This window comes from Magnetococcus marinus MC-1 (genome assembly GCF_000014865.1).
Lineage (GTDB): Bacteria > Pseudomonadota > Magnetococcia > Magnetococcales > Magnetococcaceae > Magnetococcus > Magnetococcus marinus.
The window spans coordinates 2,003,731-2,061,401 of the sequence record NC_008576.1 but is presented as its reverse complement, the minus strand read 5'-3'; the positions used below and the strand labels follow the sequence as shown (position 1 = coordinate 2,061,401).

Sequence of the window (57,671 nt, the reverse complement as noted above, 5' to 3'; positions counted from 1 at the left end):
AAATAAGGCATCTTCCAACTGTTCGCTCAACTGCCGTGGCGAAAAGGGGCGCCCCCAACCAAAGGGTGAACCATCCCGTCTGGCCCACCATCCTCCTCGGTTGGGCACCACACAGAGCAGCCGTCCGCCTGGTTTAAGCACCCGCCACACCTCACGCAACACCCCATTGGTATCCCCCAGCCCTTCCATCAAATGGCACATCACCACCCGGTCTATCGAGGCATCCGCTACCGGCAGGGCATCGGGACGCAGGATAAGCTGCCCATAACAGCCATCACAACTGGCCCGCCGCACGACCCCCATTTCGGCGGGGGTACCGATGAGCAACCGTTTTGAAGCCGAGGTTAACTCCGGCAGGTAAGGCTGGGCATAACCCAGGGCCAAGGTGGTCTCTACCGGGCGATTTTTTAACCAAGCTTTAAGGGTTTCGCCTAAAATATTACTGACACAATAACCCTGCTGGGATGCATACCAACGCTGAAGAGAGAGCGCTTCCAGATTCATAGTTAGAACCTTTGCTATGGTTGGGCTACCACGAACAAACCGTGCAACATTGCCTCTTTGAACGCATCCGCCTAAAATTGTAATCGGGATCTCGCCAACTGCCAACCCGATCCCCCAACCGGAGCGACGATTTTATGACCATTCCACTTGAGGTAACGCCCCTACCCGCCTGGGAAGATAACTATATCTGGTGTTTTCCAACCGAACCCGGTGCCGTGGCGGTGGTTGACCCAGGCCAGGCTGAACCGGTCACAGACTATCTTCAACAGCACGGATTACGTTTAAGCCATATTTTACTCACCCACCACCACGGGGATCATATTGATGGCGTTGCGCCATTGCAACGCAAGCATCATGCCCGGGTGCTGGGCAGCGCTCTGGATGCCCACCGTCTTCCCCCGTTGGATGAAGCCCTACGGGGGGGGCAAACCTTTTGTCTAGGCCCCCATCAAGTCGACACCTACCACACCCCTGGCCATACCTCAGGCCACCTCTGCTACCACATTGCCGATTGTTTGTTTGCAGGGGATACGCTATTCAGCTATGGTTGCGGTCGACTGTTTGAGGGCACCCCCCAACAGATGTGGCAAAGCCTGCTCATCTTAAGGGCCTTACCAGAGACCACCCGGCTCTGTTGTGCCCATGAATATACACTGACCAACCTGCGGTTTGCGCGTAGCTTACCCGGTCAGCAGGAGCCCTTGGCCGCCCCGTGGCAACGGGCCCAACAAACCCGTCAGTTGGGCAAACCAACGCTGCCCAGCCGCTTGGCGGAAGAGAAACAATACAACCCTTTTTTACGCTGTGATGACACCCAGTTTCGTACCGCCGTGGGTCAGCAGGCGGCCTCGGCTGAGGCATGTTTTGCCTATATACGCCAATTACGAAATCACTTTTAATCGACATCGAATGGAGTTTATAGCATGTCTATCAAAACCCCTGACGAAGCCCATCCAGATATTTTAACAACACCCTGCCCCATCACCACACTGCCAAACAGTCTCGGCAAGGCGGTAAGTGTCTACGACTCTTCACGGCATGATCCTGCTACCCTCGCCCAAGAAAAGCGCTCACGTTATATTATGCTTGCAGGTGGAATTGCCCTGTTGCTGGGGCTATTTGTCAATTTTGTGGTCAAACCGTTTCCCCATCAGCCATGGCTTAGCTTTGCTTGGCCACTGCTGGCCGCCTTGCTCTCGGCATGGACGGTCGCCATCAATACCATTCAAAAACGCGACTGTAACTGTGCCACCACCCTAGGGGCTATACAGGCCCATCAACAAGGCTTATTGCCCAAAGTTACCCAGACCCTTTTCCAGTTTGAGCAGGCCCATTATTTGACCAAATTTCACACCACCCACGCCGTAGCACAGCACTATCTTTACCATGCGGTGGAGGATGAAACCTTTCATTTTAGGTGGATGGATGATCAACACCAACAACGCTACCAAATTGATGGGCTCAACGACCATCGTAACAGCTTCTCTGTGCCCTTACAGAACTACTACTTTGGTGCGGCTGTTGAGCTTAACTGGACCCGCTATCTGCTGCGCAAAAATGCTGCGGCCATCGTGCAAGGTCTGCCCATCCGCTGCCCCTTAAACGAGAGCGGCAGTGACTATATGGAGTTAGGCGCAGAAACGTTTCGCTACGCGATTCAGGGAAAGATCGGCGAACACGGGTATGAAGAGGTTGCAGAAAGCTTTCGCGGTGAACAAGATTTTGATATTGGTATCTTTAATCTGCAAGAGGGGGGCGAAACCCATAGCCACCACTGGATTAAACTGCCCTACCCAACCATTCCCAATGAGCTCTTTTTTATGAAGTTGTGGGAGCTGCGCACCGGCACCAAAGTTGAGGTCCATCATCTACTGCCCGAGGCAAAGACCTGCACCACCGATCCGGTGACCGCGCTCAACCTGTCCGCGCTGTTTTTACAGCAGTTGGAACAATCCATCACCCGCCATGGTCGACAGGACACCACCCTCGCGGTGGTGGTGATCGAGGTTGCCAACATTGCCTTTATTAAACACGCTTTGGGTCGCGAAGCGGGATCACTGGTATTAAGGACTTTAGCCAACCGCATGCAAGCCTCGGTAAGACGGGGGGATACAGCAAGCCGGCTATGGCGGGATGAATTTGGCATCACCCTAACCGATCTTAAACCCGAGGCGTTGGAACTGGTGGTCGAAGGCATTCGCGCGGAGTTGGCGCAGCCCATCGACACCCCATTTGGTGCGGCCTATGCCGAGTTACACATGGGCTGGGCCATCTATCCGGAGGATGGCAACCACCACGGCAGCCTCTTACGACACGCCCGTTATCAGACCTACCAAAACCGCATTAAAGCGGTTTTGGCCCAAGAACCCCATTAATAGGTTCCCCACACCACCCAATGACGATCGGAGGTTTGTGCAATCTGTAGATGCTCAAGTTGGGCTGCCTGCAACTGACTTTTGACCTCATCCAGGGTAAAGGCTGCCCGCAATGAGTGGTAAAAATCCTCTTGCAACCGTGGCGGTTCTTGGGCGGTGTAGGTGTGCGTCATCTGCCTGGCTTGCGCCTCGCTTGCGGGGCGCAGCAGGTCCATGACCAACAGGGCACAACCCGCTTGGGCATAGTTTTTTATGGTCGCCCAAAACGCCTCTGGCTTATGCATATGGTGCAATAAGCTGTTGCTTATGATAGCACTATAAGGCACTTGGGGCAGCTCATCACAGTCGGGCAAGCACCCTTCAATAAAGGTGACACGGGTGCCGGGCTCCCCCCAGCGGGCGCGCAACCGCACCCCCTCATAGAGCATGCTGGGCGAGCCATCTAGCCCGATCACCCGACAACCAGGATAAGCATGGGCAAAACGGCAGGCGACATCCCCAGGACCACAGCCCAAATCCAACACCAAACCCGCCCCTGAAAAAGCGGCATGCTTCTCTTTAAAGGTTGCCACAAAGGCATCGTGGGGGGCTGAAAAATCGGCCTCTGCATAAACCATGGCCTGCTCGGCCTCCAGCATTAACTCAGGTTCCAATTGGCGTTGCATGGGAGATTTATCCTTTTTTTGTGCATGGCCTACCCTTAGAGGACAAGGCCCAACAAATTCCTTTTAACGACACCCCTATCCCCGTTACGCGAGGATATACAAACCCAAGACTGGCTAAGCTTGGTGGGGATGACCTCTTGATTAGCCTGTTTTTGGCAGACGGTGACACAGTGCGTCAATGTGGGCGAGCAGATCCCGCTGGGTCAGGGGCTTATTCAAATGGTCGTCGCAGCCATTGCGCAGACTGGTCAAACGCCCCTCCTGCCCGCTATGGGCTGAGATGGCTAAAATTTTTACAGGGGCGCGCTGCTGTATGCGTTCCCAACTACGGATGCGATGCACCGCCGTATAACCATCCATCACCGGCATTTGGGTATCCATAATAACGAGGTCAAACTCCATAGCGGCACCCAAAGGATCGGTCATCCCCTCTTGAAACCGTTGCAGAGCCTGCTGTCCATCGGTCACCACCTCCAGGTGGCAGAGGGTATCTTTAAGAAAATTTTGGATAACATAGCTGCTATCGGGGTCATCCTCAGCCAGTAGAATACGCAGAGCCCCCCCCTCTTTAAGTTCACGCTTGTGGGTAGCGTGCATTAAATTGCGACAGGCGTCATCCAAGTGCCGATAGCCAGGTTCGACAAACAGTTCGGCCAAGGTTTTTAAGATAACACGGCGCTTCAGCGGGGGCGACACATAGTTGATGCCCGCCTGACACAGCGCAAAACGCTCTTTTTGTCCGGGGTCCAACCCTAGGATTACAAAATGTAAGTTTCGAAATATCTTGCGCTTTTTCAGCTCGCTTGCGTAGCTTACCACATCCATATTGGCGAAGGGTTTTTCGGCATCCAACAGCAGCATATCGCACAGGGGTCCCTGCCCATCCCGCTCCACATCGTGAACCACCTCCATCAATTGCACCAGCTCATCATGGTTACTGACGGCGGTACAGTGAACCCCTTCAGGCGTGAGCATCTCCTGCACCATGGTGCGCAGGTTTTTGCCTCGGCTGAACACCACCACGCGGCGCTCTTTCAGAGTGGTATGATCATACTCCAAGTTGGCGGGATTGGCCTGTTCCATGGCGGGTTGTAAAGGGATATCAAAAGCAAAGGTTGAACCCACCCCAGGTTCACTAAAGAGCAACTCGAGCTGTCCACCCATAAGGTTGACCAAGCGGCGACAGATGGTCAGCCCCAGCCCGGTACCCCCAAAGCGACGGCTTTCTGTTTCGTCCACTTGGCTAAAGGCATCAAAGATCGCCTCACGCTTTTCCATGGGGATGCCAATACCATTATCCGACACACTAAACCGGTAATCCGAGCGTTCAGGGCCGTTGCGCGGCCCAGGCCGCACTTGGATAACCACCTCCCCCTTTTCACTAAATTTTATGGCATTACCCACAAGGTTTATAAGTACTTGCCGCAGCCGTACTGGATCGCCCATCACCCGCACCGGGACCAAAGCGGCGACATGTGAGAGCAGTTTAATTCCCTTTTCGGTGGCGCGATAACTGGCCATATCCATCACCGATTCCAACAGGTGGTCCACATCAAACACCACCTGTTTTTCCCCCTCTTGGGCGCCTTCGTTTTGGCTGATCACCAAAATATCGTCAATCAGCTCCAACAGGGCATCCCCAGAGCGCCGGATAATGCTCACATGCTCCCGTTGAACCCGGTCTAAATGGGTTCCCGACATCAATTCGGCAACCCCCAAAATGGCGGTCATCGGGGTACGAATTTCATGACTCATGGTGGAGAGAAAGCGGCTTTTGGCTTTACTGGCGGTTTCGGCGGAACGTTTCGCTGCCTCTAATGCCTGCTCGGCTTCGCGCCGTTCTGAAATATCTCGAATACTGGTGCGAAAGCCCAGTTTTTCACCGGCGTTGGTGAGCATAGGTTGCAAACTCAGCGAGACCCAGCGCAGATCCCCTTCACGATGTTTAATCCGCAAGGAGACATCATGGGCCACCGCTCCAGCGCGTCCTTCCTGCATAAGCCGCTCCAGGGTCGAGCGGTCTTGGGCATGGAACAGGTCCACAGGGTAGGTTGCCATCTCCATACATGCGGCGATACTATACCCTGTTACCCGTTGCACTGCGGGGTTAATCCATTGCACCCGCCCTTGGGCATCAAACCAAGACTCCCAGTCATGGGTAAAATTAGCGATATTGCGGTAGGTGGTGAGCTCATGGTTAAGCTGTTGCAGCATGGCCCGTTGGTCGGATAGATCCACCAAAGCCAGCCCCATACCGGCCACACCGCCCACATCGCTCAAGCCCGCGCCCATCACCCGCACGGAACGCCCATTACGACCCAGGTCTGGCACCAAATTAAGGGTTATGGCGCTCGGTCCATCTTGGTCTACATCAATAAAAAAGGCTTCGAGTTTTTCTCGGTCGTTTAGGTCAACCCACTGGCTAAAGGGGGTTTGGTACAACGCCTCGGGGCTTACCCGCAACCAATCCGCCATGGTTTTATTGGTATGCACGATCAGACGATCCCGCCCCAACAGGCAGAGCCCCTGCTGGCCTACGTTCAACAGGTTTTGGTAGCATTGGGCATACAAAGAGGCTTCTGTGGCTGGGGTATCCAAATCCGCAGGCTGTGATTGTGCCGTATCGTTGGAGTTGACCAAAAAACACCTCTTCATCCGCTTTCAAAACGGTGGGCCTGGGCGACGACGCACCGCATATGACGGGCGATGATTGACCATGCAAGGACTATATGGTTCTAATTTACCACAAGGTACGCGCAACAAAAGCGCAAAGGGGCTCTATTTAAAAATTTTATCCACACAAAGATTCACACAGGGCACAAAAAAGCGTATAGTTTAAGTAAACAGTAGGGATTGTTGTCCTGCAAGGGTAATCCGCTTTATCCTTACAGGGGAAGACGATTCACAAGGGCGGTACCAAGACCCCCGTTTTTATGTCCAGGAGGCTTCAAATGCCACATGCAATAATTGAGGAGCAGTTTTTTGAGGGAGGTGGTCAGGATTCTGCTGCCGAACAAACACCGCCTCCACTGGTTGCCGTTTCAGGTGAATATGGTGCGGGTGCTGAGGATGTGGCAAAACTGCTCGCCGAGCGGCTTGGCGTGCAATGTTTTGACCCCCCTTTGATGCAACGCATTGTAGAAGAAGCCCAAAGTAACTATGCCCTACAGGAGCGTCTGGACGAGTTAATGCCCAACAAGATCAAGGGCTGGCTCGCGACCTTCATGAAAAAAAATCGGGGCAAAGGAGAGATCTCCTACCTCCATTTGGTTAAGGCCATGATGGGCATTAGCGCTAAGGGTGGTGTTATTATCGGTATGGGTGCCCACCTCATTTTGTCTGACCGCCAAGTGTTTCGGTTAAAGGTTGAGGCGGGTCCTGATTACTGTTCAGGGCGGATTGCCAAAGCGACCGGTATTGATATTAAAGCGGCGGAAAAGATGTGCGCGCGGGTTGATCGTGAGCGCGTCAAATTTGTCAAGGAGATCTACGAGCGTTTTCCCACCGATGCCACCTACTATGATCTGGTGCTCAGTGCCGAAACCTTCTCACCACAACAGATGACAGAAATGGCCATCCAAGCCATGTGCCTAGCCAAGCTCGACATGCCTGCGACGTTGTGCAATAAGAAATCCAAGTAAGGGGGAAGGAGTAGATCATGAGCAACGCACGTACCCAGGCTCTGTTACAGTCCATTATGGGCGCGAAAATGTACCAGAGCAGCGACAAAGATGAGACCCCTTCCACGGTTCCACTCATCACGGTTTCTCGTGGGTTTGGTGCCAATGGCAGTGAAATTGCCGCCCGCTTAGCTGAACGGCTACAGGTCCCGCTGTATGATAAAGAGCTGATCAATGAGGTCACACGACAGGCCAAAGCTGATCCCTTTTTAACCAAACAGTTGGATGAGCGCATCTCGGGTGCCATGGCGGATTGGATTACCTCCATGTTCACCGGCCAATCGACCAGCCAAGATACCTTTAACTATTATATGGTTAAGGTTATCATGAATATTGCCCCACAGGGTGGTGTTATTGTTGGACGCGGCGCCCACCTGCTGCTTAGCCAGAAACACAGGGTCTTCAGACTGCGCGTCGAGGGTTCTTTGCATGTTTGTGCCGAGCGGGTCGCCAAACGCGAAGATATCAAGCTGAAAAAGGCTGAAAAGCGGGTCGTCCAAGTGGACAAAGAGCGCCGCGATTTTGTCGAGGGGCTGTATAAAAATCGCTCAACCCGCCACAACTTCTATGACATGGTGATCAATACGGATCTCTTTAAGCCCCAAGCCACGGTAGGTGTGGTGGAGTTGGCTTTGGCAGAGATGGGATTTGTCATTCCTAAAAAATAACCTGTCGCAAAGGTCTCTACATTCCAGGGGGGAGCACAAGCTCCCCCCTTTGCATGGATCTCAATTTGCACCGCAAGAGCGCTTATTTTTTCCTTTTAACCCAGCCATGGGTGGGGGATAATCAAGCCTTTAAGTAAACACAGCCAGTTTAAGTTGAATAACGTGACCGATCCCATCACCATACAAAAATTGCTGGATAAGCTTGACGGGCGCAAGAGCCCGCTCATTTTACCTGAACTGACCACTGGGGCTTCCAGTTGGTTGGCGGTGGAGTTGGCCTTGACGCAACCGGCTCCGGTGGTGCTGGTTACGGGCAAAGTTCAGCGGGCGGAATCCATCGCTCGTGAACTTCTTTTTTTCGGTGCCCAGCGCGGGGTCCATATCCTCCCTTTTCCCGCCTGGGAGACGCTCCCTTTTGAGCCCCTCTCCCCTTACGGCCCCCTCGTGGGGGATCGCTTAGCCACCCTTTCACGCTTGATTGGGTTGGGCAAGTCGGGTCCCATTTCCATTGGTAATGAGCTGGGGGATAGTCGCACGGTGGTGATCACCACCCCAGCGGCCATCATGCAACGGTTGATGCCAAAAGCGGTATTGGCCCGTTATGGTTTTGCCTTTTCGGTGGGGGATCAGCTTAATTTACCGCAATTTCGTGAGCTATTGACCCGCTCGGGGTACAACCCGGTTTCGCAGGTGTCGGAGCCTGGGGAGTATGCGGCGCGTGGGGGATTGATTGACCTCTTCCCCCCCGGTCGGGATGAGCCGGTACGGGTCGAGTTGTTTGGCGATGAGGTCGAGAGTATCCGCCTGTTTGATCCAAGCAATCAGCGCTCTTTAGACCCCATACCTGCGGTAGAGGTACTCCCGGTGCGGGAGGTTATTCTTAATGCCGACACGATAAGCTGTTTTCGCACTGCTTATCGTGAGGTATTTGGGGGCTATGCGGCGGAGGATTTGATCTACAAAGAGATTTCTCAAAACCGTACTTATCAGGGTATGGAGCAGTATCTACCGCTCTTTTATCCTGATCTGGACACCCTCTTTGATTATCTCCCCAAGCAGACGCTGTTTTTGATGGAACCCGATGTACCCAACCAGATTGAAGAGCGTGCGCGGGAGATTGAGGATCAACACCGTATCGCCTATCAGGCGGGCCAAGGCAATGAAAAGGGCTATGATGGCAGTAGCATGCGCTGCATTGCCCGCAACACCCTTTATTTAGATCAAAGAGAGCTGACGGAACGCCTTAAACCCTACCCGCAACTCTTACAAAGCGCCACGGGCAAACCGGCTCTGGACCTGGATCTACACCCCATCCCCCCCATTCAGGAGGGGGTGCAGGGTGCCGACCATAGCCAACAGGATGAGAAAAAAGCCACCGCCACGGTCATGGATCGCCTCTGTCGTCAGATCAGCTTATGGCAAAAGGAGCAGCGCCGCATCGGTTTTGTTTCTCGCACCATCGGCCAGCGGGAGCGCATGCGGGAGCTGCTGACCGACCATAAGGTGAGCGTGGTGGATGGCTCCAGTTGGTCCGCGTTGCTGCAAGCGGACCCCAGACAGCCCATGCTGCTGCTGGGGGATGTAAGTGATGGTTTTGAACATCCCACCCGCCATGTGGTGCTGATTAGTGAAGACAATGTTTTTGGGGTACGCATACGCCGCCGTCAGATAAGCCGTCGTTATTTGGATCAGTTAATCGCCAGCTTTGCCGACCTTAATGAAGGCGATGCTGTGGTCCATGTGGATCATGGGGTGGGTCGTTTTGGGGGGCTGGTATCGCTGGAGGTTGGTCAGCTTAAGAATGATTTTTTGCTGATTATCTATGCCGACGGCGACAAGCTGTATGTCCCTGTCGAGAACCTGGACCGGGTTGGTAAGCACTCTTCGGGTGAAGAGGTGCAGCTGGACAAACTGGGGGGCAAACGTTGGGCCAAGACCCGCGCCAAGGCGCGTAAGAAGATTTTGGAGATGGCTGAAGAGCTGGTGGCCATTCAAGCCCAGCGGGAGGCCACCCAAGGGGTGGTTTATTCGGGGCCGGATGCCCTTTATCAGGAGTTTGCCAGCACCTTCCCGTTTGAAGAGACGGTGGACCAGGCCAAAGCCATTGAGGCGGTGTTGGAAGATATGGCCTCACCCAAAGCGATGGATCGGCTGGTGTGTGGTGATGTAGGCTTTGGCAAAACCGAGGTTGCGCTACGGGCGACCTTCCGCGCAGCGATGGATGGCAAACAGGTGGCGATTTTGGTGCCTACCACCATTTTGGCCCAGCAGCACTATGAAAATTTTGCCAAGCGGCTGGCGGGCTACCCTATTAAGGTGGACATTCTCTCGCGGTTTCGCACACCAAAAGAGCAAAAGGCCACCATAGAAGCGGTTGGCCATGGCACGATTGATGTCATTGTGGGCACTCATAGGCTGCTGCAAACGGATGTTAAATTTAAGGATCTTGGTCTGCTGGTGGTGGATGAGGAGCAACGCTTTGGGGTGAGCCATAAGGAGCGCATTAAAAATCTTCGCGCTACTTTGGATATTTTGACCCTTACCGCTACGCCCATTCCCCGCACCTTGAACATGGCCATGGCGGGGGTGCGCGATATTAGTATTATTGCCTCTCCCCCAGCGGACCGGTTGGCCATTCGCACCATTATTACCCACTACGATAAGCAGCAGGTGCGTGAAGCGATTTTGCGGGAGCTCTATCGGGGGGGACAGGTTTTTTATGTTCACAATCAGGTGCAGGATATTGAGCGCAAAGCACAAGAGATTGCGGAACTGGTACCAGAGGCCCGGGTGGGTGTAGCCCATGGTCAAATGCGGGAAAACCAGTTAGAGAAGGTGATGATGGAGTTTTACCGTCAAACTTTCAACATTCTGGTATGTACCACCATTGTGGAAAACGGCGTGGATATTCCCACCGCTAATACCATCATTATTGATCGTGCCGACAAATTTGGTCTGGCTCAACTACACCAACTGCGGGGACGGGTGGGACGCAGCAAGCATCGCGCTTACGCCTATATGTTGGTGCCCCATTTACGGCGCTTAACCAAGCATGCCGAAAAACGCTTGGAGGCGCTGGAGAGCCTGGGTGAGCTGGGGGCAGGCTTTATGCTGGCGACCCATGATTTAGAGATCCGGGGTGCGGGTAACATTTTGGGCGATGAACAATCTGGGCAGATCAAAGAGGTTGGTTTTGAGTTGTACAATCAGATGCTGCGGGAGGCGGTGGTGGCCCTGCAAACGGCCCGGGCCCAAGGTCGGGATTTGGCCTCTACCACCCCTCTGGGGCAGGCTCCAGTGGATGAAGGTCCCGCACCGGTGGTACCCAGCATCAACCTGCATCTTTCCACCTATATTCCCGAGGAGTATGTGGAGGATGTGCATCAGCGTTTAACCCTCTACAAGCGCATTGCTGAACTCAAAACCTATGAGGAGTTGCAGGAGATGCGGCTGGAGTTGGCGGACCGTTTTGGTCCCCTGCCCGCAACGGTGGACCATTTGCTTTCGGTGATGGAGATCAAACGTCTCTGCGTTAAACTGCGCATTATCAAACTGGATGCAGGCCCTAAGGGTGGGACTTTCCAATTTGATGAACTTTTTACGGTGGAGATACCCCGTCTTATTGCCATGGTACAGCGGGAGGTTGGTCATGCCCGACTGGATCAGACCAGTCGCACCTTAATTCTTAGAAATCGCCCATGGAGCGAAGACAAGCAGCGCCTGCAAGAGGTCCGCGAGGCGTTGACCACCCTCATTTAGTCTGCCATCCCCTTCTGCCCGGCATGGATTCGTCCATGCCGGGCCTCTGTTTGGCCTATCCTTTGCACATTATCCGTCACTGGCTCCCCTGTTTTTGGGGGGAGTCTCCCTAAATGCGATCCTTCAGGATTTCAGGCGGTCCGGCATGGCGATGATGGAACAGGATTTTTACAGACGGCTTAATGTGCCCAGCAGCGCGACCCCTTTACAGATACGCGATGCCTATCGCCGTCTTGCCCGTCAATTTCACCCCGATGTGAGCCCCATCCCCCAGGCTGAAGATCTGTTCAAGGCGCTGGGCGAGGCGTATGAGGTACTGCGTGATCCCCAAAAACGCGCTCAGTATGATCGCACCCAGGGTTCTTATATCTGGCCAAATACCCGTCAGAGCCCACCAAAAAGTGGCACACCGGCAGGCAAACCGCATCATGTAGAGGCCAAACTGATTGTGCCACTAGAGGTTGCTTACCGGGGGGAGATTCATCAGGTACGGCTGAATTTACGGGAGCTTGGGGGGGATCGTCTGATTCAGGTACAAATTCCCAGAGGGGTGGTCCATGGTGACCGCATTCGGGTCTACAATCAGGTCCGCGCCAATCCGCTCAAAGGAATCAGCGGTGGGGACATTTTGTTTAATGTCGAAACCCCGCCTCACCCTCATTTCCAATTAGAGGGGTATGATCTCTACAGCAGCCTAACCCTGAGCCCCTGGGAGGCCGCTTTAGGCGAGCCGGTGCAGTTTAAATCGTTGGGCGGCACCATTCGGGTGCATATTCCGGCGGGTTCCAGTTCGGGCCAACTTATCCGTATCCGTGGTCGGGGGTTTCCCAAACCCGGGTTTGGTCAGTGCGGGGACCTCTATCTGCGTCTCAACATTGCCCTGCCCAAGCAGTTAAACAATGCCGAGAAACGTCTGTATCGAAAGCTTGCCAAAAAGTCAGACTTCAACCCTCGCGGCAACTAGGCGATTTTCACATGGTGCCCTTGGTGCCAAGGGCACGATTCACGCTGAAATAGGACAAACAACGCGCCTCTCGACGACCCTTTAGGCACGGATGATACAGCGGTTGCGCCCAGAGTGTTTGGCTTCATAGAGCGCCTCATCGGTCAATTTGAGCGTTTTATGAAAGTTGGGGTTACCATCATGCACCGCACCACCAAAGCTGGCGGTTATGTGTATCTTTTCGCCAGAGGGCAGGTCAAACAGCTCTTGTTCAATACAGTGACGCACCTTTTCGGCCAGATGTTCCAACCGTTGAGGGCTCATATCCCCGTAGACAAATAAAAACTCTTCACCGCCAAATCGGAAAACATAGTCATTAACACGGGCCGCACTACTCAGCCGCTCGGCAAATTGCTGTAGCACCGCATCCCCTGCATCGTGACCATAGGTATCATTAATGGTTTTAAAATGGTCAATATCACAGAGCAGGAAACCAAAGCGGATCTCGTGGCGCATGCTGACTTCCATCTCGTGTTTAACCACACTATCCAGAAAGCGGCGATTATACACCTTGGTCAGCGGATCACGCCCACTCTCTTGGGCTAAAATGGCCTCGATCATCATATCCAGTGCCAATTCAATACTATTCAATTGATCGTCTACCGCACTCAGGGTATCGCGTGAGACCGCATTTAGGTGCTCTTGGCTTAACCGTTGTCGCCCCAGCAAGGCATCCATGGCCTGAATATTTTGTTGAATGGTGTGCAGCTGTTCATACTGGGGTAACACCAAAGGGGCTTTGTGAAACATCCACAGGCCAAATTCGGCGCGCCCCAGCGAGGGTAACTCCGTCTCAATGCCGCGTCCACCCAAAACACGCCACAGTTGGTTGCTCCACCCTCTTAGGGTTCCCCGCAACCGTTCACACTCCAAGGCTTGGGCCGAGGGGGACAATTGCAGGCGTAACGCTTGGTTATTACGCTCGTAAGAGGCTGACATTCGCACATAACTCTCATTGATCAATGAGAGATTATGGTCCAACACCTCACCCACCAACACCACCAGGTCAACCAAACGCTGGCGGGGAATATCGCTCTCAGAGAGAAAACATATGATTTCTCGTCGTAAAATACGCATCCCCTCCACCACCAAATGCATGGGGATATTAATGCGGGCGTGCACATTGCCAATATTTTTTTGAAACGCAAACATCTGCTCAAGGGTATCGTCATCTTTATGGGAAAAAAGCATTTGCAACCATTCCGTCAGCGAACCATGCAGACGCTCTTTAACCAACGCACTGTCGAGAAAAAAACGGGCTGACTCCACCTCTAACAGCTCGATATAGAAGCGCTCTACCGTCTGGTTGAGACGATCTTTAATAAGATCACCGATAAAGTTAACTTTTTCGGCATCAACACCCAGATAGATATCTTTTAAGCGCTGTTCATCACGAGCAGACATCCACATTCTCCATGAATCAGTGAGAGGAATAAAACGGCTCACTAAGATTACTACACTCTAGCAACAAACTTATAGTTTAAAGTTCTGGTTATTGACCCATTGGCATCATCGCGCGCCCCAACTTCTAGGGCGTTTGCCATGCTTACCGTTTGCTCGCTGGCTGGGTCAGCACAAGCAAACTTAATAACCAATAATTTTGCGTTAATTATTTACTCTATTTCCGCAACAGACTACAAGACATTTTGTCAGTTTTGCAGAGCATAGAACCTTACTCGTTAAATTTTAACGCTATTTATTTCATCATTAATCTATCATGATCGAATAAATTTTATATTTTTAACATCATAATTTTGTATTTTTAGTATAGAAAGCCCCCCCATCATCAACGTCTCGCATTTTTCCACGCTTGGTCAGCGCAGACCGTAACAATTGGTGACGCATGGCGCATGGGCGCAGCCACACAGCTCGCTCTCTTGTCGGGGCACCCCAAGCGCAGTGGGTGCACCCCAGACATACGCCTTTACAGGCAATGAGACGCAGCCATTTTGGTTAGGTAAAGGGGTTCAGCTTCTGGCTCCCTTTAATCAAGGTGTCCACTTCATCACCAAGGTGCATATCGGTCATGGGGTAGAGCATTTGCTCCTCTTTCATATTGTGCTGTTGCATAACAAACAGCAGGGTCCCCCCTACCCCGATCATGCCGGGGACATTGCCATGCAACACAAACTCGCGCATTTGCGCCAGCAATCCCCGCATCTGTTGGTGCTCCATACGCATGATCATCGTTGGGCCTTGGGTCATACCGGTTTTACGCTCAAACGCGGGAAAAATGACCTCCTCTTCCATGCGAAAATGGTGCAGCATCCCCATATCAAAATCTTGAAAAGCGGCCATAGCCCGTGGTGCATCATCGGCAGCATTTTCCATTTTTGCGTAAAGGTCGTCACAACGACGATGATCAAAGGTAAAATATTCAGCCACTTGACGCGGGCTTTTAACCGCTGCACGCTTATGCAAAGAGATCCGCCAACCACGACGTACAGACAAGGGATACCACTCATAGGCACCCCAATTTTCATCCTGAAATTGTTCCACCAAGGGGGTGAGGGCATCCTCCCCCAACAACACCATGGTTTCCCCCGCTGGCAAGGCATCAAAAGCCGCTTGCAAGAGCGCCATAGCTTGCTCAATGGTGTGGTTATGGGTTAAATCCAAAATTTTCATCCTTTTTCCTTTTCCAGCATCCTAAACATTTTCATAAACTCGGATTCAAACCGACCCTCCACGCCCACCATCGCCAATCTCTATCGAAAGAATATAGCGAAACCCGCACAATTGCTCCACTATAGCAGCATGGGATGTACAAACCTTGATGCGTATCAAGCCACGATTTCCTTATCTCGCTTAGATTACCCCGGCATAGGCCAAACAAGCGGGTCGACCTTTAGTGAAGAAAGCACCGCCTACCATGTTTTTAAACAGTGGACTGCATATAGATCAAGCGCCACCGCTACATATTCCTCTGCGATTTTTTGCCACCGCCCCCCTGTTTATGGTTATGACAGGGCTGGCACTAAGCCTGTACGGCGCAGCGTTGCACGGGGATCAACTCGACCCCATCGCGGTCGCCATCGTACACGGCATTATGCTTGGTTGGCTGAATATGGTGATGTGGGGGGCCATGTACCAGATGATACCCGTCTTAGCGGGCACGCGGGTCAAAGCCATCTGGCTGGCTCAGCTGAGCCATGCTTTACTGGTGACGGGGCTATTGGCACTTATGCTGGGGCTGCCCGATTTTCTCCCTTGGCGTGGCGCCCTACTCTTGACCGCATCGGTGCTGTTACCCAGCGCATTTCTGCTGTTTTTACTGCCCGTGGGCTGGGCCTTATGGCACGCCCCCGCCACCCACCCCACGGTACATACCATGCGGCTTGCGCTGCTGGGACTTAGCCTAACCCTGTTGCTTGGTCTACTCTTTCTATTGGAGCACCAGTTTGGATTTTTAGCCATGGATCGCCAACAGATGGTGACGATTCATGCCAGTTGGGCACTGTTTGGTTGGGTTGGCTTGCTGATTATAGGGGTCTCTTTCCAGGTGCTACCCATGTTTTATATGATGCCCGCCTTCCCAACCACCCAGGCAAAACAGATTGTTTTATTGTGGCTGACGACCCCCACGGCCCTCACCCTTGCGCTAATGTTTGGGCAAGATCTGCAATTAATCCTGTTAGCCTTAGTTCCCCTCTATGGGGGGGCGGCCCTCTATGGCTTACACATAGCCCGTTTAATCCAACAACGTAAACGCAAGCTGTGGGATGCCACCCTGCGGTTTTGGCTATTGGGGTTTGCTTGCGGCACCCTAGCCTTACTGGGTCTACCCCTCGCCATTCTCTTGCAAACGGATCTCATGGCACCCGTGGTTGTGCTGTTTAGTATGGGCTTTGCGGGTTCCATCATTTTTGGCATGCTCTACAAGATCATCCCATTTTTGGTATGGTTTCATCGTTTTAGCCGCTTAGCAGGCTTAGCCCCCATCCCCATGATGGAAGATCTGGTACCCGACCGCTTGGCCCGCACCCATAGTTGGGTGCATGGTGCCACCCTGATCGCTCTGAGCCTAGGCTGGTATCAATTTGGCGGGGTTCTGCTCATACTCTCAGGGCTCTTTATTGTGGTGGCATTGTGGCATGCCTTAACGCAGCCTGTACCGTCACTGCCCCAAGTTAATGGTATGGAAGATTTTGCTAAAATGTTTGAAAACTTGAACAAACCAAGCGCCCCGCCCCCACCGCAAACCTAAAGGCTGTTGGTTTGAGAGAGATCACCGCTGGTGGTACATCTGTGGGCCATCATTTTAGTAGCGCCGTTTAGGAGAGGGCACCGCCGCCTCTTTGCCGGAGGTTTCAACCATGCGACCATCCATAGGGTTAATTTCCCCGATCACCGCTTGCTCTTTAAGGGGGACCATGGGTAGCGCCGTATTGGGTTCGACAAAGGGCGTGGTCTCCCCCGTGTAATTTTTACGCTCCATACGGGTGAGAATATCGTTATAGTGACGCACTTTAGCCACATAACGCACCGGCTCGTCCCCCCGTGCGTAACCAAATTTGGTATCTTTAAAATATTTACTTTGCGAAAGCAGCGGCAGTACCTGCCGCAAGTCACTCCACCGGTTGGGATTAAGATTTTGCTTTTTCGCCAGTCGCCTCGCGTCGGAGATGTGGCCCAAACCCACATTATAGGCCGCCAAAGCAATCCAGGTGCGGTCTGGCTCGGTGATGGTACTGGGTAGCCGCCGCCGCATGTTAGAAAGATACCATGCACCACCATGAATACTGGATTTAGGATCCAGCCGGTCGTCAATGCCCAAGGCTTTGGCGGTTACTTGGGTGAGCATCATAATCCCCCGCACCCCGGTAGAACTACGCGCTTTAGGGTCCCAATGGGACTCTTGATAGGCTTGTGCTGCTAGCAACTGCCAGGGGATATGATATTTACGCGCAGCTTCCATAAACAGATGTTTGTAGCTAGGCAACCGCTCACTCATGCGCTTAATAAATTGCCGGTTATCTACAAAATCAAAGCTTTGCCCTTCGACAAAACCATAATATTTTTCAAACAGCTCATCCAGTTGACCATTACTGCGGATCTCATTAAACCACGTCACCACCTCTTTATGCAGAAACACCGCGCGTTTAGGCAGGGTCCAAGCCAAGCGCTGTTCGGCATTAATAGGAAATTTGACGGTTAATTCGGGGTAGTAGCGCCGGTTTAGTGCCACCACGTTAGAGTCTGCCAGGGTACAATCCACCTTGCCCAGCCACACCTGTTCCAGCACCTGTTCTACCGACAGATTATCATCACTATGCCAAGTAAGTTGAGGCACCAACTGCTGCAATTCACGCAAGCGGTCCTCATAGGCGCTCTCTTTAACCACGGTGAGTTTGGCTTGGGTCAATTTAAGCAGGTTGGTTGGACGCACGCCCCCTCTGCGACATACCACCTGTTGAAAAACCGATTGATAATCTGGGCCGTAGAGATAGCGGTCGCCATCTTCTTCCTGCCGCACCAGACCCGCAGCCGCCAGATGCGCCTTACCCTCATGCAGGGTTTGCAGCACTTCACCCCGGCTCTGTTTTTTGATAAAGGCGACTTTTACCCCAAGATGGGCGGCAAACAGGGTGGCTAAATCATGTTCAAAGCCCTCCACACGGTCCCGACCCTGGTAATAGGTGGTTGGCGCATTGCGGGTTACCACCACCAACACCCCTGTTTTACGGATCTCATCCATAATGGGACGCTTCATACTTAGGTCACAGCCAAGCACGGGCAACAGAACCAGTAGCAGCAGAACAACAAGAGTGGGATATCGTCGCATAACGAGGGTATTGGGCCAATGAGGGTAAACGAGCCCACTGATGCTACCGGTTCGGCAGCACATATTCCAGAATAAACAGAGGGGAGCCAAGCTCCCCCCCACATATTTCATATATTTATCCGACATCGTGTTTACCAGCGCACCAGCACACTACCCCAGGTAAAGCCCCCGCCAAAGGCTTCCATCAACACCAACTGACCCGGTTTAATACGTCCATCCCGCACCGCTTCGTCTAGCGCTAAAGGCACACTGGCAGCGGATGTATTACCATGGCGTTCTACCGTCACGACGACCTGATCCATACTCATTCCCAGCCGCTTGGCGGTGCTGTTAATGATCCGTATATTGGCTTGGTGCGGCACCAACCAATCCACATCGGATTTACTCAGATTATTTGCCTCTAAGGTCTCATCCACGATCTGTTCCAGAGCCATCACCGCGCGTTTAAACACCTCATTTCCGCGCATGGTGACATAACCAAAGCCCTCCAGCATGGCCTGCACCCCACGCGCATCCGTCGATTGGGGTTGAGCATCGCCCCCTGGCACGCGGCTACCGCCATCTGAAACCCCAGTGGTACAGCGCAACAGATCCAGATAGCTGCCATCGGCATAGATATGGGTGGAGAGAATCCCCTGATCCACCGCTTCATGGGCCTCCAACACCACCGCTCCTGCGCCATCGCCAAAGAGAATACAAGTCCCCCGGTCTTGCCAATTGATAATCCGCGAAAAGGTCTCTGCCCCAATCACCAACACCCGTTTAGCACTACCGGCCCGGATAAATTGGTCGGCTGTGGTCAGGGCATAGATAAAACCGGTACAAACCGCTTGGATATCGAAGGCAGGGATACGCGTTTTATCTGCCCCCAAACGTTTCTGCACGATGGTGGCGGTAGAGGGAAAAATCAGGTCTGGGGTTGTGGTCGCCACCAAGATCAGGTCCAACTCCCAAGCTGCAATGCCCGCAGCTTGCAAGGCCTGTTCGGCGGCTTTGACCGCCAGATCGGAGGTCATTTCACCGGGGGCGGCAATGCGCCGCTCTTGAATACCAGTCCGCTCTTCTATCCAGCTACTGGTGGTCTCTACCATGGCCGCCAACTCGTCATTGGTCAGGCGACGCTCTGGCAGGTAGCTTCCGGTTCCGATAATACGGGAACGCAGGGTGCTCATGATAAAGATCCTCTCATTCACCTAGCAGGGATGGTGTTTACAAGATTGCCCAGCCCAGGCCCAGTTGTCTAGTGTTTATAAAACCCATTGCCCGACCTTTGTGTATTTTAAACTGCCGGGTCAGAGGGTTGCGTCCCTTCAGCACGAAATTTAGCAACGGCATCCCGAATACGTTTGGTCACCTGTTTTTCAGCCAGATCCACCGCCACATGGATGGCATGGGCATAAGCAACCGAGTCGGCTCCACCGTGGCTTTTGACCACTACCCCATTGAGACCCAGCAGGATCGCGCCGTTGTGTTTACGGGGATCCATTTCATCACGAAAGCAGCGCAGGGCAGGTCTGGCAATCAGGTACATCAATTTGGTTTTCCAATTTTTGGTAAAGGCTCCGCGCAGATAGTGGGTGAGCATTTTGGCGGTCCCCTCAATGCTTTTTAGGCTCACATTACCCACAAAACCGTCACATACAACCACATCCACCGTATCTTTAAAAATATCGGTGCCCTCGACATTGCCCACGTAGGAGCCGCCGGGGATCAAGGTTGCGGAGCGGGCTTTAAGCTGTTCCCCAGCATCTCGCACCTGTTCGTTACCCTTGGTATCCTCTTCTCCAATATTGAGCAATCCAACGCGCGGGGCGCGCACACCCAACACGGCATTGGCAAAGATCGACCCCATCAGGGCAAACTGGCAGAGGTGTTCCGAGCTGCAATCCACATTGGCGCCTAAATCCAACATGAGGGTCTCTCCCCCAACTGCGGGGATCACCGAAGCGATGGCGGGACGATCAATGCCGCGCAGGGTTTTGAGCACAAATTTGGCGGTTGCCATGAGCGCACCGGTATTGCCCGCCGAGACAAAGGCATCTACTTGGTTCTCTTTAACCAAATTGGCCCCAACCCGCATGGAGGAATCTTTTTTGGTCCGCAACGCGACAGCGGGCTTTTCATCCATCTCCACCACTTCACTGGCGTGCCAAATGCGAAAGCCATCCTCTTCAACGCCCATCTGCTCCAACTCTTGACGGATGCGGGATTCAATACCCACCAAGGTAAAAACCACCTCAGGACGTTTTTTTTGAACTTCCAACATCCCTTCAATGACAGCGCGTGGGGCGTTATCACCACCCATGGCATCCAGAGCAATACGAACGGTCACGACACGACACCCCGTTTATTGGACAGGCTCAAACAAGGAAAAAGCGACCCATAGAAGATAGGGGTGACAGAGTACTCCATCGGCCCAACTGGGCACTACCCCGATCCGGTTCAACCTAAACCGGACCCTCTTCCACAGGTCGCTTTTTTAACTTAAACAGCCCTTGCAGATGGTGCAGGGCGGCACATCGTTTTACTCTTCCATGCTCACCACTTCACGCCCATCGTACCAGCCACATTTGGGGCAAACGCGGTGGGGCATCATAGGCTCCTGGCAGTTGCTACAACTGGTCAGGTTAGGGGCCTTGATGGCGTGGTGGGCAGCGCGGGAGCGCCCTTTGGACTTGGAGGATTTCTTCTTCGGCACAGCCATGGGATTGCTCCTTCTAGGGTACTAAAAATCTTTAGGTAACGTATGGTGCCATGCCAGAGCCTCCGCATCACCCCTTTCTGTGGGACAAAGAGGGCGGTCAGTTGACACAAAGCGCAATGTTTATGCGGAACACCGCTTGGAAAAAAGAAAAAACGTCCCAACGGCCCACTTAAACCCGAAGGAAAACTCTCCAGATCTGCGAGCCGCTAAACGCTTTCCGTATCTGTGGAAAAGACACGATTCCTCATTCCGTAGCCCGCTTTTCTACCACAAACGCTTCCAAGATACAACGATTCTTCGTGACACCCCTGCACTTTTTACGAGTCTCCCCCATTTTGCCCTAATGCCTCCCCCCCCCAACAACGCCTGCGCGCCCTAGCGCAGCCAACACCCAGCTATGGGGTGTTTCTTATCTATACCTGCGTGGTTCATTAAAGGGATCCACGCAGGTACAATGCTACTCTTTATAACCACCATTGGACGGTATAAAGAGACACAAAACCCCAAAATGACACGCTTGATTAAGACAATTGACACCCTTATAAATTTGATTATTCTGGTGCTTATCCGACTCACCACCAAAATGGTGGGCACGCCACCAACCTGTTGGGCAGGGTAGCTAAGGAACAGGTTGGTCCATAAAGACCCTATTTAGAGGAACTGATTGATGAAATATTGGGGCACCATAATGGCTGTCTTGGCCATAACCACCACCCTCACCTTTGCTGCACAGGCCGAAGAGATGGCCACCCCTATGGAAGCCAAAGAACTCACCAACAAAGCCATGGAATTGGTTGCCACACAAGGTCGTGAGACGGCATTTAAAACCTTTGCCGATGCTGCGGGGGATTTTCAACCCAAAGATCTCTACATGTTCTGCTTAGACATGCAGGGGGTCATGATTTTCCACGCCAAAAAGCCACAACTGGTGGGTAAAAATCTACTGGCCTTCAACAAGTATGGCGACATGCTCTTTACTGACATGACCAACCTTGCAAAATCCGAGGGTGAAGGCTGGGTCAACTATCACTGGCCCTACCCTGGCTCGGAAGAGATTAAGGAAAAAGCCAGCTATATCAAAAGCGCCAGCGACCACAGCTTTTACTGTGGTTCAGGTGCCTATAAATAGTGACACACCGCACGGTGGACTAAAACACCCGACAAGGGTCGTTTAGTCCACCGTTTCACCTTGAACCTCAACCTATTTAACCTCAACTTCCCCCCTCTTTCGGCGCCATTAAACCTCCCCCACAATCCATAAAACACCTTTTAAATGAAATTATTATAAACAGATCCTAACTCTGCTAAGCACACCCTAACAGAGCACAGACGCTGGCCGCTTGGTTACTTTTGCTTGACATTTAGCCCATCAGGAGGGATGATCCTGCACCGGACGCAACTTGACAACATTTTCGAGAGAGAGCGCGGCGTTCGGGGTAAGCGCTTCATCTCGTTGTTGAAAGGTCACACGTGTCTGATTTTGCTTCGTTGAATCTTGTTAAACCCCTCCTTAATGCCTTAACTCAAGCTGGTTACACCACCCCAACCCCCATTCAAGCACAGGCTATTCCGCATCTGTTGGCAGGTCGGGATCTGCTGGGCATTGCCCAGACCGGGACAGGTAAAACCGCAGCTTTTGCACTACCCATACTCAATAAGTTGAGCCAAATTAAAGGTCGCCCCGCGCCCAATGCGCCCCGCGCCTTGATCCTTACCCCAACCCGTGAGCTCGCTTCACAAATCGGCAACAGCATCGCCGTTTATGGTAAGCATGTGCCAACCACCCACACCGTTGTATTTGGTGGCGTGGGCAAACAGCCACAGATTCGCGCCCTCTCCCGTGGCGTTGATATTTTGGTCGCTACCCCTGGCCGCTTACTGGATCTTATGGGGGAGCGCCATGTTCGCCTGGATCAGATTCAGGTTTTTGTACTGGATGAGGCCGACCGCATGCTGGACATGGGCTTTATCCATGATATCCGTCGCATCATTAAGGTGATCCCAGCTAAGCGCCATACGCTGCTCTTTTCTGCCACCATGCCCAAGGATATTGCAGAGCTGGCAGAGGGCTTATTGACCAATCCCGCCAAGGTTGAGGTCACGCCAGAATCCACGACGGTTGAGCGTATTACGCAAAAGGTGCTGTTTGTCGATAAACAGAACAAGCGTTCTTTGCTCAAAAATGTGCTTGAGCATGAGTCTATTGAGCAGGTTTTGGTCTTTACCCGCACCAAGCATGGGGCCAACCGGGTGGCGGAGTATCTTGACAAACACCGCATTGCCTCTGCGGCGATTCATGGCAACAAATCCCAAAGCGCCCGCGAAAAGGCACTGGATGGCTTTCGCAAAGGCAAGTTAAAGGTTTTGGTAGCGACAGATATTGCGGCGCGGGGAATTGATGTGGCGGGCATTAGCCACGTGATCAATTTTGACCTGCCCAATGAGTCGGAAAGCTACGTGCACCGCATAGGCCGCACAGCGCGCGCTGGGCGGGATGGCAATGCCATCTCTTTTTGCGATGCTGAAGAGCGCGGCTATCTGCTGGATATTGAAAAGACCATCCGCCAGACCGTGCCGGTTGATATTGACCATGAATTCCATTGCGAAGTGGTTGCCAACGCAGCCCCAATCAAACCCAGCCGCAAACGCAGCAGCGGCCATGGTGCCGGTGGTGGCAATCCCCATGGTGGGGGACATCGTCGCGGCAACCCCAGTACCGCCAGCAAACCACGTCAGCATAGCGGACGTCGCACCCCATCCAGCAAGGGTCGTAGCGGTAGCGTAGCGTAACGGCTTACGCGAGAAAATTACGTAAATTCCAGCCACGGCCCTTCACGCTCCCTGCGTGGAGGGCCGTGGTTTTTTTACCGTGTGATCAACCCATCTTTATTTTGTTCATGCTGCGCCCCCTGCCCTTTACTGGCTACGCCATCGTCACAGGTTTTTGTTAATTTTACAAAAATATACAAAAACTGGTCTCTTTGCTGGTTGCGCGATCTCAAACAATCTTTCATACTCACATCCATAAATCCTATTACCTTGATGTGGACCATATGAACCAAACCTTTGCACCTAAGGTCGATTTTTTTGATGTCGTACAGTCCATATCCAAGGCGTTGGACTATGCTTTCCCCCATATTGTTTCCCACCATGTCAGGGTGGCTTATGCTTCTCTGCGCATAAGCCGCTACCTACGCTATGATCGCCAAGCCGAAGCCAACTGCCTAATCGCGGGTATGCTGCACGATATTGGGGTTCTTTATGAAGGACACTCCGGTGAAGATGCACAGATTGATACGGGCGATGATTGTCATGCCCGTATTGGTTACCATCTGCTTAAAGAGGATGCCATTTTTGGTGCCTATGCCCCCATCATTCGCGACCATCACAGTTTTCAGGCTGGGGTTACTTTGACCGAGCACATCCCCATTGAAGCACAGATTATTAATTTAGCGGATATGATCGACCCACTCATCAGCGATGATCTAGATATGGTGGAACAGCGAGCCGTTGTAAAAAACAAGCTTGAGGCGCTGCTGGCCGAAGGTTTTCCTCCTTATATGATCAGGGCCTACAAACGCCTTATTTTGCAGGATGATTTTTGGTTGGATTTACGCGCATCGGATCTACCGGTCATTCTCAAACAGCAGGTCAAGCGATTTGAGATTGAATTTAATGCAGGCCTGCTGGTAGCTTACGCCCAATTAATGGCCCATTTAGTCGATTTTAAAAGCCGTTTTACATCCACACACTCTAGCGGGGTAGCGGCTACAGCCGAATATGTCGCCCGTATTATTGGTTTTTCTGAAGTTGAATGTATTGAAATTCAGGCCGCAGGTTTGCTGCACGATGTCGGCAAGATCGCCATCCCCAACACCATTTTGGAAAAGGCCGACAAGCTCACCGCTGAAGAGTTTGAGCGGGTTAAAGCCCACGCCTACTATACCAACAAAATTCTTGATGTTATTCAGGGCATTGATCGCATAAAAACCTTTTGCGCCTATCACCATGAAAAGCTCAATGCCTGCGGCTATCCCTACTCTATCCCTGGCGCTCAAATTCCTTTGATTGGGCGCATTATTAGCGTAGCCGACATTTTTACCGCTTTAACCGAGGATCGCCCCTACCGTAAGGGCATGGATGAAGCCAGTGTAAGGTCCATCTTTTGTGATATGGTGGAGCGTGGAGAGTTGGATAATCGCGTAACCCGTGTTTTGATGGAAAACTATCCTGCCATTAACCACTATCGAGAAATGGCCCAGCAACAAGCGCGGGAAGGCTATACCGCCTTTATAAACCGCATCCAAGAGAACCAACTTGGCCCAACAGGCATGGATAGGATACCTGCTCGCTTGATGAGTGATACCGAAGCAAAACCCACAGTTTGGGAGATGTGAGTAAAAACAGCACGTCACCCTCACGACACACCAAGTCGAGGAAGCCCCTTAGCCATAACAGGGAAGAGCCTCAAACGACGCCCCACAACGCCACACCACAATCGCCTCCACTAGGCGTCGCCCATACCCTGTTTATGGGTTGGTTCTCACACCTTCTCTAAGAATGCCCTCGTCTGTCTGCCCTTTGCCGCCAACCAGCTTAAGCATTGTGTAGGGGAGAGACCTTGCCCATCAGCAGGCCATCCTCCATCACCCAAGTACGCTGAATTTTGAATCCTCGCTCACCGAGCACGGTAATACCCAACAGCCCATCGGGCATATTTTGAAAATCCACGATAGAGGCCAACATGCCATGGGTTTCTATGAGGGGAATTTCACCGGCATCACTTCCGGAGATGATCGGTACAATACCAAAAGCAGAGGTTTTACCGGCCACTTGGCTAATCATTTTCAGATAGCGGGGTTCAAAGATGCGTAATGCCAGCTGTTGGCCAGGCTGCAAATGCACATGTAGGGGAAAAAGGGGGATTTCCATGTGTCATTATCCCAAAGCTGTATCAAACAGATTGCTCATTTAAGCCTACCCTGTTAAAGCGTTGCGGGTGGTAAAAAACAAGGGATCGGCCTCATGCAACCCGCCAAAGCCCCGCTTTGGCGCTTATGGGTCGCTGAGGGGCACCGCCTTGACAGGCTGCGGTTCTGACGTGCCATCGGCATCATTTTTGGGTTTGCTCGCATAGGGGCACTCCATGAACACCTGAGCCGGGCACTTTTCACAGATCGCGCCATCCAGATAGTGGGAAACGATGGTACTAATCGCCTCCGTTTTCGATTGGAACAGGTGATCTTCGCGGATGGTCTGTATGCAGCCGCTACGCTTAAACATACCGCGCACCTGCTCTTTTATATCATAGAGGAACAGGTGCCCCCCTTGTTCACGGCGCCGCACCGACTCACGCAGCAGCAGCTCGGCACCGGAGAGGTCCGTAAAGTTGATTCCGCTACCAATAACCAACAGATTTTTTTGGTGCGCTTTTTGTTCCAACAGATCCTTTAATTTACTCTCAACGTGGGGCACCGAGCCATAATAGAGGGAGCCATCAATGCGCAAAATTTTGAGCTGTGGGCACTCGGGCAGATCGGGATCGGTGACAAACATCCGCCAGGGGGAATGGGGGTTGGGTACTCGCGAGACCACGCGCGGGTGCGAGGTACGGTTAAGGTAGAATAAGAGTGACAGCATAACCCCAATATAGATGGCAAACTCCAACTCCAATAGCAGGGTTGCCAGAAAAGTCACCAGCATGACGGCTAAGCCACCGCGGGTTGCGGTAAAGATTTTATGAATGTGCTGAAAATCAATCAGGTTGTAAGCAACCTTTAGAATGATTCCCGCCATCGCGGCAATGGGCAGGTGGGCAGCCAAGGGGGCCACCAGCAGCACAATCAACATTAACGCAAGAGAGGCAAAGATGGCCGACATGGGGGTTTTTGCGCCGGCGCGATAGTTGACCCCACTGCGGGTGAACGAGCCCGATGCTGGATAGGCTGAAAAAAAGCTACCCACTACATTAGAGAGCCCCTGCCCCACGAACTCTTGGTTACCATCCAGGGTTTGGCCCGATCTCAGGGCCACCGAGCGGGCGATAGAGACCGCCTCGATCAAGCCAAGCAGAGCAATAGCGAGAGCACCAGAAGCGAGTTCCCGCACGATTTGCAGATCCCATTGCGGATGGGAGAGAGGGGGAAGATGGCTGGGAATTGCCCCGACCAGGGTAATGTGATGCGCCTCCACCCCCAGCCCTGCGGCAAACAGACTACCTACGATCATCGCCAGCAACATATCGGGCCATTGGGGACGAATTTTTTTTATCGCCACAGAAACCACCAATGTCACCAAGCCAACGGACAACACGTAGGGGTTGATATGGGGCAGTTGATCGGCCAGCGACTCCCAAGTGCTGATAAAGGTAGAGCTATCACTCAAATGCACACCAAACAGGTGTTTCATTTGGCTGGTCGCAATGAGCAGTGCGGCACCGCTGGTAAATCCCACCACGGCGGAGTGGGAGACGAAGTTGATCAACCCCCCCAGTTTAGAGACGCCCAAGCCAAATTGAATCAATCCCGCAAGAAAGGCCAACGTCAAGGCCATTGCGATATAAGGCGCACTCCCTGGTTCTGCCAAGGGTGCCAAGGTGGCAAACACCACAATGGAGATGGCGGTGGTAGGGCCGGAGATAAGATGGTGTGACGAACCAAACAGCGCGGCGATCACCGCAGGCACCATGGCCGTATAGAGCCCGTATTGTGGGGGTAATCCCGCAATGGCCGCAAAGGCCACCCCTTGGGGCAACACCACCACCGCCCCCGTCAAGCCCGCGAACAGATCTTGGCGCAAACTGGCGCGTGTGGTGGTGCGCAACCATTTAGGCAATTCGGGCTTAGGCAGATATTTAAGAAGCTTCATACGCTTACTAGTGAAAACAGTTTGTGGCTCAGCCTCACTTTGGGTCGTGGCGGCTTGGGGTGCAGACATAATGGAAAGATCCTCAAATTTTTAACTCAAAGGTAGCACGCAGGGGCAAAAAGGGCGGCTACATTACTGTTTTGCCACACAAGAGTGCAAAAAAACGACACTTGGCTTTATACCTTTATATGCACGTAAGGTATCTATTTTTTTACTGTAAAAACAGCTTGATCCCCGCATACTCAAGGGGCATTGCCCAAGGAGATTATAGAGTACGCACATTGAACCCCTATGGGTAGCAAAAATCATAGGTTGACATAAATATCCATCTCTATATATTAGCCATTTCTAATAATGAAACCTCACCGACATGGGAGTATATCATGGAAGAAAAGCGCGGCCTGCTCAATTTACTCGGCAGTGACTACCTGCCTTGGACCATTGTGGTTATCGGCATTTTGATGGTTAGCTGGGCCACTTTCCTGGGCGACATCATCATGGGTCTGTTTTCTTAATCGAAAACGCTTGGTGATTTGTGCCGGGACGCTGAAAAGCCCCCCAAACGTCTATGCGCGTCCCGGCCCCCTCCCCTAATTGGCCACGGCACTGGGCTCCCTATGGCCGACTCTAACGGGCTCGTAGCGACACACGCGCCCCTCTTTGGCCAAGCCATGACACCTATCCCCTCGCCTTAGTCTGCCCGCTTGGTTGAGCGCTCATGCGGCTTGTGTGCTTACGCTTGCTTGGGTGCCTGGCCGTGACGCCATCTCTGCTTCAATGACGGCGATATGTGCTTGCTGCTGTGCTGTGAGCGGTGCAAAAGCCTGGTTTAATTGAGCATTAAGCATATCAAACAGGTCATCCAACTGAGTTTGTTGCTTCTCATCGGGTTGAAGCTCTGCAAAAAGTTGTTGGAGCAGCTGGTTGAGGGATTGTAGCCCCTCGCTCTGCTCTTGCCGTTGCTGGGCGGCCACACATCCCCCCCGGCACCCCGAGAGACCGGCATCCTGTTGAGAGGCTACCCTCGAAACAACCTCGGAGGACCTTTGCATAGCCTGTTGCAACAGACCCTGTATCTGCTCAAACAGCGAAACAGCCTGCTCGCTCTGTGCCTCCGATGGGTTAAGGCCGCTCAACATCTCCTGGAGCTGTTGGTAGCCTTGCCCCATTTCACTAAGACTTTGCAAGCGGCGCTCTGGATGGGTAATCCCGCTAAGTTCCTGGTAGAGGTCATCGAGCTGCCCCATGGATTGGGCCGTGGCAGAAAAGGCAATAATTTCCGTTTGGCGATAATGAAGAGCGGCACTTTTTGCCGCTTCACCGGTGTTACGGCTGCTCACCATAGCACGGCTATAGGAGATTGAGGTCATTTGATAGGCTTGAATCTGAAAACTCATTATTATTCTCCAAAAACAAGGTTGTAGCTCAGACCAACAGCCAGCCGCACCCGATATAAAGAGGCTTAACACAGCGCCGCCCAGCAGCCGCTGATCCAAGATTTGCACAACTCACGCCAAATAATTCAATTTTTCTTTCATTTTTTCAAAAATCTCTTCCAATAACCCTTCTAGCTCATCTTTGTTATCGTTTATGCGCGGTTACTCATAGGGGGGCTTTTCTAAGAGGACAACTCAGTTCTACCCACATGACGCCCCACATGGGGCCTAGACGCGGCATGCCAGAACAAGAGGGCAGCCACGCACATCCCAGCCAAACATGGGGCAGATGACCGGCCATCGACCCAGAGGCACCAACGACGCCGTTAGCATCACCGACCGGCGGTCTGCTGCATCTGCTCCGATCTGGTAGCCCTTACTCAACATCCTGATAGCCCAATAGGCTAAGAATCTGCTGATAGTCGCTATTTTCTTGGAGTTGCCTGTGTAAGCCAGCCTCTACGGGGCGCCGGGAGAGTGGTTTTATCTGTTGGGCACCACGGGTGCCGATGGTATCCCCCGTGATGTTTGTGTAGCTCGCCCAGCGCTGTTGATAACCGGCATCAAAGGGTATCTCCAGCTTTTCACACATCTCTTGCAGGCGGGCATCAGGATCGACGGTAAAATCCTCATAACGCACAAAACCGTGATCGGCACACAGTTGGGCAAAGCGCCGGTATCCCTCCATATAGAGGGATAGGGAGACCGACACGCCAGCGCCCCCTTGCTGGGCATACTTAACCAGCGAAAGCCACTGATCCAGAGGATGGCGGGTCGTAAAGAGGGAGCGGACGCGGAAGCGCTTGGATAGGGTTTCGGCTAGCGTTAAATGCCACTGCGGACGCCGAAAGGGGTAGCCGGTAAAGTCGACGTGCGTCCAGTCTCGAACCAACAGGTTGGCGTTGCGATGCTGAGCGGCGGCATGGATCTCCTGCATCGCCTCCAAAAAGGCCTCTTCATCATCCCAGGGCATGCTCTCGGCACGGTTGGCATCGCCAACGGCGTACCACTGGTGGGCTTGCTGGCGTGGATTGAAGCGATGCACACCTCTGGGATTAATTTCACTGAGTAGCATGGCCTGTTCCATGCTGCCCAGGCATTTGCAGATCAGGGTGCCGCCACTTCGGGCCAGATGGTGGATCAACCGAAGAGTGGGCTTTTTTTCAGCCGGAGCCAGATCCATCCAGTAGGCTGGCTGGGGGGCGCTGACCGTGGGGGTTGCGCAGGCCATCTTCCAAATCTGGCGAAAGGCGTTTTCCAGGTTGCGGGTAAAACCGAGCTCATCACGCAGCGGGGCGTTTTGCATTTTGTGACGGATGGAGCCGCGTAGCGTGCGCAACCGTTTGTGATCTTGGGCCAGCCCCACCACCAAATCTACAAACTGTTTGGGGGTAGAGGCCACCAATTTGTGCAACCCCACTTGATGCAGCAGCGAGCCGCCAACCCGATTTACATGATGATCCCCCTGCAAAGTCACCACGGGAACCCCCATCCAGAGTGCCTCGCAGGTGGTGGTGGTGCCATGGTAGGGAAAGGTATCCAGGGCAATATCCACCTGATTATAGAGATTGAGATGCTCTTCCAAGGTATCGGTTACGCCCATGCAGCGAATGCGTTTGCTGTCGATGCCAAGGCTTTCAAAACGCTGAAGATAGTCATCCACCACCGCTTGCGAACCAAAACCGCCATTTTTTAGCAGAAGGGTCGCTTGGGGCAGTCGGGTTAAGATTTCTGCCCACAGGCGTAACACCTCATGCCCCATTTTCGTAAGGGTATTAAAGCTGGCAAGACGGACCCCTTGGCCCGTGCGAAGTTGCTGGTATAAAACCTTAGGCGCTTCATCTGGGGGACGGTAACAGTGGAACCCGTGGGGGAGATAAATGGGGGTTTCCGACATATAGCGGCCACCTTCAGACTCGGGATCGCTGATGGTGTCGGTCAATCGGTAAGCCATCGCCTCCAGGCCAGTGGTGTCGGGATAACCGAGCCAACTCACCTGAACCGGGGCGGGTTGCAGCGCAAACAGCGCCAGTCGATTACCGCCAGTATGGCCGTTGAGATCCACCAAAATATCGATCCCATCGGCCACAATCTGTTGAGCGACCACACTGTCGGTCAAGCCAAAGATCTCTCGCCAAGCTTGCGCCCACCCCTGTAAACGCTGGGTGGTGGCATCCCGCACGGGGCTGTTGCTATAGCCGTAAAACGCGAACGATTCACCATCATGGTGTTCAAAGGGGGCCTCCAGGAAAAAACTGACTGGGTGGCGGCGAAAATCACTGGATACAAAGCCAATTTTTAAGGGTTTATGGGGTTCTTTACAGGGCTGGTGGCGCATGCTTTGTTGGCTCAAAGCCTCGGCAATCAGGGTTTGAAACAGCCGATGTTCATGGTAGAGAGCCTTCGGGGAGGTGCTTAGATAATGTTGCGCAAAGGCCAGATCGCTTCTTAATCCTTGATGGCTGGGATTAAGACGCGCGGCCTGCTGCATCTGCGGCAAGGCTAGGTCGGCTCTTCCCAAGTCCAGTAGAATGGTGGCATAACCATAGCGGGCGGCAAAATGGTTGGGCTGTTGCGCCAAAATCCGTTGAAACACCGATCTGGCCTGATGCTGGCGGTTTTGGCTGCGCAGCAGATGTCCATAGAGGATCATCATCTCTGCGTGATCGGGGTTTTGCTGGCAGAGGGGCTCTAATATGGTGAGGGCTTCTGTATGGCGTTTCAGGGTGGTTAGGGTATTGGCGAGACCAAAGCCTGCCTGGGTAAAGCTGGGGCGCCGTTGCAACGCCTGTTGATAGCAGACCAGGGCCTGTTGCAGCTCCCCTGTACGGCTCAGAAGGTTGCCTAGGTTAAGCCACGCCTCTGGAATATTCTCGTTCAGTGCCAAGGCTTTGCGGTAGGCGCTTTGGGCCTGTTCGGTGCGTCCTTGCGCGGCCAACACGACCCCAAGGTTAAAGTGGACCAGCGGTTGATTGGGCTGCAACTGCGCCCCGCGCAAAAAGAGCTGTACCGCTCTCTCCAATCTGCCCTGCTGCTGATAAAGCGTGCCAAGTGCAAGGATAGATGGGTAATGTTGCGGATCTAAGGCCAAGGCCCGTTCAAAAAAATCCACCGCCTGTAGGGGCTGCCCTGCGGCCAACAGGGCGGAGCCGATGCCCTGCCAAGCTGCCACACTTTCGGGATGCTGGGCCAATAGATTTTGATAGCTATTGATCGCCTGTTGCAGCTGGCCCTGCTGAAGATAGGCTTGCGCCTGGGATAGTTGGGCGGCGGGGCTCTCCATATTAAACATCCTTCCAGATAAAGACCACGGCATTGGCGTAGGGAAAGGGGCGGCCATAAGCCATTTGAAAGACACCGGGGTCCTGACTTATCCCCCACCGTGGCAGTTGGTCCTGGCCCACGCGAAAGCGGGGATGCGGAAACTGAACGAAGGGGCCTTCCCCCAAGCTTTGGCGCACAAAGGCAAACCAGTTGATCTGTTTATGACGTTTAAACAGATGGTGTTGAAGCTCCTGATTGACCCCCATAGGGACCGAGAGAAAACAGGCGTTGGCGTCGTGGAGGATCCGTTCAAACAGACGCACCGCCTTGCCCGATTCGGCTTGCAAGCCATAATCCCCCAGGCCTACATGCTCTAAGGTTGAGATGGAGAGCACATTTTTACCCCGATAATCGAGGGTTTCAGCGTCGACACGCTGACAGCCGGGAAAGGGGTCTGCCCAATCGATCACGGTATGGGTGGTCATTCCAAAGTAGGGCAAGACCGCACCGACTTCGATAAAGTTTTCGACACTTAAGCACCAACGCATGGCCAGTGGTATCTCTACGCCCCGCTCTGAGCTCACCCCTTGGGGCAGTCGATCTTTGCTCATGGAGAGGTTACGCAGGGCATCGGTCATGAGCATCTCATGGGGATGGACGCCAAAGCGGGAGAGTTCTTTTTCACTTTGCGCAGGGGTAGAGCGCTCTATTGTGTGCATTGTTTGGGGAGATACCTCGCTGGTATTGGGAAACATAACGTCCAGCAGGCGCTCGACGATACGCGCCCAACTGTACTGTTTCGCCACATAGTCAGGCCCCTTCGTTAGGGCGAGCTGACGTAGCGGGTAATCTTCCACGCTGCGCAGCATATGCTGGGTCAGGACTTGGGGGTCTGCATAAAGGTTGAGCACCGGGTCATTGCCCATCCACTCATGTTTCTGCACGCTGGGGATGGTCAGTGCCGTCTCTGCCAAGATAAACTCATCGGTGGGCCCACCTGCTGTGCAGATGACTGGCAAGCCACAGGCGATGGCTTCCAGAACCGGCATATTAAATCCTTCTGCTTTGTAGGGAGAGAGATAGAGATCCGCCACTTGATAGAGTTGGGCCAGATCGGCAAAACTTTTTTCCCCACCGATGTAGTGGATGCGTCCCTCAACCGCCTGTTGCTCTTTGGCGGAAAGATTTTTCAAAATGCCCTGTAGGCTACGGTCGGAGCCATACATGGCACTTAGACCTTTTAGCAGCAATCGCACGTGGGGGTGTTGGGTCGCCACGCGTGCGAAGCTCTGGACCAGCTTATCGATGCCTTTATTGGCGGTCATGGCACCGATAGCCAGAAAAATCAGCGCCTTTTCGGGCAAGCCCATCTGTTGGCGTAAGGCGGCTTTTTGATCTGCGTTCACGGGGTGGAAAATATCCACATCGACACCAAGGGGCACCACATCGATCCATTCTGCGGGTGCGCCACAGCGCACATAGCCTTGTTTGGACCACTCTGAGGGGGTCCAGATGCGGCTGTTTGGTGTTGCGAAGATCTCGCCGAGGGTGCGCGAGCCCTTGAGCTGTTGCGGATGGATAAAACCGGCGGTAGCGTTGCCAAAGACCCAAAGGCGCTCACTGTTGGCGGTGGAGAAATCAAAAGGAAAGCCGATGCGCAGGGTGACTTCACAGGCTTGTTTTAAGGGCTGTTGTGGGATAGCCTTTAGGATAGCGTTCTGTTTGGGGGTGAAGAGGTTATCTACTTCTTTCCAATGGGGAAAAGCCAGCGGCACGGGGCGTTGGGAGAGCGTGACATCTTGGCGTTTAGCGAGTTCGAGGCAGAGGAATTGATGGATGACTGAAAAGGAGTGGGGTAGAGAGAGCCATCCTTCGACACAGAGTGATTTCATTTCCAGCCTCTAGCAAGTAAGGGATAGAGATCATGTTGAGCCCTCTTTGTAGAGGTTTTAGCCCTGTTTGTGAAGGGTGATCTCTTTTTTTTGTGAAGCGTTTAAGAGGATATGGCTGTTTAACTTAGAGGGATTCCCAAGCCATGCTCCCTTGAGAAGATGGCTTGTATGCCCAAGGCTTGCAAGAAGTTATCTGGGGCTGAGCGAAAGGAATGAGCAGGCGATCTCGAAGAGCAAACATCAGCAGCGGCGAAACAATCTGGAGAGGATTCCTGTTGCATTGGAATGGCTTAGGGTCAGAACCGTCAGGGTTTGAACCGGATTCGCGCTAAAGGGAAAGAGAGCTCCGCGCATGGATTCGTGCCATTTTCTTGGTCATGAACATGGAAGTGCAGCTCAGGTTCTGTTTGCTCGAAAAGGGTCCACCTTCTACGCCATACAGAGCGTTCTGGACATCCTGCGGCGGTTCGTGTCATGGTGTGCGCTCATCGGCGATACGTGATCAATAGGCCCATCGTTTGCTCGGTAGCGGATGCTGACTTTCTCAAGAAATCCCCAGCCATATATCGCAAGAATATATGACTTTAGATTTATGCTCCTGCCATGCCACGGCTCGCGTCCAATAATAGCTGTGCTATTTTCTGATTACCACTCTGCTGGGAAAGAGTCAAGGGCGTCATGTTATCTTCATCTCGCTTATGGATATCTGTTCTTGGATCACACAACAGAGCGCTAACAACCTCCTCATGCCCTCGGAATATAGCGAGATGAAGGCAAGAACCACTGAATATTTCCGAATTAGGGTCAGCACCCTTCTCCAACAACAGCTTCACCATCTCTACATGGCCTTTTCTAACCGCCATGTTAAGCGCTGTTCTGGAGTGATTTCCTCGGGCATCAACATCTACCTTGCCACTGGCTAACAAAGCTTCTGCGCATACCAACTCATTTTTTATAGCTGCAACATGTAGGGGAGTATTCCCATCCTCGTCGGCTAGGGTAGCATCGGCCCCCTTCTCCAACAACAGCTTCACCATCTCTACATGGCCTTGTATAACCGCCATGTTAAGCGCCGTTAGGATGTGTTCTGCTCGGGCATCAACATCTCCTTTGCCACTCCCTAACAAAGCTTCTGCGCATGCCAACTCATTGTTTATAGCTGCATTATGTAGGGGAGTATTCCCAAATTCATCGGCCAGGGTGGCATCGGCCCCCACAGCCAACAACAGCTTCACCATCTCTACATGGCCTTGTATAACCGCCATGTTAAGCGCCGTTAGGATGTGTTCTGCTCGGGCATCAACATCTCCTTTGCCACTCCCTAACAAAGCTTCTGCGCATGCCAACTCATTGTTTATAGCTGCATTATGTAGGGGAGTATTCCCAATTTCATCGGCCAGGGTGGCATCGGCCCCCACAGCCAACAACAGCTTCACCATCTCTACATGGCCTTGTATAACCGCCATGTTAAGCGCTGTTCCGGAGTGTTCTGCTCGGGCATCAACATTTACCTTACCATAGATTAACAAGGCTGCTGCGCATGCCAATTCATTGTTGCCAGCTGCAACATTTAGAGGGGCCTGCCCAGCCTCGTCGGCTAGGGTGGCATCGGCCCCCACAGCCAACAACAGCTTCACCATCTCCACATGGCCTTGCATAACCGCCATGTTAAGCGCCGTTAGGATGTGTTCTGCTCGGGCATCAACATCTACCTTGCCACTCCCTAACAAAGCTTCTGCGCATGCCAACTCATTTTTAAAAGCTGCAACATGTAAGGGAGTATTCCCAATTTCATCGGCTAGGGTAGCATCGGCCCCCACAGCCAACAACAGCTTCACCATCTCTACATGGCCTTGCATAACCGCCAGATGGAGCGCCGTACTGGAATGACTTCCTCGGGCATCAAGCTCTACCTTGCCACTCCCTAACAAAGCTTCTGCGCATGCTAATTTATTTAATGCGGCTGCAATATGCAGGGGAGCATACCCTTTCGCGCCGGCTAGGGTAGCATCGGCCCCCTCTTCCAAAAGATATTTGAGAATGTCATCACGCCCTGAAAAAATTGCTACATTAAGCCCCTTCGTAATAGCTTCAGAAGCAGATTCATGATTGAATAAAGATATAAATTTTTCTACAATCGCTTCACAACCTTGTATACATGCCACTAAAAAACAATTTTCAACAATATATTTTTTAAAATCAAGACGTGATGATCCATTTTTCTGAGAGACCGTTTCACCAAATAACCAATCTATTATATCTAGCAATGTTTGACTGCGTTTATTAATAATTGGTCTAAAGGTATCCTGCGCAAGTCGTGTGAAAAAGCTGACAACCTGATTAATTTCCTGCTCATTTTGGTCGAGGTCCGCCAAATCTAAAAGTGCTTCACGCAGCTTATTTGCCAACATCATATTACGCGAGCGAACATGCTCTAAAAACAGAAGAGAAAAAAACTCCCCCAAAATGTCTGGCTCAAGGGGAGGGAGTGAAAAATTACCCCGGCTAGAAGCCCCTACAAGATTTGCGGCAATGGCCTTACTGGCCTCCATGTCTACATTCTCATTAAAAATCTCATGCTTAAAAAGATGCCCGACCGCCTTTGAATAATTCTCCGAGCGCGTTATGGTCATCCAAAGCACAAGAATCGATGCATAAAGCCCATCATTAAAATTCTTCTTAAGCCATGGACAACGTTCCCATGAGGCGAGAGAGGACTCAATCAAGTCATCTATGTCAAGGTTTATATTTTCCGCCTCATTTGTAGGACCATTACCCTTTCGCAGCGCTTGCCCAATTAAGGTTAAAAAGAGAGGGCGGCGTAATTGCTCATCTTCTTCCAACCTCTCTGTTACAAACACAGGAACATCAGCCCGATGTGAAACATCCTGAATAACCCAGCAAGATTCCTTTAAGGGTAATAGTTCCAAAGACATGGCTTGCTTAGAGTGAAAGCTCTGAGTAAGGAAATCGAAATCACTCTGGGAACCCATATCTTGCCATAAGGGATCTATTTTTAAATTCTTTAAGTCGTCAGGAAAGCTTCTCTCAATCAATAATACACGCACAGGAAAATCAAGGGGGGAGCTCCAATTTTGCATACCCGCTAAAATGAGCAGAAACGTCTTAAACAAATCCTGCCCATGCGTTGATGCATAATCCACAACAATTAAGGTCGGCATGGTCGGACACCAACCAGCCCAATCAAACGCCAGGCTATCCAAAAAACCGGCATGCCAACCCAACGCCCTGTCTTTTATAAAATCAAGGACCAAACGCGTTTTGCCTAAACCGCCACCACCTTTAATAACCCACCATGAAAAAATAGCCCGTTCACATAAAAACGCATCCAGGCTATCCAAGTTACTTTCGCGCCCATGCAGCCGAAAAGGGCTTGTTCTTGCTCTAAGTTCCCAATAAATCGTAAGCTCATCGCCCGCGATGACAGGTATTTTGAGCGACAACGGCAGAGGGCTCTGTCCCTGCGCCAGAGCCTTTTCGACAGCAGATGATAGATCCTTAAAGGCGTCACCAAGAAACTGCTTAAACTCCTCAAGGTCAGCCTTAGGGTCTTCATCGACAAGTTGAGCATTACTCTCGGTCAAATCGGACAATTTCTGTTTTAAAGAACCTTTAATTTTTTCTTTATGAGAATATAAATATGATATAAGATGTTTTAACATCCGGTTATTAAACCCTTTCAGGGAGCTTTGTAGCGCTTTTCCCCCCTTTTCAAAACCAGGCACTAATATCCACCAATAAATAGGACGCCACAATAGCCTAGGCCCACCAAATTCATTTTTTAACTCATCAATTAAAATATTTGCATTATTTTTCTCTTTTAATTTTTTTATTAACTCCGCATCCAAAACAGCTTCGAAAAGTATGGATGAGATCTCTTCTAATTGATTTTTACTTTCCGTTGTATCCTCTTCTGCCATTGCTCCATCCTTACCTATGATTTAAAAAAATAATAACGTTTAAGCCTGGTTACATATAGGCATGATCTTTTCCTTCAAGCGTGCGCCTATCCGAATCTGCTGCACTCTCGACAGGTACCGCACCCACGCTACACCATGTGAGTGATCCTATCCTTTATCGTCATCGCTTACAACACACGTATTAGAGAGAGTAAAATAACAGATATGCTAGCACTCAAGCCGCTTTTTTTCCCGCACAACGCTTTTAAATAACCATGCCTTTTATCAAAATCAACAAAATAACTTTATTTTAAAACGCTTACCTCTATTGATACTCTATTTTTTTCCTCCGCTACGCAGGCCAAAAGCCAAAAACAGGGTGTTTAGCAGTGATCGGATGCCCATCCCCTTGGCCATGGCTAAGCCAGATATGGCGTAATAAAAAGTACGGTTTGTTGGGAAAAACCGTTCCAAATTTTTATGAAAAAGCCAAAGCACAAACCGTCCTGGCAATAAAATGATCAACCGCATCAAAATCGCCCAACGGACCTGTTGGTCAGAGGCCTCCTGGTTTAATATCGTACCCCGAAAGCTCTGCTCACCAACCAACGCATTGGCCATGATGGCATCGTAGTTTTTTTGGTCTAAATACCCTTGCTCCAGAGCGTAACGTGTCAACTGTGAATCCGGATAGTAATTCAAGAAAAAAACCATTAAGGAATCTATCTTATTTTCCACATAAAATTCCAACGATAACCCTATATCCTCCCTGGTTTCCCCTGGGAGATTGAGAATATGGTCCAGTGAGACCATAATTCCAGCATCACGTAGAAGGTTAACGGCACGAAGCACCCGCGCTTCAGGTTCCGGGCGCTGAAGCACCCTTTTTTTGTATTCCGTGTTGGCTGTTTGAAACCCCATCAAAACCCCCTTGCAGCCAGATTCAGCAAGATCTTTGGCTATTTTTTCATTGATTGTGGGGGGAAAGGCAAGGCAGTAATATGGCAAGCCAATCTCTTTGACATAGAGTCGCTTAAATTCTGCTAACCAGGACTCTCCAGTGATAAAAAAATCATCATAAAAAAAGATTTCCTTGAAAGGTCTGCGGGCTAACGTGGCTTTGATTTCATCCAGAACTGAGCGCACATCTCTTTTGCGGATTACCTTTTCCCCTGCTGGGGTCACAAGGCGGGAGTTGGTACCTGCTGAGCAGTAGGAGCACTTATAGGGGCAGCCACGACTTGATATGACATACATGGCGTGGGAGTCGTTGGGATACAGGGTGCTATCCTGAAAGGGTAGGGCGTTAAGATCATCCAGATAGGTGGTCATGGCATTTTCAACCGAACCTCCTGCCCCATCCCGATAAATGATGTTGGAGATCTGTTGATGTTTATTTATGACCATCGCCTCTACCAACGCAACAATTTGCGGCTCTGCTTCTCCTCTGTAAACAACATCGCAAGCGGTATCTGGTATAAATAGCTCTGGACACAAAGTCGGCAGAACCCCTCCGACCAAAATGGGGATCGAACTTGACTCTTTTAGTTTTTTAGCTAACCGTTTATAGAATTGAAAGTTGGGTGACCAAACTGAAAAAGCGATTAAATCCGGTTTTTTATTAAGCACAGCCGTGCAAATTTTATCAAAATTAAAATAGTTTTGCGGGTCCACGTAGATATCGGCATGTGCGCTTTTGGTGAAAAGGTAGTTGCATAACTCTACCTGATGCCCTGCTGCTTTGAGTACGGCAGAGAGATATTGAACACCAAAATTAAGTGAAAAATTATCAACAAAAACAATTTTCATTGAGTTAGCACGCCTCGCCATTTAGGAACATGGAGGTATAAAACAACCGAAATTATCCTAGTGTATAACGCCCTTCGGGCGAGAGAAGCAAGAAGGCCGCACTTTTGCTTGTTGCTGACTTCAAGCTGATTGGATTCTATCATCTGCTCCACGATGGAGACGACCTCCACTCCCTGTATCACACGTAAGACAATTTTTCAGGAAAATTGGGCGACTTTTTTCACCCTCTCCCTTGTCTTGGTTTGCGTGGCCTATATTGTCTTTGAAAAGCAATGAATGGCCGTACGTGCGATGGTTGATGGTGCCGATCCTTTGTCTGTCCTGAACATCCATGGGCAATATGCCACATCCCCGTGTCATGGAAAAGCAGTTTTTGCTCTGTCTGAAGAAAGGTCCACATTGACCAGAGATAGGGCTAACCTTTAATAGGCGCTCGAAAGAAGGGAGAGTGGGAACCGTTTAAGTCGGATAAAATATGCTCCAAATAATTGTTGTCATATCCTATTTACAGACCCTTCCGCCGTACCCTTTGTTTGACGTCCAAAATTTTCTGGGCCGTGCTGGGCGGGTAATCTTTTTGCCTGTTCCAGTGTTGCCCTGTGTTGGTTGGTGAGCGTTTGGTGGGTTAAAAACAGCCATAGAGATAGAGATAATCTGCCTTGCACTGGTTATGGCGTCTATCCGGTTTTTGACTGTCAAAGCTCACCATTGTGAGGGTGCTGCGCCCTCATTGATACCCCGCATGCTAGGTGATCGCATTAAGACAGATCGCCGTGATTCTCAAAGCCACCCCCCTGAACACAAGAAGGCCCGCTGATACAATCAGCGGGCCTTCTTGTGTACTTGCCCTAGGGGCTTTCCCGACGAGGGATTCGCCTGTGTTGGCGGCCCTCTTAATATGGCGTCCCGTACGGGAATCGAACCCGTGTTACCGACGTGAAAGGCCGGTGTCCTAGGCCTCTAGACGAACGGGACAGTGCTACGTCGTGGGGCAGTTTATAGCGCAATCCAGGGCATGGATGCAACGCTTTTTTTCACACACCCCTCACAAAAACGCCATACACTAAAAACAAGGGGAAAAAATCACCACCATACCACCTTCCCAAAGCCCATGACCCCGCGTTCACGCACCCCACATCCAAACACAATATCGACCCAAAAAAACCGGCCCCAAAGCCAAGGTGCACCGCCTTACGCCATATCGGACAATCCTACTCCCTTTGCCGACCATCCACCGCACGGCGCGCCCCCTGCCCTCTCACGCCATCACACCACCTTGATGGCAAACACCGAAGGACGCCGACGCTTACCCGCCTGCTGTAACTCGGCCTCATAGCCCTTCCAGTAGGTCTCCATATTTTCATCCAGATCAAACAGCATCTCCCAATCATAAATACCACTATCATGATCGTCGGAAAAACCAAGCCTTACCGCATAGTGCCCCACCGGCTCAATCATCTTGAGCGTGACATCCAGTTTACCATCAATCAGCTTTTTTTGATCCGGCGTATGGCCGCGACACTCGGCACAGGGGCAAAATACCCGCAATGCCTCCATGCTATAACGGGATTTAAGGCCATTTTCCCAGGTGATCTCAAGCACTTTCTCTGCTGAGATTTGGCGAATCTCCGTGGGTAGATGGGCGCTACCAAAGCGGGTTTGATCCAATTTCATCGTCTTCTCCCTCAAGCGGGTTCTAAGCCCGCTTCGTTCAATGCTTAGCCAACTTCCGTAGGGTCGCGCCCCATATCTGCGGCCACCATACGCTGTAGCCTCTCTTTTAACGCCTGCTGGGCCGGATCGGCAACCACCTTTTGCCAATCCCCCGGTGAAATACGATAGTTCTGCAACACCGCCTCAATACGCTGGGCATCTTGCCTCTGTTCCTGCGGAGACTTCTCCCCCAGCGCCTGTTGAACCCCATTCAGCGCCTGCTGCATGTGGTTCAACCGCCCAGAACAGACCAAGAGTTGGTCACAACCGGCCCGCACTGCCCGGGCGGCGCGATCCTCCATATTACCGCCCAAAGCACCCATCTCCAGCGCATCCGAGATGATCAAGCCCCCATAGCCCAACCGCTGCCGCAACCAATCCTTCAACACCACCGATGACCAAGTGGCCGGTCGTAAGGGGTCCAACGCCGACATGACCAGATGCGCGGTCATAATCCCCTGCAACAGAGGCAACAATTGCACATATGGGACCCACGTACGGCTCAGCAGTTCCCTTATTTCGGTATGCACCACCGGTAAACTGCGGTGCGAATCCACCATCGCATCCCCATGACCAGGAAAATGCTTGGCGACCCCCATCACCCCCGCCTCTTGCAACCCCTGCAACCAAGCCCCGGCTAACCGGCTGATGCTCAACGGATTATCCCCGAATGCACGATTACCAATCACCGGATCCGCCCCCGGTGCCGGAATATCCACCACCGGCGCACAGTTGATGCCAATACCAAACGCCCGCAGCTCTCGGCCTGCCAGGGCCCCACACTGCCTGGCCAGCCGTTCGGCCTGCTGGGGGGCATATGCGTAGATCTTGGCAAAGCTTTCCGCCGCAGGTAAGCGGGTTAATGGGCAACGCAAACGCTGCACCCGCCCCCCTTCTTGATCAATCCAGATGACCGTGCTTGGGCTCTGTTGGCGAATCGCCCGGATAAGCGCCACCACCTGCTCGGGCTGCTCTATATTGCGCGAAAAAAGCATCACCCCCGCAGGTTCAACACGCTGTAGATAAGCCCGCTCAGGCTCACTCAGGCGCGTACCTGCCAGCGTGACGACCAAATAACGCCCCGCTTGCCGAGTCTTCATAATAGCCCTCTCACGCGATCGGTTCCCCCATCTCAAAACCTCTCCTGTTCACCCACACTAGCCACCGCATCGAGGCTTGGCCTCCTAAGGCCCTTAATCCACCTTTTCCACCTGCACCCGGTTATCATGAAAAGCCACCCCGCCATGGGGCAGCACCGCGTTGGCATGGCTCAGCGCATTGAGGGAGATCCCCTCTTTAAACGCATGTGCGGCAAAATTACTCTCACACAGGGTTAAGCCCGGGCGTACATCTTCGCTCACATGGGCCTTAAAGCGCAAAAACGCCAAGGCATTATAGGCCACCACCCAATCCCCCTCAACAATGCCCCGTTCAGCGGCATCCACAGGGTTGATCATTAAGGTTGGCTCCCCTAATTTTTGCTCATGGTCCGCACTTAGGGTAAAGGTTGAATTTAACACCGCGTGGGCGGGTGGGGTCATAAAATCCAGCGGATAGGCTCGATCCGAGGGCAAATCCCGACGATTCACCGCCCAATGGTCGGGCAGCGCGGGCATGGCGGTATTCCCCCATGCGGGCCGAAAGTGAAATTTGCCATCGGCGTGACCAAAGCCGTTGCGGTGGTAGCGATCTGCCTCATGGGGGGTAACATTGTGCCAACGCTGCGACCACTGCTCACGGGGGGGCAGCTTGGAATCCGCCAGCACCTGCGCCACCGTCTCGCTTAGGTTGCGTTGAAACACCTCTTCCGTAAAGCCCAAACGCTGAGCCAGATCATTGACCCAATCATGGTTACAGCGGCAGGCACCCGGTGGCGGCAACAGCGCCTCGGCATGTTGCAAGGTGTATTGACCATACGAGCTATAGAGATCTTCATGCTCCAAAAAGGTGGTGGCGGGCAGCAGAATATCGGCAAATTTGGCGGTATCGCTCATCACCTGCTCATGCACGACGGTAAACAGATCATCGCGGGTTAGGCCGCGATAGACCGCTCCCAGATCCGGTGCTGTCACCGCCGGGTTCACGCTCATGATGAGCATGGCTGTTACCGGCGGGGCTAACTGGGCATCCCCCAGCACGGCGCCAAGACGGCTCATATCCAGCTCGCGGCTGGGTGTGCCATCCACCAAATGCGGGGCGGTAATCGCCTGAATATTCACCCCAAAGGCCCCGTGAGACATCATCATGGCACCACCACCGGGCTTCTCCCACGCGCCAACCATGGCGGGCAAACAGCTTACGGCGTGAATATTGACCGCGCCGTTGTTCTGACGGCTCATTCCCAGCCCCATACGAATATAGGGGGCGGCGGCCTGCCCATACTGGCGGGCAAAAGCGCGGATGGTTTCCGCCGACAAGCCGGTAATGTGCGCCGCCCACTCGGGGGTTTTGTGGCTCAGGTGGGCCTCCACCTCGCCATCAAAATCACTCATGCGGGCCAGATAGTCGCGGTTGGCCAGCCCCTCTGCCAGCAAGACATGCATCATGGCGGCGGCCAGTGCGCCATCGGTGCCGGGGCGGGGATTAAGATGCTCATCGGCCAGTTTCGCGGTACGGTTGCGGTAGGGATCCACCACCACTAGGCGTGCCCCACGGGCGCGGGCCTTTTTCACAAAATTCATGAGATTGATGTGGGTCGAAACCGCATTGATGCCCCACAAAATCACCAGATCACTGGAAGCGGCCATATCCTCCGCCGAAGGGCCATAAAAGGTGCCCACCCCTGCCTGCCAGCCAGAAACTCCGACAAAGGAGCAGATGGTGCCCTTCATACGGCTAAACCCGGCCCGATGGGTCAAGCGCTCCAGCGCTTTGCGTTGCAACAGCCCCATGCTGCCACCATACCAGTAGGGCCAAACGGTTTCGGCCCCATAACGGCTGATGCGGCTCTGTAGCTGCGCCACCACGGTTTGCATGGCCTCATCCCAGCTTATGGGCTCAAAGTGGCCCAACCCTTTGGGGCCGACCCGTTTCATGGGTTGGGTGATACGTGGGCCATTTTGCACCGCCCCATAGCGGGCCACTTTGCCGCAGATAACCCCTTGGGTGAAGGGGTGTTGGGCATCCCCTTTGATCCCCTTGAGCTGCCCCTGCTGCAAGGTAACTTCCAAGGCGCAGGCACTGGGGCAATCCAAGGGGCAGGTGGTGTGGTGAATCTGCGTAGGCATAGCAAGGCTCCATTGGCCGTGTGAAAGCATTGGGCACACATGCCCTGTATCTGGTATAACCCTTGAGAAACCTCAATTCAATGGAAGCGCACCATGGCCCGTAAGAGCAAACACGAGATTGAATCCATTTTCAGCACCCTCAAGGCGGCCAATCCCGAGCCTAAGAGTGAACTGGATTATCGCAACCCCTTTGAATTGCTGGTGGCGGTGGTGCTCTCGGCCCAATCCACCGATGCCGGAGTGAACAAGGCCACCCCCGGACTGTTTGCCGCCGCCCCCACCCCCCAAGCCATGGCCGATTTGGGGGAAGAGGGTATCAAACCCTATATTCGTACCATCGGCCTGTTTAACAGCAAGGCCAAAAATTTGGGCTTGCTGGCAAAAAAGTTGGTTGCGGAACATGACAGCCAAGTACCCCAGAGCCGCGAAGCGCTGCAAGCCCTGCCTGGGGTGGGACGTAAAACCGCCAATGTGGTATTGAATGTTGCTTTTGGTCAGCCCACCATGGCGGTAGATACCCATGTTTTTCGGGTCTCGAACCGTTTGGGTCTGGTGAGTAGTAAAACCCCAGAGTCAACTGAGGCCCCCTTGATCAAGGTGATTCCCCCCCATTTTATGGACCATGCCCACCATTGGTTGATATTGTTGGGACGTTACACCTGCAAAGCACGTAAACCGTTATGTGAAAGCTGTAGCGTGGCCCAGTGGTGCAGCACCGACCAGCGCCAGCAGCGTGTCGACCGCCAGAAATAAGGTTTATTTAAGACGACAAAGCATTTTTGATTGATCATTCATCGCCAATCCACCGATAAGAGAAGCAGGAGGATTGCAACCATGTTTAACCCCGTTCAAAATGTCATGGTGTTTGGGCTGCTCAGTGCGTTTCAAAGAGAGGTGAGTCGCAGCCGCGACCGCCGGGATATACGCACCGAAAATGGCAAGGCCGAGGCTGAGCACCATGTCGAGACCACCCAGGCGTCAAACCAGAGTCCCGCGCTCCGTCAGCGTAGCAAGCCCAACGTGGGCCACACCGCCAGCCATGAACCGGTGGAGTCGGTCCAGCGTGTGGTGCGCCACCAAGAGCGGGAGGATGACGAGCAAGCGTCCCAGCAGCAATCCCAGCAGCAGCGTGATCAACAGGTCGCGCAGCACGCTCTGCAGATGATTCGCGCCAACCAAGTCGCCGAAGATACCGCCCACTATGCCCGCTGGCATTTAGCGCCCGAGGCCCGCCGTCAACAGTTGGAGCGGGCGACGCAGTTTTTAGTGAGTGCCATGCGCCGCAACCCCATCTATACCGAGCCCCTGCCAGATGAAGAAGAGAGCGTCTAAGCCCCTCCCCCTCTGGTGTTTTAGACACCCTGACACAACCGCGCCAACTCCTGCCGCACATAGCCGTCTGCTTCAACCCGCCAAGCCTGTTGCAACGCTTCTGCAACAGCGATGTGATGCCGATGCTCCCCCAGGCCCCAGACGGCATGGCCACGCACCAGCGGGTGTTCATGGGTTAAGAGTTGGTTAAGCATCGCAATTGCCTCTGCACTACCCCAATTACCCAGCGCCACCGCCACATTACGTTGTAGCCGTATGCGCCCACTGCGCTTGACCGGCGATTGCCGAAACATGCTGCGAAAGGTTTCTTCGGTCAATTGCGCCAACATCAGCAGGTCGGGCTCTTGGCCGCCATCTTGTGGCTGCAACAGGGGATCTTGAGTCGGTGCGCCAAAGCGGTTAAAGGGGCAGACCATCACACAATCATCACAGCCATAGACACGATTGCCCATAGCCCGACGCAGAGCGTGGGGAATGGGCAGATCGGTTTCAATGGTCCAATAGGCCAAACAATCGGGGGCCAGCAGCCAATAGGGGCGATCCAAAGCCCCGGTCGGGCAGGCTTGCTGGCAGCGTCTACACTGCCCGCAATGATCGGGCTCGCAGGCATCGGCGGGCAGCGCTAGGGAGAGAAAAAACTCCCCCAAAAAGAGCCAGCAGCCATAGTGTCGCGACACCAGCATGCTGTTTTTACCCTGCCAGCCTAATCCAGAGTGGGCCGCTACCGGACGTTCCAACAGCGGCGCGGTATCCACAAACAGCCGCCCCTCGTGGGCGTGACCCAGGCGCTTCTCTAACCATTGAGCGAGGGCCTTGAGGCGCTTTTTAAGGATATCATGATAATCCTTGTTGCGTGCATAGGCGGAGATATACCCTTTAGCGGGCTTATGCAGGGTGGTCAATAAAGTGGGGTCGGGTTGATAGTTGACCCCCACCACCATAATGGTCGCCAACCCTGGCATTAACTGGGCAGGATCCACCCGCCGCTCCTGGTTACGGGCCATCCACGCCATATCCCCATGCCCCCCGGCGGCCAGCCACGCATCGAGGCATTCATGGTGGGGTGGCGGGGTTGGTGGGGCAAAGGCTACGCTATCAAAACCCATTTCCAGCGCCTTGGAGCGGATTTCCTCCTTGAGTTCATGGCTCTGGTGGGTACATTGTGTGTGTGAAATGGGGAGCATCTCTCTCCTAAGATTCGTGTTTGACGCCAGCCCATAGGGCTGACCAACTGGAAATGGGCAATGACGACTGCAAACAAAGTGGCTCTAGACCCCCTCTACCAACTCACCGATGCAGAACTGGATGCCCGTATTGTGGCGGCCAAAGCGGCCTTGGGCAACCGCTGTGTGATTTTAGGGCACCACTACCAGCGAGAAGAGGTCTACCGCTACGCCGATCTAACGGGGGACTCCCTCAAGCTAGCCCGGCTGGCCTCGCAACGGCCCGAGGCCGATTATATCCTCTTTTGTGGTGTGCATTTTATGGCAGAGGTGGCCGATATTCTCTCCGCCCCCCACCAAACCGCCATTTTGCCTGATATGGCTGCGGGCTGCTCCATGGCCGATATGGCCGACCTTCCCGCTGTGGAGGATTGTTGGCGCCAGCTTAACACCCTGTTGGATGCCGAAGCCACCCTAACCCCCATCACCTATGTAAATTCGGCGGCGGATTTAAAGGGCTTCTGCGGGGAGCATGGGGGCACGGTCTGCACCTCATCCAATGCTGCCCACGTGCTCAAGTGGGCCTTTGGTGAGCGGGAGAAGGTACTCTTTTTTCCTGATCAACATCTGGGCCGCAATACCGGTGCCGCCATGGGTATTGGGTTGGAAGAGATGGTCTTATGGCGTCCAACCGAACCCATGGGGGGGTTGACGCCGGCGCAGATCAAGGCCGCCAAGATCATTTTGTGGGACGGCTTTTGCTCGGTCCACCAGCTCTTCCAGCCCGCCCACATTGAGCAGTGGCGTCAGCGTCTGCCCGGGGTTCAGGTGATTTGTCATCCCGAGTGCAGTTTTGAGGTGTGTCAAAAGGCGGATGCCCTAGGCTCCACCGAGCTGATCCAAAGCCGCGTGCGCGAGGCACCGGCGGGTAGCCAATTTGTCATTGGCACCGAGTTGAATTTGGTCAACCGTCTCAAGCATGAGATGCCAGAAAAAGAGATTCATTTTCTTAGTCCCACCCTGTGCATGTGTTCGACCATGTTTCGCATTGATCCGCAACATCTGTTGTGGAGCTTAGAGAATCTCATCGCTGGCGAGGTGGTCAACCCCATTGTGGTGCCCGCCCAGCAGGCGGCTATGGCCAAGGTTGCCCTGGAACGTATGCTGGCCATCGTTTAAACATCATCTGCCGTTGGATTAAGGGGGAGAGCCATTATGGCCGACTTAGAGACCGCCATTGCCATTGCCACCCGCGCCCATAAAGGGCAAAAGGATAAGGCTGGGCAGCCCTATATTTTGCACCCCTTACGGGTGATGATGAGCCAAACCAGTGATACTGCCCGCCAAGTGGCCGTACTGCATGATGTGGTGGAAGATACCGAGGTTACCCTGCAATTTTTGGGCGAGACTGGCTTTTCTTACGATGTGCTTTATGCGGTGGAGCTGCTGACCCGCAAGCCCAGCGAGAACTATGCCGAGTATCTGCGGCGGGTCATGGCCCACCCCATCGCCAGTGCCGTTAAACGCGCCGATTTGGAGGATAATATGGACATTCGGCGGCTTCCGGAGAATCTGCAAGCTGAGGATCTGGCTCGCCTGCAAAAATACCGGGCCGCCTGGGAGGTGTTGGCGCTGGCTGGCAGTGTCAGTGAAAACCCTCTATTGAAAGGCCTATAAATAGACAATCGCGCCCCTACCCAAGACGGTGCTGCCTCTGGGTTAGCGGCTAGCTTGCTTAGGGATATTTGTCACGCATTGCTAACAAGGAGCCCCATCGTGACCGAACTGGAGAGCGCGCCGGTCAAGCTGTTCCGGGATCCGGTGCATGACATGATTGAGTTGCGCCTGCACAGCGGGCCTATGGAGGAGTCGCCGCCCTGGGCCTGGGGCGATACCCTCTTGCTGGCCCTCATCGACACTCCGCCCTTGCAACGCCTGCGGCGCATCCGGCAGCTTGGCCCGGCGGCCAAGGTCTACCCCTCTGCCGAACATAGCCGTTTTTCCCACGCTTTGGGCACCATGCATTTGGCAACCCGCATGATTGCCGAGGTCGCGCAAGGCCATCCTGGGGTGATTTCACCTCTCTTGGGTCTGCAAATTCGGGTGGCGGCGCTCATCCACGATCTGGGGCATGGCCCATACTCCCATGTTTTTGAGCATGTCAGCCCTACCCCCATCGCCCATGAGCTGCGGGGTATTGCGCTGCTTGAGCACGATAGCCCCGTTCGCCGGGCAATCCACCACTTTTGTGAAAAACACCATTTAGACCACGCGCGTTTTACCCATGAGTTAGCCCTCATCCTAGGCTCTGGTGAGGCGACCGGGTTATTGGGACTGGCCCGACAATTTATCTCCAGCCAGCTGGACGCCGACCGCATGGATTATCTTCAGCGGGACGCCCATTTTACCGGGGTACGCTATGGCCGCTTTGATGCGGCGTGGTTGATGCGCTCTTTACGGCTTAAACAGACGGCCTCTGGCCCGCTGCTGTGCGTAGAGATCGCCAAAGGGCCAGCGGCGTTGGAGTCCTACATTGCCGCTCGCGATGATATGTATCGGCAGGTGTATGATCACAAGGCAGTGCGAGCGTTTGAGGCACTGCTGATTCACATCATCCGCACTCTGCTGGCATTGCTGGATGCCCACCAGCCCCTGCCCAGCGGCACACCGATGGAGCTGGTGCGCTATCTTCAGCAGGAGCGCCAAGCCGAGGCGCAAGAGCCCGCCCTGTTTCAAGCGTTAGATGATGCGGTCTTGGATTATGCCATCGGCTACTGGTCACGGCTTACGCTGACGCAGCAGGATACGCCTCTGCTTTGGGAGCTACGTCGCAAGAGCGGCATGTTTCAGCACCGTTTAGCCCCCTACAAGCGCCTGCTGTGGCATATGGACCCTGAGCAGCGTTTATGGGAAGAGGGGGATGAAGGGGTGCAGGATCAAGATGGTGCCACGGATGTTATTTTGGATGCCGATGCCGCCCAGGCTTTGCAGCACTTTTTGCACAGCCATGGGGATCACCCTTTGGAGATTGTGGAACCAGAAAGTGGTCGTCAATGGAACGTTCCACTCAGTCTACTGGTCCATGTAGATAGCCTACACCGCGCCCCGTATGCCCATATGCAGTATGCGGTGGGCAGTCGTGGTAGCATTCCGGTGTTGGAGGGGAATGGACGTTTACGCTGGGCGGAGCAGGCTTCGGAGCGCATTAATTTTCTGGGGCACTGCCGCCGTAAACAGGCCCGCGTTTTTGTGGATCGGCGGGCGTTGGCTGGGGTAATGGCCCTGATTCACCAGCATTTTCAACATCCACTGCTTAAATTGTGGGAGAGATAACATGGCCGCACCCCTGATCGCGGGAGGCGCTCTTTTATTGGCCTTTTTGGTGGGGAGCAACATGCCCGTTTCGGTTAAGACCCATGAGATTGTGGAGCTGCACAGCCGCAACACCCTCACTCAAGGGGCTTTGGTGGAACAGCTTAGCCAGCAGCGGGTGGTGTTAGTGGGGGAGCAGCATGATGATCCCCACCAACATGGGGTACAATTACAGGTGATTCAGGCTCTGCACCAAAAGCATGGTTTGGTGGCGGTGGGCATGGAGCAGTTTCCCCGTCATTTACAGCCGGTCTTAGACCGCTGGAGTGCGGGCGCGTTAAGCGAAGAAGCCTTTTTGGATGAAACCGAATGGTACTTTACCTGGGGCATGGAGCCTGAGCTGTATCTGCCCATTTTGCGTTATGTGCGGGACCACCATTTGCCGTTGTTGGCGCTTAATGTCAAGCGCAGCATCATTGCCGAGATACGGGAAAAAGGGTTGGACAAGCTTGACCCTACCCAACGCCAGCAGCTTCCCACACCAGCCCCCCCGGCCCAAGCTTATCGTCACTATTTGCAGGATATTTTAGCGGCCCACCATCCACAAATGCCCCTAAAGGGTTCGGCAGAAAGCTTTATCCAAGCGCAAACCACCTGGGATACCGTTATGGCCCAGGGGCTTTATGATTGGGCACAACGTCATCCCAACGGCATCGCCATTGGTTTGGCTGGCACCGGGCACATCGAATTTGGTTATGGTATACCCCACCAACTCAAGGCGCTGGGCCTTACGCAAATCGCCACGGTGATTCCCTGGAGCAGTGGCAGCGATGGGATAAAACCAGATAGCGGCGACTACGCTTGGGGCACACCCATTATGGAACGGGTGGAACAACCCCCGCCGGTCCGTTTGGGTATTTTATTAGAGGAGGCCGCCAAGAGCGCCCATGGCCCGGTGGAGATTGCTCAGGTCATGCCCAACAGCATTGCTGAGGGGGCGGGTATGCAGGCAAAGGATCGCATCATCGCATTAGAGGGCCAAGCTACCCTGAGCAATCATCATTTGGTACGCTTGTTACGCCAGCACCATTGGGGCGACACGCTGACCCTGACCCTTGTCCGGGATGGCCAGCAACAGAGCTTAACGGTGCAACTGCCCACGGACCCTCCCAAGCCAAAACCCCACCACGGTTCCCCTTAATCCAAGCCACCTAGGGCCGGTATCAAACCGGTCCCGGGGTTTGGCAGCCTCAGGCCCCATCCCTTGACCATAGAAAAAACCAAAGGCCAGGTTATACCCGGCTTATTTTCATATCCTTTTCAAATTGTTTCAAATAATACGGCATAGACAAGAGCGTCAAAACCCTATGTCATGTTGGAGATCCAAGAACACCCAAACATGACCAAATGTCACAGCAGAGAAAAATAATGCTGTCAGGTTGGGGAGAATTCTGCGATTATGAGCGCATAGGCTTTACGGCACGACAACAAGCCTTTGCACGCAGAATAAAGGGGGCTGAGATGTCGGTCAAAAACAAGCAGGGTAGTGCAGCCATTAAACCCAATGATTTCCAAATCAACATTTCGCCCATCAAAAAAGCGACCCCCTACCAAACGGCTATAGACAGTGGCCATCGCAAGCATCTGCGCATTACCCATAATGTTCGTGCCGATATGCATTTTAAGGGTGGTATAAGCCTATCGGGTCAAACCCAAGATATCTCGGCAGAGGGCCTTTTTGTACGCTTGCCCACAACCCCAGCCCATATGGCTCCTGGCACCATAGGGACCATTACCATGCACCCAAAACTTGGTAAGGCCTTAAAATTTCACTGCGAAGTTGTACGGACCATGAATAAGGGCATCGCCTTGTTATTGACCGATCATGATCGTCATGAAATGGGCATGACCCTGCTTTATGATATTTTGGGCAATCTTAATCATGCTAAAAAAGTGATCCCCTAGGCCCGCTGGCATTGGGGGCAATAATAGCTGGAGCGCTGCCCCAGTACCTGTTTTTCTATGGTGGTGCCACATTTTGGGCACGCTTTACCCGCACGCCCATAGACATTGAGGGATTGTACAAAGTAGCCCGGTTTGCCATCACTGCCAATAAAATCCCGCAGCGTGGTCCCACCCTGTTCGATTGAATCCCCCAACACCGCTTTAATGGCACAGGCCAGCGCCCGGTAGCGTCCTAAGCCCACTTTACCTGCGGCTTGAGCGGGAGCAATGCCGGCGCGAAACAGCGCCTCGCTGGCGTAGATGTTGCCGACCCCCACCACCACGCTTTGATCCATAATATAATTTTTTACTGCCAGTTGACGCCCACGGGAACCCTGGTGGAGGTAACGACCATTGAGGCTGCGATGCAGGGGTTCTGGCCCCAATTTGGCCAGCAGGGGATGTTCTTCTTCTGGGCTGGTTACCGGTATCCACACTACCGCGCCAAAACGCCGGGGATCATGCAAGCGCACCATCTGCCCGCCTTCCATCACCCAATCCACATGGTCATGTTTGGCGGGGGGGGTATGCTCGGGCACAATACGCAAAGAACCAGACATGCCCAAGTGAACCAGCAAGGTTCCTTGCGGGCAGCGCCATAAAAGATATTTAGCCCGCCGGGCCACTTGTTGGATCACCTGCCCCACCAACTCTTTTTCCAGGGTTTTAACCGGTATGGGCCAGCGCAGTTGGGGCTGACGCACCACCACGCCACACAGGCGTTTACCCACCAGGGCGGGTTCAATACCCCGGCGGGTGGTTTCAACCTCTGGTAATTCCGGCATATCGCTCTCCCTTTACGCGCTTTTCCCACACAAGGCACAATCAATCTTCGCCATTCCTGTTTAGGTCTGCTACATTATGGACATTTTGCACACCATAGCACGGGTTGATAGAGCTCAAGGCCATCATGTATTGTCTGCGCTAAACTCACGAGTGTGCCTTGTTTGATCAACAACCGCCTAATAGGACGGAAATGGTATGACCCTCTGGCTAATCATTATTCCCATTTTGAGTGTCGCCCTTTTTATGGTGTTTGTGCCGCTATTTCGGGCCAATGGCAACCGCCCCCTGCCTGTGGGGTTAGAGGGCAACCCCCTGGTGGAGTTGCAAGACCGCCGGGATATTCTCTTGCGCCAGCTTAAAGAACTGGAGATGGACACCCAAGGAGGATTGGTGGACGCAGACGATGCCGCCAATAACCGAAAGGGGATGGAAGAAGAGCTGGGTGAGATTTTAACCAAGCTAGATGCCCTGGAGAAACCGGCCCAGACAGCGCCTCAGTCAGCGTCGGACGCGCAACGTTCCCAAGCCAATTTAAGCGTTAGCCGCGCCATGGGTGTTGCGGTCATCGTGTTGGTGAGTACATCCAGTGTCATGGCCTATCAGCTGCTTTCTACGGCTGACCGGGAGATTCTGGCGGAACAAGCTCCACAAGAGCAGGAAGGCGGCCCTATGCAGGGCCAGCAGGCCCCCGATATTGGTGCCATGGTTGCGCGGCTGGAAGAGCGCTTAAAATCGGAACCGGATAATATTGATGGCTGGCTCATGCTCGGACGTTCGTTGCGCAATATGGATCGCACCATGGATGCCATCAATGCCTACAAACATGTGTTGGAACGCCAACCGGATCATGTGGATGCTGCGGTGGGCATGGCGATCACTCTATTAGAGACGGAAGATAGGGCTCAAATGGGGGTCGGCATCAAATTATTAGAGAGTATCCACAAAAAACAGCCGGAGCAGTTGGACACCCTGTGGCTGTTGGGTATGGGCTCTTACCAGCTTGGTGCGTACGAGGCTGCTGTCAAATGGTTGGACAAGTTACTCCCCCTTGCCCCTGAGGATGTTAAAGCGCAGGTGCAAAAGGCCATTGATATGGCGAAACAAAAGCTTCAAGCACAAAAGGGGTAACTGATTTCACACCCCAACCCCCCTAAGGGATCACGATGCATGGCATTGTGGTTTAAAGTAGGGTAGAGTATGTAACCTTTATGGCGTGGCACCGCCACACAGATTCACCCTTTTGGAGGCAGCCGAATGTTTGGTTTGGGTACCATGGAGATGGTCATCATTTTGGTGATTGTTTTGGTTATCTTCGGTGCGGGCAAGCTGCCCAAGGTGATGGGCGACATGGGTCGCGGCGTAAAGAGCTTTAAAAAAGCGATGAATGCAGAGGATGATGCGCCTGCTGAGCCCGAGGTGAGCAAGCCCGCTGCGGCGGAATCCACGGAGAAAAAAGACGCCTAATGACGATTGGGTAACCACTTGGTCTCTGTGTGGTGCGGGCTCCTCTGGCGTTGAAGGATAGACGCGATGTTTGGTATGGGTTGGGGTGAGATTTTCATCATCCTGGTGGTGGCGTTGGTGGTGATCGGGCCGGATAAACTTCCAGAGGTTGCCCGTGGTTTAGCCAAAGCCCTACGCCAGATGCAACGGTTTGCCCAGGATATCCGCGACAGCGTGGATCTGGATGAAATTCAGCACAGCAATCGTCCCAGCCAAGGGTCGGCTCCGGCACCGCTGGCCGCTTCTGAGCGGCTGGACCTGCCTCCGCCGCAGGTTGCCCAAGCCAGCGGCAAAGGCAAAGCCGCTGCCGATGATTGGTATGAAGATGAGGTCGCCGGTTATCAATATGCCGATGGGGATGATGCACCGCCGCCCCCCACCACGGCGGCTCTCTCGCCTGCATCGGCTGCCGAGCCGAAGCCTGCTGCTGAGCCGAAGCCTGCCGCTGAGACGGCTCATCCGGCAGAAGCGCCTAAATCTGTTTAACCCTGTTCCCGGCCTTCCCCACGAGGGTAGGGGTTGGGGCTGTGTATCCGGTGGGATTGACTGTCGCCGTGGTCGTTGTCTGTTTTTTTTGCCCGGCATAGCATGGTGGCGTTACGCATGGCTGGTGGTTGCATCGCGCCCCTGTTACGGCAACGCCACCCCAACCCTTCATAAACGGCGCATCTTTTCGCGAGGGTGCGCCGATTGCCATTTAAAATCTGGAGCATGAGCGGCCATGAACCTGGACGTTGAACAAAAAGCCCCGCTGGTTGAACATCTCATTGAGCTACGCAACCGATTGATGATCTCGGTAGGGGCGATTATTGTCGGCTTTATCTTGTGCTACAGCTTTTCTGAGCAAATTTTTGAGTTTTTGGCGGCCCCCCTGCATGAGATTTTGGGCCCCCAGGCAAAGATGATCTACACGGCCCTGCATGAAGCCTTTTTTACGCAGATCAAGGTCTCTTTTTTTGCGGGACTGTTTCTCGCTATGCCGGTGCTGTTTACCCAGATGTGGCTGTTTATTGCGCCGGGGCTTTACCAACATGAGCGTTCGGCCATCCTGCCCTTTTTGTTTGTCACACCGGTTCTCTTTTTTATGGGTGGCACCCTAGCTTACTACTTTGTTTTTCCATTGGCTTTTAAATTTTTCTTGGGGTTTCAGTCGTCTACCATCGAAGCGCTACCGTCCATGCGGGAGTATCTTTCGCTGGTGATTAAGCTCATCATTGCCTTTGGTATTACCTTTGAGCTGCCGGTGGGGCTGTTGTTGGCCATTAAGGCCGGGGTTGTCTCTACGGCGGGTTTGGTAGACAAACGTAAATACAATATTGTATTGGCCTTTGTGGCGGCGGCCATTTTAACCCCGCCAGACCCCTTTACCCAGGTAATGTTGGCCATACCCATTATGTTGATGTATGAAATTTCAATCTTTTTTGGTCGCGGCATCGAGCGCAAACGCGCCGAGCAAGAAGCCGCCGAAGAGGCCCAATGGGCCGCTGACCATAATGTCGATGATGATGATGTAGACCACCCGGAGCATAAAGCATGACAAGCAGCACTGAAGGATCTGTACGCATTTTACCCTTAGGTGGGCTGGGTGAGATCGGCATGAACCTGATGGTCTATGAGTGCCAGGGAAAATTGCTGGTTTTTGATACCGGTTTAACCTTTCCCTCACCAGACACCCCCGGTGTGGATGTGATTATTCCCGATATTCGCTGGTTGGAAGAGCGTAAACAGGATGTGGTGGGCATTATCCTTACCCATGGGCACGAAGATCATATTGGTGCCCTGCCCTATGTGTGGCCCCGTCTAGAGTCCCCCATCTTTGGCACAGCCTTTACCCTGGGGCTGGTCAAGATGAAATTTAAGGAGCATGACCTCTCCACCGCCACCATTCGCGAGGTACGCCATCGCGAGGCCTTTCAAGTAGGTCCTTTTAACCTAATCTTTATTCATGTTACCCACTCCATTGTGGACGCCTCGGCGGTGGCCATTCGCACCCCCATTGGTACCCTTTTGCATAGTGGTGATTTTAAGTTTGATCACACGCCGGTCAACGGTTTGACCAGCGATCTGTTCAGCCTTGCCAAGTTGGGGGAAGAGGGGGTTTTGGCCCTGCTCTCCGACTCCACCAACGTGGACCGCAGCGGCTCGTCTCGGTCCGAGAGCAGTGTGCGCCCCGCCCTGGATGAACAGATGGCCCGCGCCCAAGGTTTGGTGGTGTGTGCAACGTTTAGCTCTAACATCCATCGTATCCAACAAATTGTTGACTCGGCCATTGCCCATGGTCGCAAGGTGGTGCTCAATGG

General features: G+C 53.0%; 44 protein-coding genes and 1 tRNA gene (2 of these 45 only partly in view). 23 read left to right on the top strand and 22 right to left on the bottom strand.

All coding sequences use genetic code 11. The features are described 5' to 3' along the window. Positions 1–504: the 5' portion of a methyltransferase domain-containing protein gene (locus MMC1_RS08460; RefSeq protein WP_011713315.1), read on the bottom strand. The gene continues 267 nt to the left of window position 1, outside the view; the window shows 504 of its 771 coding nt (coding positions 1–504); the start codon lies at positions 502–504; the stop codon falls past the left edge of the window. Positions 505–638: 134 nt separating this feature from the next. Here MMC1_RS08460 and gloB point away from each other — a divergent pair, with 134 nt between their 5' ends. Continuing rightward, a complete protein-coding gene (gloB, locus tag MMC1_RS08455; protein ID WP_011713314.1) occupies positions 639–1,403 on the top strand; it encodes a hydroxyacylglutathione hydrolase in 765 nt (254 codons plus the stop codon). 24 nt (positions 1,404–1,427) lie between these two features. Next, positions 1,428–2,879, top strand: a complete 1,452-nt coding sequence (locus MMC1_RS08450) for a GGDEF domain-containing protein (RefSeq protein ID WP_011713313.1) — start codon at positions 1,428–1,430, stop codon at positions 2,877–2,879. Here MMC1_RS08450 and MMC1_RS08445 read toward each other — a convergent pair. Both MMC1_RS08445 and MMC1_RS08440 read right to left on the bottom strand, forming a co-directional pair. Beyond that, on the bottom strand, positions 2,876–3,544 hold the full coding sequence (locus MMC1_RS08445) for a class I SAM-dependent methyltransferase (protein ID WP_011713312.1): 669 nt from the start codon (positions 3,542–3,544) through the stop codon (positions 2,876–2,878). The genes MMC1_RS08450 and MMC1_RS08445 overlap by 4 nt on opposite strands. Before the next feature lie 141 nt (positions 3,545–3,685). Further along, positions 3,686–6,199, bottom strand: a complete 2,514-nt coding sequence (locus MMC1_RS08440) for a PAS domain-containing hybrid sensor histidine kinase/response regulator (RefSeq protein WP_011713311.1) — start codon at positions 6,197–6,199, stop codon at positions 3,686–3,688. Positions 6,200–6,495: 296 nt separating this feature from the next. Here MMC1_RS08440 and MMC1_RS08435 point away from each other — a divergent pair, with 296 nt between their 5' ends. The 4 genes from MMC1_RS08435 to MMC1_RS08420 all read left to right on the top strand — a co-directional run bounded on the left by MMC1_RS08435 (position 6,496) and on the right by MMC1_RS08420 (position 12,615). Further along, on the top strand, positions 6,496–7,185 hold the full coding sequence (locus tag MMC1_RS08435; RefSeq protein WP_011713310.1) for a cytidylate kinase-like family protein: 690 nt from the start codon (positions 6,496–6,498) through the stop codon (positions 7,183–7,185). A 17-nt stretch (positions 7,186–7,202) separates the two neighbouring features. Then, complete coding sequence (locus tag MMC1_RS08430; RefSeq protein WP_011713309.1) at positions 7,203–7,892, top strand: cytidylate kinase-like family protein; 690 nt, start codon at positions 7,203–7,205, stop codon at positions 7,890–7,892. A 162-nt stretch (positions 7,893–8,054) separates the two neighbouring features. Beyond that, positions 8,055–11,651, top strand: coding sequence for a transcription-repair coupling factor (mfd, locus tag MMC1_RS08425; RefSeq protein WP_011713308.1), 3,597 nt, complete (start codon positions 8,055–8,057; stop codon positions 11,649–11,651). A gap of 145 nt (positions 11,652–11,796) precedes the next feature. Beyond that, the gene (locus MMC1_RS08420; protein ID WP_011713307.1) at positions 11,797–12,615 is read left to right on the top strand and encodes a DnaJ C-terminal domain-containing protein; all 819 of its coding nucleotides are present in this window, start codon (positions 11,797–11,799) and stop codon (positions 12,613–12,615) included. Between the two features lie 81 nt (positions 12,616–12,696). Here the strand turns inward: MMC1_RS08420 and MMC1_RS08415 are convergent, their stop codons facing one another. Both MMC1_RS08415 and MMC1_RS08410 read right to left on the bottom strand, forming a co-directional pair. Next, on the bottom strand, positions 12,697–14,058 hold the full coding sequence (locus MMC1_RS08415; protein ID WP_011713306.1) for a GGDEF domain-containing protein: 1,362 nt from the start codon (positions 14,056–14,058) through the stop codon (positions 12,697–12,699). 549 nt (positions 14,059–14,607) lie between these two features. After that, positions 14,608–15,282, bottom strand: coding sequence for a hemerythrin domain-containing protein (locus MMC1_RS08410; protein WP_011713305.1), 675 nt, complete (start codon positions 15,280–15,282; stop codon positions 14,608–14,610). A gap of 244 nt (positions 15,283–15,526) precedes the next feature. Between MMC1_RS08410 and MMC1_RS08405 the strand changes: the two genes are divergently transcribed. Next, positions 15,527–16,861: a hypothetical protein gene (locus MMC1_RS08405; protein WP_041641048.1), complete on the top strand. Its 1,335-nt coding sequence runs from the start codon at positions 15,527–15,529 to the stop codon at positions 16,859–16,861. A gap of 54 nt (positions 16,862–16,915) precedes the next feature. Here the strand turns inward: MMC1_RS08405 and mltF are convergent, their stop codons facing one another. The 4 genes from mltF to rpmF all read right to left on the bottom strand — a co-directional run bounded on the left by mltF (position 16,916) and on the right by rpmF (position 21,143). Beyond that, the gene (gene mltF, locus MMC1_RS08400; protein WP_081436242.1) at positions 16,916–18,439 is read right to left on the bottom strand and encodes a membrane-bound lytic murein transglycosylase MltF; all 1,524 of its coding nucleotides are present in this window, start codon (positions 18,437–18,439) and stop codon (positions 16,916–16,918) included. Positions 18,440–18,570: 131 nt separating this feature from the next. Continuing rightward, entirely contained in the window at positions 18,571–19,611 is a 1,041-nt protein-coding gene (locus MMC1_RS08395) for a beta-ketoacyl-ACP synthase III (RefSeq protein WP_011713302.1), read from the bottom strand. A gap of 107 nt (positions 19,612–19,718) precedes the next feature. Further along, positions 19,719–20,771: a phosphate acyltransferase PlsX gene (gene plsX / locus MMC1_RS08390; RefSeq protein ID WP_011713301.1), complete on the bottom strand. Its 1,053-nt coding sequence runs from the start codon at positions 20,769–20,771 to the stop codon at positions 19,719–19,721. Between the two features lie 192 nt (positions 20,772–20,963). Then, the gene (rpmF, locus tag MMC1_RS08385; protein WP_011713300.1) at positions 20,964–21,143 is read right to left on the bottom strand and encodes a 50S ribosomal protein L32; all 180 of its coding nucleotides are present in this window, start codon (positions 21,141–21,143) and stop codon (positions 20,964–20,966) included. A 688-nt stretch (positions 21,144–21,831) separates the two neighbouring features. Between rpmF and MMC1_RS08380 the strand changes: the two genes are divergently transcribed. From MMC1_RS08380 to MMC1_RS08365, 3 genes are all read left to right on the top strand, one after another. Beyond that, entirely contained in the window at positions 21,832–22,272 is a 441-nt protein-coding gene (locus MMC1_RS08380) for a cache domain-containing protein (RefSeq protein ID WP_011713299.1), read from the top strand. A 341-nt stretch (positions 22,273–22,613) separates the two neighbouring features. Further along, positions 22,614–23,933 carry a DEAD/DEAH box helicase gene (locus tag MMC1_RS08375; protein ID WP_011713298.1) on the top strand — a complete coding sequence of 440 codons (1,320 nt, stop codon included), beginning with the start codon at positions 22,614–22,616 and terminating at the stop codon, positions 23,931–23,933. A gap of 263 nt (positions 23,934–24,196) precedes the next feature. Continuing rightward, positions 24,197–25,540, top strand: a complete 1,344-nt coding sequence (locus MMC1_RS08365) for an HD-GYP domain-containing protein (protein ID WP_041641039.1) — start codon at positions 24,197–24,199, stop codon at positions 25,538–25,540. 199 nt (positions 25,541–25,739) lie between these two features. Here the strand turns inward: MMC1_RS08365 and MMC1_RS08360 are convergent, their stop codons facing one another. Together MMC1_RS08360 and MMC1_RS08355 are read right to left on the bottom strand one after the other, a co-directional pair. Next, on the bottom strand, positions 25,740–26,075 hold the full coding sequence (locus MMC1_RS08360; RefSeq protein WP_011713296.1) for an LON peptidase substrate-binding domain-containing protein: 336 nt from the start codon (positions 26,073–26,075) through the stop codon (positions 25,740–25,742). A 123-nt stretch (positions 26,076–26,198) separates the two neighbouring features. After that, positions 26,199–28,079, bottom strand: a complete 1,881-nt coding sequence (locus MMC1_RS08355) for a SulP family inorganic anion transporter (protein ID WP_011713295.1) — start codon at positions 28,077–28,079, stop codon at positions 26,199–26,201. 314 nt (positions 28,080–28,393) lie between these two features. On the opposite strand from MMC1_RS08355, the gene MMC1_RS22365 reads away from it, so the two are divergent. Continuing rightward, positions 28,394–28,525: a hypothetical protein gene (locus tag MMC1_RS22365; RefSeq protein WP_265101296.1), complete on the top strand. Its 132-nt coding sequence runs from the start codon at positions 28,394–28,396 to the stop codon at positions 28,523–28,525. A 201-nt stretch (positions 28,526–28,726) separates the two neighbouring features. Here the strand turns inward: MMC1_RS22365 and MMC1_RS08350 are convergent, their stop codons facing one another. The 9 genes from MMC1_RS08350 to MMC1_RS08310 form a co-directional block, all read right to left on the bottom strand. Further along, entirely contained in the window at positions 28,727–29,407 is a 681-nt protein-coding gene (locus MMC1_RS08350; protein ID WP_011713294.1) for a hypothetical protein, read from the bottom strand. A 415-nt stretch (positions 29,408–29,822) separates the two neighbouring features. Then, positions 29,823–32,729: an O-linked N-acetylglucosamine transferase family protein gene (locus MMC1_RS19905; RefSeq protein WP_011713293.1), complete on the bottom strand. Its 2,907-nt coding sequence runs from the start codon at positions 32,727–32,729 to the stop codon at positions 29,823–29,825. Position 32,730: 1 nt separating this feature from the next. Then, positions 32,731–34,602 carry a glycosyltransferase gene (locus MMC1_RS19900; protein ID WP_011713292.1) on the bottom strand — a complete coding sequence of 624 codons (1,872 nt, stop codon included), beginning with the start codon at positions 34,600–34,602 and terminating at the stop codon, positions 32,731–32,733. A 590-nt stretch (positions 34,603–35,192) separates the two neighbouring features. After that, positions 35,193–38,543, bottom strand: coding sequence for an ankyrin repeat domain-containing protein (locus MMC1_RS08335; protein ID WP_011713291.1), 3,351 nt, complete (start codon positions 38,541–38,543; stop codon positions 35,193–35,195). Positions 38,544–38,858: 315 nt separating this feature from the next. Continuing rightward, a complete protein-coding gene (locus MMC1_RS08330; RefSeq protein WP_011713290.1) occupies positions 38,859–40,331 on the bottom strand; it encodes a B12-binding domain-containing radical SAM protein in 1,473 nt (490 codons plus the stop codon). An 899-nt stretch (positions 40,332–41,230) separates the two neighbouring features. Continuing rightward, positions 41,231–41,306: transfer RNA gene (locus MMC1_RS08325), tRNA-Glu, on the bottom strand. 291 nt (positions 41,307–41,597) lie between these two features. After that, positions 41,598–42,005, bottom strand: a complete 408-nt coding sequence (locus MMC1_RS08320; RefSeq protein ID WP_011713289.1) for a gamma-butyrobetaine hydroxylase family protein — start codon at positions 42,003–42,005, stop codon at positions 41,598–41,600. Between the two features lie 44 nt (positions 42,006–42,049). Next, complete coding sequence (gene nagZ / locus MMC1_RS08315; RefSeq protein WP_011713288.1) at positions 42,050–43,144, bottom strand: beta-N-acetylhexosaminidase; 1,095 nt, start codon at positions 43,142–43,144, stop codon at positions 42,050–42,052. Between the two features lie 93 nt (positions 43,145–43,237). Next, positions 43,238–45,271, bottom strand: coding sequence for a molybdopterin oxidoreductase family protein (locus MMC1_RS08310; RefSeq protein WP_011713287.1), 2,034 nt, complete (start codon positions 45,269–45,271; stop codon positions 43,238–43,240). Between the two features lie 93 nt (positions 45,272–45,364). Here MMC1_RS08310 and nth point away from each other — a divergent pair, with 93 nt between their 5' ends. Continuing rightward, a complete protein-coding gene (gene nth / locus MMC1_RS08305) occupies positions 45,365–46,024 on the top strand; it encodes an endonuclease III (protein ID WP_011713286.1) in 660 nt (219 codons plus the stop codon). 81 nt (positions 46,025–46,105) lie between these two features. Continuing rightward, the gene (locus MMC1_RS08300) at positions 46,106–46,603 is read left to right on the top strand and encodes a hypothetical protein (RefSeq protein WP_011713285.1); all 498 of its coding nucleotides are present in this window, start codon (positions 46,106–46,108) and stop codon (positions 46,601–46,603) included. Positions 46,604–46,623: 20 nt separating this feature from the next. On the opposite strand, the gene queG is transcribed toward MMC1_RS08300, so the two are convergent. Continuing rightward, a complete protein-coding gene (gene queG, locus MMC1_RS08295; RefSeq protein ID WP_011713284.1) occupies positions 46,624–47,787 on the bottom strand; it encodes a tRNA epoxyqueuosine(34) reductase QueG in 1,164 nt (387 codons plus the stop codon). A gap of 60 nt (positions 47,788–47,847) precedes the next feature. On the opposite strand from queG, the gene nadA reads away from it, so the two are divergent. The 5 genes from nadA to MMC1_RS08270 all read left to right on the top strand — a co-directional run bounded on the left by nadA (position 47,848) and on the right by MMC1_RS08270 (position 53,043). Further along, complete coding sequence (gene nadA, locus MMC1_RS08290; RefSeq protein WP_011713283.1) at positions 47,848–48,945, top strand: quinolinate synthase NadA; 1,098 nt, start codon at positions 47,848–47,850, stop codon at positions 48,943–48,945. A 36-nt stretch (positions 48,946–48,981) separates the two neighbouring features. Further along, positions 48,982–49,443 (top strand): HD domain-containing protein, encoded by a 462-nt coding sequence (locus tag MMC1_RS08285; protein ID WP_011713282.1) that lies wholly within the window; start codon positions 48,982–48,984, stop codon positions 49,441–49,443. A 99-nt stretch (positions 49,444–49,542) separates the two neighbouring features. Further along, entirely contained in the window at positions 49,543–51,099 is a 1,557-nt protein-coding gene (locus MMC1_RS19895) for an HD domain-containing protein (RefSeq protein ID WP_011713281.1), read from the top strand. Between the two features lies 1 nt (position 51,100). Beyond that, complete coding sequence (locus tag MMC1_RS19890) at positions 51,101–52,279, top strand: ChaN family lipoprotein (RefSeq protein ID WP_011713280.1); 1,179 nt, start codon at positions 51,101–51,103, stop codon at positions 52,277–52,279. 320 nt (positions 52,280–52,599) lie between these two features. After that, the gene (locus MMC1_RS08270; protein WP_011713279.1) at positions 52,600–53,043 is read left to right on the top strand and encodes a PilZ domain-containing protein; all 444 of its coding nucleotides are present in this window, start codon (positions 52,600–52,602) and stop codon (positions 53,041–53,043) included. On the opposite strand, the gene mutM is transcribed toward MMC1_RS08270, so the two are convergent. Then, positions 53,040–53,867: a bifunctional DNA-formamidopyrimidine glycosylase/DNA-(apurinic or apyrimidinic site) lyase gene (gene mutM / locus MMC1_RS08265; protein WP_011713278.1), complete on the bottom strand. Its 828-nt coding sequence runs from the start codon at positions 53,865–53,867 to the stop codon at positions 53,040–53,042. The genes MMC1_RS08270 and mutM overlap by 4 nt on opposite strands. A gap of 196 nt (positions 53,868–54,063) precedes the next feature. On the opposite strand from mutM, the gene ccmI reads away from it, so the two are divergent. The 5 genes from ccmI to MMC1_RS08235 all read left to right on the top strand — a co-directional run. Further along, positions 54,064–54,996, top strand: a complete 933-nt coding sequence (ccmI, locus tag MMC1_RS08255; protein ID WP_011713277.1) for a c-type cytochrome biogenesis protein CcmI — start codon at positions 54,064–54,066, stop codon at positions 54,994–54,996. A 126-nt stretch (positions 54,997–55,122) separates the two neighbouring features. After that, a complete protein-coding gene (gene tatA / locus MMC1_RS08250; protein ID WP_011713276.1) occupies positions 55,123–55,332 on the top strand; it encodes a twin-arginine translocase TatA/TatE family subunit in 210 nt (69 codons plus the stop codon). 66 nt (positions 55,333–55,398) lie between these two features. Then, positions 55,399–55,857, top strand: a complete 459-nt coding sequence (gene tatB, locus MMC1_RS08245) for a Sec-independent protein translocase protein TatB (RefSeq protein WP_011713275.1) — start codon at positions 55,399–55,401, stop codon at positions 55,855–55,857. Between the two features lie 235 nt (positions 55,858–56,092). Continuing rightward, positions 56,093–56,908, top strand: coding sequence for a twin-arginine translocase subunit TatC (gene tatC, locus MMC1_RS08240; protein WP_011713274.1), 816 nt, complete (start codon positions 56,093–56,095; stop codon positions 56,906–56,908). Next, positions 56,905–57,671, top strand: partial view of a ribonuclease J gene (locus MMC1_RS08235; RefSeq protein WP_011713273.1) — the beginning only. 913 nt of this gene lie beyond the right edge of the window; 767 of the gene's 1,680 nt are visible here — the first part of the coding sequence; its start codon is at positions 56,905–56,907; its stop codon lies beyond the right edge, outside the window. Before tatC ends, MMC1_RS08235 begins: the two co-directional genes overlap by 4 nt.

Bases quoted from the DNA above. Each gene is read 5' to 3' on its own strand.
- gloB (WP_011713314.1), top strand. From the start codon at position 639: ATGACCATTCCACTTGAGGTAACGCCCCTACCCGCCTGGGAAGATAAC.
- MMC1_RS08450 (WP_011713313.1), top strand. From the start codon at position 1,428: ATGTCTATCAAAACCCCTGACGAAGCCCATCCAGATATTTTAACAACA.
- MMC1_RS08445 (WP_011713312.1), bottom strand. From the start codon at position 3,544: ATGCAACGCCAATTGGAACCTGAGTTAATGCTGGAGGCCGAGCAGGCC.
- MMC1_RS08440 (WP_011713311.1), bottom strand. From the start codon at position 6,199: ATGAAGAGGTGTTTTTTGGTCAACTCCAACGATACGGCACAATCACAG.
- MMC1_RS08435 (WP_011713310.1), top strand. From the start codon at position 6,496: ATGCCACATGCAATAATTGAGGAGCAGTTTTTTGAGGGAGGTGGTCAG.
- MMC1_RS08430 (WP_011713309.1), top strand. From the start codon at position 7,203: ATGAGCAACGCACGTACCCAGGCTCTGTTACAGTCCATTATGGGCGCG.
- MMC1_RS08420 (WP_011713307.1), top strand. From the start codon at position 11,797: ATGGCGATGATGGAACAGGATTTTTACAGACGGCTTAATGTGCCCAGC.
- MMC1_RS08415 (WP_011713306.1), bottom strand. From the start codon at position 14,058: ATGTCTGCTCGTGATGAACAGCGCTTAAAAGATATCTATCTGGGTGTT.
- MMC1_RS08410 (WP_011713305.1), bottom strand. From the start codon at position 15,282: ATGAAAATTTTGGATTTAACCCATAACCACACCATTGAGCAAGCTATG.
- MMC1_RS08405 (WP_041641048.1), top strand. From the start codon at position 15,527: ATGTTTTTAAACAGTGGACTGCATATAGATCAAGCGCCACCGCTACAT.
- mltF (WP_081436242.1), bottom strand. From the start codon at position 18,439: ATGCGACGATATCCCACTCTTGTTGTTCTGCTGCTACTGGTTCTGTTG.
- MMC1_RS08395 (WP_011713302.1), bottom strand. From the start codon at position 19,611: ATGAGCACCCTGCGTTCCCGTATTATCGGAACCGGAAGCTACCTGCCA.
- rpmF (WP_011713300.1), bottom strand. From the start codon at position 21,143: ATGGCTGTGCCGAAGAAGAAATCCTCCAAGTCCAAAGGGCGCTCCCGC.
- MMC1_RS08380 (WP_011713299.1), top strand. From the start codon at position 21,832: ATGGCTGTCTTGGCCATAACCACCACCCTCACCTTTGCTGCACAGGCC.
- MMC1_RS08365 (WP_041641039.1), top strand. From the start codon at position 24,197: ATGAACCAAACCTTTGCACCTAAGGTCGATTTTTTTGATGTCGTACAG.
- MMC1_RS08360 (WP_011713296.1), bottom strand. From the start codon at position 26,075: ATGGAAATCCCCCTTTTTCCCCTACATGTGCATTTGCAGCCTGGCCAA.
- MMC1_RS08355 (WP_011713295.1), bottom strand. From the start codon at position 28,079: ATGTCTGCACCCCAAGCCGCCACGACCCAAAGTGAGGCTGAGCCACAA.
- MMC1_RS22365 (WP_265101296.1), top strand. From the start codon at position 28,394: ATGGAAGAAAAGCGCGGCCTGCTCAATTTACTCGGCAGTGACTACCTG.
- MMC1_RS08350 (WP_011713294.1), bottom strand. From the start codon at position 29,407: ATGAGTTTTCAGATTCAAGCCTATCAAATGACCTCAATCTCCTATAGC.
- MMC1_RS19905 (WP_011713293.1), bottom strand. From the start codon at position 32,729: ATGGAGAGCCCCGCCGCCCAACTATCCCAGGCGCAAGCCTATCTTCAG.
- MMC1_RS19900 (WP_011713292.1), bottom strand. From the start codon at position 34,602: ATGAAATCACTCTGTGTCGAAGGATGGCTCTCTCTACCCCACTCCTTT.
- MMC1_RS08335 (WP_011713291.1), bottom strand. From the start codon at position 38,543: ATGGCAGAAGAGGATACAACGGAAAGTAAAAATCAATTAGAAGAGATC.
- MMC1_RS08330 (WP_011713290.1), bottom strand. From the start codon at position 40,331: ATGAAAATTGTTTTTGTTGATAATTTTTCACTTAATTTTGGTGTTCAA.
- MMC1_RS08320 (WP_011713289.1), bottom strand. From the start codon at position 42,005: ATGAAATTGGATCAAACCCGCTTTGGTAGCGCCCATCTACCCACGGAG.
- nagZ (WP_011713288.1), bottom strand. From the start codon at position 43,144: ATGAAGACTCGGCAAGCGGGGCGTTATTTGGTCGTCACGCTGGCAGGT.
- MMC1_RS08310 (WP_011713287.1), bottom strand. From the start codon at position 45,271: ATGCCTACGCAGATTCACCACACCACCTGCCCCTTGGATTGCCCCAGT.
- nth (WP_011713286.1), top strand. From the start codon at position 45,365: ATGGCCCGTAAGAGCAAACACGAGATTGAATCCATTTTCAGCACCCTC.
- MMC1_RS08300 (WP_011713285.1), top strand. From the start codon at position 46,106: ATGTTTAACCCCGTTCAAAATGTCATGGTGTTTGGGCTGCTCAGTGCG.
- queG (WP_011713284.1), bottom strand. From the start codon at position 47,787: ATGCTCCCCATTTCACACACACAATGTACCCACCAGAGCCATGAACTC.
- nadA (WP_011713283.1), top strand. From the start codon at position 47,848: ATGACGACTGCAAACAAAGTGGCTCTAGACCCCCTCTACCAACTCACC.
- MMC1_RS08285 (WP_011713282.1), top strand. From the start codon at position 48,982: ATGGCCGACTTAGAGACCGCCATTGCCATTGCCACCCGCGCCCATAAA.
- MMC1_RS19890 (WP_011713280.1), top strand. From the start codon at position 51,101: ATGGCCGCACCCCTGATCGCGGGAGGCGCTCTTTTATTGGCCTTTTTG.
- MMC1_RS08270 (WP_011713279.1), top strand. From the start codon at position 52,600: ATGTCGGTCAAAAACAAGCAGGGTAGTGCAGCCATTAAACCCAATGAT.
- mutM (WP_011713278.1), bottom strand. From the start codon at position 53,867: ATGCCGGAATTACCAGAGGTTGAAACCACCCGCCGGGGTATTGAACCC.
- ccmI (WP_011713277.1), top strand. From the start codon at position 54,064: ATGACCCTCTGGCTAATCATTATTCCCATTTTGAGTGTCGCCCTTTTT.
- tatA (WP_011713276.1), top strand. From the start codon at position 55,123: ATGTTTGGTTTGGGTACCATGGAGATGGTCATCATTTTGGTGATTGTT.
- tatB (WP_011713275.1), top strand. From the start codon at position 55,399: ATGTTTGGTATGGGTTGGGGTGAGATTTTCATCATCCTGGTGGTGGCG.
- tatC (WP_011713274.1), top strand. From the start codon at position 56,093: ATGAACCTGGACGTTGAACAAAAAGCCCCGCTGGTTGAACATCTCATT.